This is a genomic window from Niveispirillum sp. SYP-B3756, assembly GCF_009495745.1.
Classification (GTDB): Bacteria; Pseudomonadota; Alphaproteobacteria; order Azospirillales; family Azospirillaceae; genus Niveispirillum.
Window position 1 is genome coordinate 1 of record NZ_WIDQ01000005.1, and the last position, 57671, is coordinate 57671.

Below are 57671 nucleotides of genomic sequence, written 5' to 3' on the forward strand. Positions count from 1 at the left end.
AACACGCCGGACATCCCGATCGCTCATCATCAGCCAGCCCATGACAGCCCCCAAAACCGGCCAAAACCGATCCAGAGACTGACATTTCTATCTTGCTCAGGACTGACATTTTAACTTTGCGCCTACATTCAAGATTATCAATAAGTTATCTTATGGAAAATATAATTCTATCGCCCAGCTACACCCGGCAGATTTCCGTACAAACGTCAAACTGGCCGGCGATGGATCGCGCTTAGATGCTCCTCGCGCAGCAGATGCAGGCGCATCGAGGCCAGACGATCGCGGCCGTCATTGGTGAAATCCAGCAGTTCCATGCCTTCGCAGATCAGCGGGTTCAGGGTGTTCCAGAACAGCTGGACATAATTGGCCCGGAACTCCACCACATCGGCCACGCCCAGTTGGCCCAGCATCCCGGATTCCTGGAACTCCTGGGTCAAAGGTTTCAGCTTTTTCATGAAATAAGGATCAGACACCATGCCGATCAGGCGGGCCGCCCGCACCAGCCCGCGAAAGCCGGTCAGGTCCGTCTGGTGATCCGGGCATGGCGGAAAACGCGTATAATCAATGTAATCGGCCAGCAGATCGGCATCCAGAATCGCATTGTCGGCGAAATGCGCGCGCACGAACATCATGCCGCGTTCCGGCGCATAGGGGCGCAGGAAGGCATCCGTTGCCCCATCGGGCAGCTCCACGCTGGTGCCATCGGGCTGGATCACCACGCGATCCACCTGATCACCGGGCAAGAGCCGGCGATTAAAGCCGATGGCGAACAGCAACAGGGCGGCGATGAAATGCATCGCCTCATGTGCGTCCAGATCGCCGTCGCGCAGCATCTTGCCTTTCAGCATCTCCACACCGACGCAGACCACCTGCACCGTATGGTCCAGATTATGGTAAAGCGCGTCGGTGCGGGCGGCATGGGTGGCCCCGATGCGGCAGGCCCGCAGCAAGGCAGCCCGATATTCTGCCGGGGCCAGCGGAAACAGCGCCGCATAGCTTTCCGACAGGCGGCACAACAGCTTCTCAATCACGATATCGGCTGGACGGAACATGGCCTTACCCCCTGCCCTTGGCCGTATGTTCCTGCACGAAGACGTGCGACATCAGGCTGGAAATCCATTTACGCCCTTCCAGCGTCACCTCCAGATAGGACAGGCCCCCCAGAATATGATGGTGGACATGGTTCCAGAAGAAAGCCGGATAGGTACGGCGCAGATCGGCGGGGGATTTGTTCCCCATGCGCGCATTGGCGCCGATCTCCTCAAATTCCTGATAAAGGGCGGGTAGCTTGCGCAGATAATCCGGGTCGGCCATCTGGCCGATCAGGTCGGCGGCGGAAACCAGCCCCGGCCAGCTTTCCAGCGCCTTCTCACCATGATCCGGCACGGGAAAGCGCGTATTTTCAATGCAGGTGCAGACGAAATCGCAATCAATGATGCGATCATCCTTGAAGCGCCAGCCGACAAACAGCTTTCCCCGCTCCACATGATAGGGGGTGAGATAGGCGTCGGTCATGCCCGGCGGCACCGTCACCGTATCCCCTTCCGCATTGATCACCGCCACCGCACCCCGGTCGCCGGGACACACCCCCTGCAGGTAACCGATATCGTGGCACAGCAGGGCCACCAGATAATTCACCCATTCGGTGGGGGTGACATTCCCCTCCCGCAGCATCTTGCCGTGAACAATCTCCTGCCCCACCATGGTGACCATGATGGAATGCTCGTAATCATGGTAGGGGGCGGTGGAATTCACCAGTGCTTCCATGGCCAGCACCGCCGTCGTCGACAAGGCGTTGCTATGTTCCGGGTAGAGATGGCCATAGACCCGGTGAAAGCCGTCAAGCAGGCGCGCGACGAACGCATCTATGACCACCTGCCTGGCATCGAATGATTGCATCGCGTTATTCTTTCGGTTCCCCCGTGCTGGCAACCTAACATAGGCTCGCCTGCCTCGGCCCCCGAATTTCTATGCTGTTCATGGAAGGGGCTATGGGAAAACGCTATCGGCTGGCGGAGTCAGCCAGCCGACCCGATCGCCCGCAAATCTGGCCCCAGCGGAATTTCCAGATGGCAGCGCAGCCCATCAGGCGGGAAATCCAGGCTGGATTTTCCGCGCAGTTCGTAGGCAATGCTCTGACGGATCAGGGTGGAGCCGAAGCCGTTCTGTGACGGTGGGCTGATGGGCGGCCCGCCAATTTCCCGCCATTCCAGCAGAATGACCGGCGGGCCATCTTCCTTCTGCCCCAGACTCCAGGTCACTTGCAGCCGCCCTTCTGCCTTCAGGAAGGCGCCATATTTTGCGGCATTGGTTGCCAGTTCATGGAAAACCAGCGCCAGCGCCAGTGCCGCGCGGGGGCGCAGCTCAATGGCCGGGCCGTCCAGCACCACATCCTGTGGGGTCTGGGCATAGGGGGTCACCTCATGCCCGATGACTTCCCGCAACTGCACCCATTCCCAAAAATGCTCGGCCAGCAGGTTATGGGTTTCCGACAGGGCGCGCAGACGCCCCTCGAAGGATGACCAGAATCCGTCAATGGTTGTGTGGCGGCGGCGCGTCTGCGCCCCGATGGACAGCACGGTGGCCAACGTGTTTTTCACCCGGTGGGACAGCTCTGCCATCAGCAGCGCCTGACGTTCCTCCGCCTGACGCCGCTCGGTGACATCAATGATCTGCACGACCGCACCAGAGGGAGCCACCGCTTCCGCATCATGCTCCACCCCGCCACCCGGCAGGGGGGTGACGGAAAACAGTACCGGCACACTTCGCCCATCCTGGGCCGTCAGCATGGCGGAACGGTCGGTGATTTCGCCAGGCAGCTGACCGTGAGACAGTTCCACGCCTAAGCGGGCAAACAGGCAACGCTGGTCGGCATCCGTTGCCGCCAGTCCCAGCAGTGACTGGGCCGGCGGATTGATATAGGTGATGGCGCCCGCCGCATCCGTCAGGATCAGGCCGGTGCGCACATTGCGGGTGATGGTGCTGGTGATCAGGGCCTGATCCGCCAGCCGCTTGTTGGCAGAGGCGAGCTGATCGGCCAGGGCGGCGCGGGCCTGGGCGGCATTGCGCTCCGCCTCCAGCATCAGCGCCCGGCCCTCCCGTTCACGGAAATCAGCCAGCAGGCGGCGATTCTGTTCCTCCAGGAAGCGCCGCCGCATGATGGCGCGCAGCCGTGCGCGCAGCGGGGCCAACGGAGCACCCTGCACGTAAATGTCGCTGATGCCGGCTTCCAGCATTTCCTGCGTCAGCTGTCCGCCGGCAACATCCCGCATCACCAGGATGATGGCGGGCGGCAGCTGTGAACCGGCAATGACTTGCCCGGCAAAATCCAGCCAGCTGCGGCCCGGCAGCCGTTCGGCCAGCAGAATGCCATCCATCGGCAGCTGTTCCTGCAGGCGTTGTGCTGCCTCCGCATCGCCGGCGCGCTGGACCAGACAGCCCTCCTCCAGCAGCAGGGCCTCCAGCTCGCGGGCATCATCGGCATTGAATCCAGCCAGCAGGGCGCGGGGCTGGCGAAACACCGTCTGCGGCAAGACATCCACATCGGCATCCCGGCGAGCATGGCGCAGCAGGTTACGCACCCGCAGCATCAAGACGGCCGGATCGGTGGATTTTGGCAGGAAATCATCAGCACCGCTGTCCAGCCCTTCCCGCTGGCGGGCCGGCGTTTCATCGGCCGTCAGCACCAGAATCGGCATGGAAAGCGTGGCGACATGCAAGCGGACCTGTCGGCACAGGTCCGCCCCCTGCAATCCCGGCAGATGATGATCGACGATCAGGAGATGCGGCACAGTGCGGTTCAGCACCCGCAGCGCCTCTTCAGCACTTTCCACATGCTCTGCTTCGTATCCCTGCTCCTCCAGTAGGAATAACAGCCGCAGGGCCTGCGTCGGGCTGTCTTCCACCAGCAGGATACGTTGCTTTGTCATCTCATCTGCCCTTTCAGGCTTCGCCGGCGACAGGCCGGCGCCATCATCAGGCATTCGCTGCGGCCATGACCTGGTCAACGCTGAAGACATGCCCGGCCAGCCGCGCCAGATCCCGCTCTATCACCGGCTTGCGCAGATGAGGGCGGTCACGCCAGCGGTCCGGCAGGCCTGTGGCCTCATAGCCGCTGGTCAAAATGAAGGGGATGTCGCGTTCGGCCAATGCCTCTGCGACAGGAAAAATCAGGGTGCCAGAGAGATTGACATCCAGAATCGCCCCGTCAAAGGCCCCCTCCCGCATCAGCTCCAGAGCCTGTTCAATGGTGGCAACCGGGCCTACCACGCTGAAACCCAAGCCTTCCATTACTTCGGCCGCATGGATGGCGATGAGAAACTCATCCTCGACGATCAGAATATTCTTTCCCTGGCCCTGCGGCATCGCGGCTTATCCCTGGCTTGCCTTGGGCACTCCTGCCCTGTGAGACAATTTAAGGCGATTGGTGCGTGATTTCGTTAAGCGTTGCGCCTTATTGCGAAAGATATAGGTTTAGGACAGCCACTGACCAGCCGGCAGGCGCAGGTTCCTGCCGCTGGATAACACCACCCCCCGTCAAAGGTTCAGCGCCATGCCGATGGAAGCCGGTGCTGTTGGGACGAAACCGAATTGCGCATAGAGAAAGCGGGCATCACCATCGGCGATCAGGCTGACATAGGCACCGGCCGGTGCATGGGCCCTCAGATGCGCCATCAGGGCCGCCATGATCTGCTTGCCCAGCCCCCTTCCCTGATGGGCCGGATCGACGGCGATATCACAGATCTGAAAGCAGCAGGCCCCGTCGCCGATGATGCGCCCCATGCCAACAATCTCGGCGCCATGGCGGACATGTACGCCGAAATAGCTGTTGGCCAGACCAATGCGTGCTGCTGCCACATCGCGCGGCGACATGCCGGCAATCTGGCGCAGGCGGCAGCAATCTTCCGCCCCCACCACCTGCGCTACCATCTGATAGGTTGGGATGGTCAATCCTGACCTTCCTGCTGGTTGGCCGCGCGCCGGAACGGATGCGCCGGATAGACACCGAGGACATTCACCTCGCGCGCAAAGAAATTCAGCTCTTCCATGGCCAGTTGTAAAGGCCGTTCGTTGGGATGTCCTTCGACATCGGCATAGAACTGGGCCGCAACGAAGCGCCCATCCACCAAATAGCTTTCCAGCTTGGTGATGTTCACCCCGTTGGTGGCGAATCCACCCAGAGCCTTGTAAAGTGCTGCCGGCACGGAGCGCACGCGGAACAGCAGGCTGGTCACCGTGTCGCTGCCAACGGGCGGCGTCACCGGCTCCTTGGCCAGCACCAGGAAGCGGGTGGTATTATGGGCGGCATCCTCGATGCCCCTGGCCAGAATGGTCAGCCCATAAATCTCTGCGGCCAGATCAGAGGCAATGGCGGCAATACCGGGATCGTTCCACTTGGCGACATCCGCCGCCGCCCCGGCCGTGTCGGCGTGGCTGACAGGCACCAGCCCGCGGTCGCGCAGATAGGTACGGCATTGCGATAGCGCCTGAATATGGGAATGGACTTCCCGCAAGCCTTCCATCGTCGCGCCCTTGGGGGCGACCAGGCAATGCACCACCCGCTGGTAATGTTCGCCGATAATATGCAGGCCGCCGCGCGGCAGCAGATGGTGGATATCGGCCACCCGGCCAGCCACGGAATTTTCCACCGGGATCATCGCCAGCCTTGCACGCCCCTCATGCACCGCCGCAAACGCATCCTCAAACGAGGCGCAGGGCAGCGAGGTCATCTCCGGGAAGACGCTGCGGCAGGCAAGGTCGGAATTGGCGCCGGGGGCACCCTGATAGGCGATGGTCGTGGCGGGCATGGCGGTTATATTCTTCTTTGCTGCGGTTGATTCTCTTAAACGGGGGCCAGCATCCGGCGGGCTTTATCCAGATCCTCGGCCGTGTCGACCCCCAACGGTACGGTATCCACCACGGCCAGCCGGATGGTCATTCCATGGGCCAGGGCGCGCAGCTGCTCCAGCTTCTCCCGCTTCTCCAGCTCTGCCGGCGGAAGCGTGACGAACCGTTGCAAAGCGCTGCGGCGATAGGCGTAGAGGCCAATATGGTGGAACAACGGCCCGTCCCCCCAAGGGGCGGTGGCGCGGGTGAAGTAAAGGGCGCGGCCGGAGAGGCCGTCAGGAGGCAGCTCGACAACCGCCTTCACCACATTGGGATTGGTCCGTTCCGCCGGATCCCGGATGACAACACCCAGTGTGGCGATATCGGTCTGCGGGTCAGCCAGGGGGCCGAACACCGCCCGCACTGCCGCCGGTTCGATGGTGGGCAGGTCACCCTGCACATTGACGATGGCATCATGCCGGCCATCGGGGTCGACCTTGCACACCGCTTCCCAGATACGGTCGGAACCCGACGGATGGTCCGGGTCGGTCAGCACGGCGCGGCCGCCGGCTGATTCAACCGCATCGACGATGGCCTGTTCAGCGGCAGCCACCACCACGGGGCCGATGCCGGCCTCTGCCGCGCGGCGCCAGACATGCACGATCATCGGCAGGCCATGAATATCGGCCAGCGGCTTATTCGGCAGGCGCGTGGAAGCGAGGCGGGCCGGGACCACCACCAGAGGATTGCCCGGTAGGGCATTTTTCTGTGCTTGCGTCATGATGATCTGTCCGTGCGACATTTGGTCCCCTGGGTCAAGGCGGAAACACCATGTGCGACCGCCTGTCCTGCGTTAAACATCGCGCATGGTTTGCCTGTCAGGCGGGCATGGACGTGCCCGTCTATTGGCGTTATTGTGCCCGCGCCCAGGGTACCCAAGGGATTAGGACTGATGGCTGGCAGCACCTTCAATAAGATTTTCATGGCGATCCTGACGGCAACGCTCGTTGCCCTGTTCGCCGGCTTCTTTTCCAGGAAGCTGATGCACCCGAGTTATCCGACCGAGCGCGCCTATAAGGTGGAAGTGCAGGGTGGCTCCGCCGCCCCGACGGACGCTCCCGCTGCCCCGGCGGAACCCGATCCGGTGTCGCCGCTTCTGGCTGCTGCCGATCCGGCTGCCGGCCAGAAGCTGACCAAGGCTTGCGCGGCTTGCCATAGCTTTGAAAAAGGCGGCCCGAACAAGGTCGGTCCGAACCTGTGGGGCATTGTTGGCAACAAGCACGCCCATGCGGAAGGCTTTGCTTATTCCGATGCGATGAAGTCGCAGGAAGGCACCTGGGATTATGAGCATCTGAACAAGTTCATCGCCAACCCGAAGGTTGGTGTGCCGGGCACGAAGATGAACTTTGCCGGTCTGAAGAAGGTGGAAGATCGCGCGGCCGTGATCGCCTATCTGCGCACGCTGGCCGACAGCCCGGTACCGCTGCCGTAATCGGCAAAGCGTCCGGAATATGCTAGGGAGGGGGTGGCCTGACGGCCGCCCCCTTTTTTATTTGGATATCGCCACCGGCGCGCACGCCTGTGATCTTCGGTCTGGAGTTTGCCCTGATGTCTGCCATCGATCTTGCCCCCTTTGTCGAACTGGCGATCCGCTGCGCCGATGCCGCCGGGGCCGTCGCCCGCCAGCATTACCGCACGCCGGTTGCGGTGGATGTGAAGGCCGATGCCTCGCCCGTGACCATTGCCGACCGGGAGGTCGAAACCGCCATCCGCGCCATCCTGGCGCAGGAACGGCCGCAGGATGGCATCTTGGGGGAAGAGCATGGCAGCAGCCATCTCAATGCCGAATATGTCTGGGTGATCGACCCGATCGATGGCACGAAATCCTTCATCACCGGCCGCCCGCTTTTCACCACCCTGATCGCCCTGCTGCATCGGGGGGTGCCGGTGCTGGGCATTATCGACCAGCCGGTGATCGGGGACCGCTGGCTGGGCGTGAAGGGACAGCCCACAACGCTGAATGGTCAGCCGATTCGCACCCGCCCCTGCCCCGATATCGCGCTGGCCACCCAGGCAGCGACCATGCCCTTTGCCCATGCAGAGTTCCGCCTGACCGAAGCGGCCAGCCGTTACATGGTCTGGGGTGGTGATGCCTATGCCTTCGGCCTGCTGGCCGCCGGCTTCATTGACCTGATGGTGGAAGCGGGCTTGCAGCCCTATGACTGGGCGGCCCTGGTGGCCGTCATCGAAGGGGCCGGCGGCGTCATCACCGATTGGGAGGGCCAGCCGCTGCGCCTGGGCACCAGCGGCAACGTTGCCGCTGCCGGAGATCCCTGCCTGCACGCCAAAGTGCTGGAAATGATCGGACGGCGGGGCTGAGAGGCCCCCTTCCGCGGCTCATTTGTCCCCCATCACCACCTTATCCCCCACCTCCCCGCGTTGCAGCCGGGCCAGATGCAGGGCGGTGGGGCCATCCTCCGGTGCATCGGCAGCCAGCGCGGCGAAGGCTTCCAAGGCTGCCGGATCGCCGGTGGCCATCAGCGCATAGGCCTGCTGGTAACGCCGAATCAGGGCTGTCTGCGCCTGGGGCAGGGAGAGCGGCTGGAACACGGCAATCGGTTCCGTCTTGCCCTTCAGCACAATCTGGCCGATGGGGCGACGCGGAATATCGGGGCAACGCTCCGCTGCCACGCCGCTCATCGCCACACGGGTGCCGAAATATTTGTTCAGCCCCTCCAGTCGGGCAGCGGTATTCACCGCATCGCCCAGGGCCGTATATTCAAACCGCGCCTCCGCCCCGAAATTGCCCACGCTGGCCGGGCCGGCGTGAACGCCGATGCGGGTGATGCCAAAGGCCCGGCCCGCCGCGATTTCAGCCTCCAGGAATGATTGCGCAAAAGCATCCAGTTCCAGGGCACAGGCCACGGCGCGGCTGGTATGATCCTGTTGATCACGCGGGGCATTGAACAAGGCGAACACCGCATCGCCGATGAATTTATCCACCGTGCCGCCATGGCGGAAAACGATATTCACCATCCCATCCAGATAGCGGTTCATCACATCGGACAGGGCCACCGCGTCCATGCTCTCCGAGATGGTGGTGAAACCGGCAACGTCAGTGAAAATATAGGAAAGGTCGCGGCGCTTCGGGTCCAGTTGCAGCTTGGAGGGATCCTTCAGGATATCGTCCAGCAAAGCCGGTGACAGATATTTGGAAAAGGCCGCCTGGATGAATTTCTTCTGCTCCCGCTCCTGCCGTCCGGCATGAAGATCGGCCAGCCAAAGGGCCAGACCAAAACCCAATGACGGGGCGATGATCGGCACCATCATGTTGGCATGACGGAACAACAGCAGCGCGGCCAGCCAGATGCCGGCCAGCACCAGCAGCGACAGCCCCATCCGCATCCACAGTGCAACATCCAGCCGGCCCAGCAGCGTGCCGGCCAGGGCGGCAGCCAGGCTCGCCAGCAAGGCCATCCCCATCCCTTGAACGGGAGGTTGCCGCCCTTCCAGCAATTGCGCGATCATGTGGGCATGGATCAACGGCCCCGGCATTGTCGCCTGCCCAGGATCGGCTGCGGCGCGGAAGGGGGTGGCGTGACGATCCATATCGGAAAGATCAGCGCCGACCACCACGATCTTATTCTTGAACCAGCCGGCAGGCAGCACGGGCACCGTCTGGGACGCAAAGGTCCGGAAGGGAGCCGTTGCACTGTCCGGGCGGCCATGCCATGCCACGGGCGTGCCCGGTTGCAGCGACGGTTTCAGCCCCAGCTTGTCCAATAGCGCCAGGGCCACCGGCGGGGCCTTGTCATCCGCCGGATTCGGCTTGCCGGCATAGATGGTGCGAACGATGCCATCATAGGGATCCTTTTCCAGATTGGCCGCCCCGCGCAGGGGCGGTGGCAGGAAATCATCCAGAAAGGCTGCCTGGGCTGCCGTCAGCCCCTCCATCTGGCTGCCATAGCTGGCCACCAGCGGAATGTGCAAGCCCGCCATCACCTGTTTCAGCCGCGCATCCTTGGCCGGCTCCGTCGGCGTATCCAGCAGGATATCGAAAAAGATGGCCCGCGCGCCCTTCTGTTCCAGGGTCAGCAACAGGTCGGCCAGGAAATCCCGATCGATCGGGGAACGATAGGGAAAGCGGGTCACCGTCTCTTCATTGATGGCGACAAAGACAATATCTGGCTGTTGCGGTTCTGCGGGCAACAGGGTGGCAACACGGAAATCCGCCAGCCAGGTTTCCAGCGATGCCAGAAAAGGCATGAAACGCCCCAATGCCACGGGTACCAGCGTGGCGGCGAGTGTCAGACCCAGGATCACCATCCAGCGGCGTAACAATATTGCTGTCACCCCCGCATCTCCTTTGACGGAACAACCCAGAATGGGAGCTGCGGCTGACACATGGCTATCGGAACTCCAGCAAGGGCGAACTGGCTAAATCACACGCACCTTACCGGCATTTGCAAATCATCTCTTCAATGCGAAAGCCGAAAAATCCTCTGATGGGCATAGAATGCCGGGCCGGGCAGTGGCCGCGGCTCCGGCTGCGTCCGTAACTGACAACGCCCATAAATTATTATCAATTGTGATTTTTACCCTTTTAGATTGTAATTTTACCAACATTAACTACCCTGAAATCGCTCTTTAATTGAGGGAAAACTCAATGGAGCACCCTCTATCTGAAAACGGAGAACGACAATGTATTTCCATCCGGTGACGATCGCTGGCATTGACAATAACTTTAAGTGCACTGCCGAATCCGCCACGCTTTCGGGAACGACGCTGACGGCCTTTGCCACCAGTTCCCCCCTGCCCCACCCGCCGGGCACGTACAATATCCAAGGCCCTGGCGGCATTCCGAATTTGAATGCCACACTGGAAGTTGCGTATCCAGCGATGGCGATCTTCACCAACGTTCACGCTGCCTGAACAAAAGCGGGGACGCCAAGTTTGGCGTCCCCGCTTTTGAATTGCACACCTTCAGAGAAGATCGCACTCAATCGTCACCCCGCACCATTGCGTCAAGCTGACTTTGTCAGTTGATGGATCAACCGCTGCACGCCGGATCGCAATTCTTCTGCCTGCCGGCTCAGTTCAGTCGATGACGATGTCAACTCGTCTGCGGTCTGCCCGACGATGCGCGAGGCCGTGGTCACCCCTGTGACATTGCTGGCGACTGTGGCGGTCGCGGAAGCCGCGTGCCGGACGTTACGCGTAATCTCCTGCGTTGCAGCCCCCTGCTGTTCCACCGCCGCTGCAATGGTGCCGGCAATATGGTCCATGTCGCGGATCGTATGTTCGATGGCATTGATCGCATCCATGGCGCTGGCCATGCGGTTCTGCATCTCCCCCACTTGGCGCACGATATCTTCGGTGGCCCTGGCCGTCTGCTGGGCCAGTTGCTTGACCTCGCCTGCCACCACGGCAAAGCCCTTGCCGGCTTCCCCGGCGCGTGCCGCCTCAATGGTGGCGTTGAGGGCCAGCAGGTTGGTCTGGCTGGCAATCTCATTGATCAGGTCAACGACCTGGTTGATCCGGGCGGCGGCGTCGGCCAGCTCATGCATACTGCTGTCCACCGTCCCCACCTCATCCACGGCGGCGCGGGCGACTTGGGTTGACTGCACCACCTGGGCGGAAATCTCGTGAATGGCGCCGTTCAACTGCTCAGAGGCGGTGGCGACATGGTTGACATTGTCGCTGGCCTGTCCGACCGCATCCCCCGCCTGGGAGGCGCGGTCGCTGGTTTCATCCGCTGTATGCTTCATGGCGCGCGCGTTGCTGTCCAGCCGCGCGGCGGCGGCGGCAACCCCATCCACCATGGACCGGACATGAGCGTCCAGTTCCCCGGCGATTTCCTGCAGCCGCCGGTTATGGCGTTCAGCATTTTCCTCCAGATAGGTGCTGATCACCAGATCCATATCCAGCATCACGGCCAAATTCACCGCCCGCATCACCTCTGCCAGATGCGCTGCTGCCCCATTGCGGCGCCGGACGAACGGAAACCAGCCGCGCGGTCCGTGGTTCTTCAGCAAGGCCGCGTAAAGGCGGGAGAGGGTCAGGGCGTAGCCGCCCAGGTACCAGCGCGGCTCCAGCCCCAGGGTACTGTGAACGCGCCCGATGGCGCGCACGCTGTCAAAATAGCTGGGACCAAAATCACCGGAAAACAGGTTCAGCCAATGCTTCAGCTGCTTCTGCTTGGCATGGTTCATGGCGCTATCGTCCCGGAACATGCGGGACATGGTGGGCCAGGCGCGAAGATCGGCATAAAAGGCGTCGATGATGCCGGGCAGCACATTGGCAATATCCGCTTTCACCCCGGCCAAGATGGCGCAGGTCGCCGTATCAATGCCGAGAAAGCGTAATCTCTCCGCCCGTTCCTGCCCCTGATCCTGCATCCCCCTGCCCCCTGCTGCCAGAAATCCAGCATGGATGCCGGACCCGATCTTCATTCTGCGTGTACCCGCAATGATTTGCAGACCTTATCGTCTGGATCGCAACTGGCAATGGATTTCTCTGCCTTTAGCCATTCAATGAACAGCAGGCGGGGAAAACTGTTTGTAGATTAATTGACGCGGCCTATCGGATCGGCAGCCGGGGTACGCTTTGAAAGGGAAATCGCGTGCCGGTTTCCAATGGTATGAGTTTGTAAGCTGCGACTCAGCCGCGCCCGACATTCTCAATGAAGGCAAGCAGCGGTCCCCAGTCTGCCTTGGCATCGGCAACCCGCTTGGTCTTGATGTCAAACAGGCTTAATCCCTCAGATGCCAGATCGGGGTAAAGCTGGCTGTCGCGCAGCCTTGTCGCCACCTGATGGCCGATATCGGACAGGAACAGGTCCAACCTGTCCGCCGCCTTTGTGCGGGGGCGCAGCCGGTTGCCGACCACAGCGACCGGCACCTTGTTCTTGCGGATGGATTTCAGTTCATCCAGTTTCTTCAGAAAACGGGCGGTCGCTGCCTCATCAAAGGCACCCGGCAGCAGCGGCAGCACCACCAAATCGGCGATACGAACCAGTTCCTCCACCTCCTTGGGCCGCATGGCGGCCGGCACGTCGATCACCAGACGCCCCGGTTTGGCCGGCACCTCCCCCAGTTCCTTTGTCCAATCCTCTCCCACAATGGGGGCGGCGGTACCCGGCCGCCGTTTCAACCAGCCAAGCGCCGATTTCTGCTTGTCCATCTCCGCCAGGATGGTGTGATGGCCACTGGTGGCAAAGGCCGCCGCCAGATGGGTGGAGATGGTGGTCTTGCCAACGCCCCCCTTGATATTGCTGACAAGAACGGTAAGCATCGTTCATTAACCCTTTGATTTTCCGTTAAATAAGCGTGGCGCCGTCGGTATTCTCCGCCGGCTCCCGCCAGAAGGGCTTGGTATCGGCGAAGCGACGCCAGTCCTCCACCACCCCGGACTCCATATCGTGCAGCCCCCTTGCGTGCCAGCCGGTGACCAGCCCGGCCCCGTGCTGCCAACCCTTGGTGGCCGGTCCGGTCGCCGTGTCCTCCAATTCCCGCATCAGCTTGGTCACCGTGGCAACATCTTGCAGATGGCCCAGCTTGTCCTGCAAACCGGAAAGATCTTCCAGGAAGCGTCGAACGGCGCGTTGATCAAACAGGCTTCTAAAGAAATCAGCGGCATAGCGGAGTTTCTTCAAGGCAATCCGCAGTTCATGCCGCTCCGCCGGCTCTGCATGGGCGAAGCCACGGCCGCGCCGGCGGCCCTGTTTGTACCGTTTGCTCAGCAGGGCACCGGCCATTTCCGTTACCGGCCGCAGCAGCAGGGCGGAGCGTTCGCTGACTGGCTGGTTACGCCAGCCCCTGCCATCCACCCAGGCCGCCAGTTCCAGCAGCAGGCTGGTATAGCGGGGTGACAGGATGGCTTCCCGCACAGCCTTGTAGCCGGCAGCGTGGGCATCCTGTGCTGCCTTTTCCAGCGCCACCAGGCCGGGATGGCCGGGCAGTGCCGCAGTGACCGGCGGCAGCAGTTCGCCCAGGAACACATCCCATTCCCGCGCAGCCCCCAGGCTGCCCGCCAGCCATTTCACCGCCGGCACCAGGGTTTCCTGCTGGTCTGCCGGAATGAACGGCCGGAAAATCTGGAAACTGGAGCGCAGGCGTCGCAAGGCGACGCGCATCTGGTGCACCCCCTCCGGGTCTTCGCCCGCCAGGGCGGCGGCCTGATTGGCCAGCATGTGGGTCAGACAATGGCGCACGACGCTGGCCAGCGCCTCCTCCACCGTCGTGTCCTTCTCCAGGGTCAACTTGTCGGCCTTGCGGGTTGTCAGGCTGCCACCATCGGCCAGGGCATAGCCACGCGCCGATTTGGTTTCCATCTCCAGCCGCACCGGCAGGGCGGCATGGATGGCGCGGGCCAGATGATAGAGGGACAGCGTATCCTCGCCCTCCACCAGTTCCAGCTCCAGTTCGTTGATGGACAGGCTGGCACCAGCCGGGGTGACAATCTCCCCCTGATCGATCGCCACCTCGATCCGCACGCCCGGCGCCGGGGTCAACAGGCGGACTTGGCGGCGGATGCGGGTTTCAAACACCGGCTCCAGTTCGTCGGCCGTCAGCGGGCCAAGCGGCGCCAGCACTGCCGGATCGGGTAAGGCAGCCAGATCGGGACGCGGGGCCGTGACCGGCACCTCCCATTCGCCGCGGACCAAGGCGCCAACGCCCGGCGGTGGGGCCGATTTCAGCGTCTGCACCAGCTTTTTACCCTGGCGGCGCACCCGCAGGGAAAGGCCATGCGCCTGCAGGCGGCGGTCGGGCGTGTCGAAATAAAGACTATCCAGCAGCTTGGCGGTCGGCTTCCCCTCATCCGGGGAGAGGACGGGCAGTTTGCGCAGCCGATCCATATCCTCAGTGGCGACGGAGAGTTTCAGTTCGATTTCGCGCGGCGACATGACAGCTCTTGGCTTTTGATTCCATCTTGAAAAGCCAGGGCGGGCAGGAAGATTCCACACCCGCGCCGGGCTTTTGCGACAGAACGATGACAAGCCTGTGAAACGCTGTCTATCGCAGCACGTGAATTTTTTATGAGTCTCCATGGATAGCGGGTTTATTCGCCCCCGTTGAAGGTATCACGCTTTTATGCTTCCCTCCGCCCGCCTCCCGCGCAAGCCCTTGCGCAGGCCATACCATCCGAACTGGGGAAATCCGTCATGCGCTTCCAGACCCTCGACACCATTGATGTCACCGGCAAGACCGTCCTCGTCCGTGCGGACCTGAACGTGCCCGTGGCCGACGGGCAGGTGACGGATACTACCCGCATCGACCGCCTGATCCCCACCTTGCGGGAAATCGCAGCCAAGGGCGCCAAGGTGGTGGTGATGTCGCATTTCGGCCGCCCAAAGAACGGGCCGGACAGCAAGAACAGCCTGCGACAGGTGGTGCCGTCGGTGGCCGCCGCACTGGGCGCGCCGGTCGCCTTTGCCGAGGACTGCATCGGCGAGAAGGCCGCCGCCGCCATCGCCGCCCTGCCGGCCGGTAGCGTGCTGATTCTGGAGAATACCCGCTTCCATGCGGGCGAGGAAAAGAACGATGCCGATCTGGCCAAGGCCATGGCAGCCCTGGGCGATGTCTATGTGAATGATGCCTTCTCCTCTGCCCACCGCGCCCATGCCTCCACCGAAGGCATTGCCCATCTGCTGCCCAGTGCCGCCGGTCGGCTGATGCAGGCGGAACTGGAAGCCCTGGGCAAGGCACTGGCCGCCCCGGAACGCCCGGTGGCGGCCGTTGTCGGCGGCGCCAAGATCTCCAGCAAGCTGGAGTTGCTGCTGAACATGGTGTCCAAGGTGGACATGCTGGTGCTGGGTGGTGGCATGGCCAACACCTTCCTGTTCGCCAAGGGCGTTTCCGTCGGCAAGTCCCTGTGCGAGGTCGATATGGCTGAGCAGGCCCGCGCCATCATGGCCAAGGCAGAAGCCTCGGGCTGTGAGCTGCTGCTGCCGGTCGATGGCATGATGACCAAGGAGTTCAAGGCCGGTGCCGAACACCGACTGGCTGATGTCACCGCCATTGCGGCGGATGAGATGATGCTGGATGTCGGGCCGAAGACGGTGGAATTCCTGGCGGTCAAGCTGCAGGGCGCCAAGACCCTGGTCTGGAACGGGCCGATGGGTGCATTCGAGATTCAGCCGTTTGACAGCGGCACCAACGCCGTTGCCGGTCTGGTCGCCGGGCTGACCCAGCAGGGTCGCCTGCTCTCCGTCGCCGGTGGTGGCGATACGGTGGCAGCCCTGGAACATGCCGGTGTGGCGGCCCAGTTCTCCTACGTCTCCACAGCTGGTGGCGCCTTCCTGGAATGGCTGGAGGGCAAGACCCTGCCGGGCGTCGCCGCCCTGGAAAAGCACGCCTGATACCATCGGTAAAAATTTTTGACCGATGGTACGGCGCCGACCGGCGCCGCGCCGCACATGCGGCGTAGCCGAGCCCACGGGGTGGGCGCTGGCGATTGAAGGGCTATAAAGAGTGACCATCGGTCACTCTTTATAGCCACTGATATGATATAGTTTGGCCGGCGGTTGGCAACCGCCGGCCTCACACCCCGCCGGGTTTGGGGCCGCTATAGCTGCCGAGGATCAGACCCAGCAGGTTTTCCATCGGGATGGCGGGGCCGTCGGCTGCCGGCAGCATCCCGTCCACCAGCCCCCAGGACCGGGCCGGCTGCAGCAGGGCACCATCCTTGGACAGGATATGCAGCGGCACGTGATGGCCGGCTGCCTTCGGATCAGCGATCCAGCCCAGAGCCGGATGATCCCCCAGCATCAAAACCAGCGCATCATCCGGCAGTGACCGCGCCAGCCAATCCCCGGCGGCCCGCAGGCTGTAATCAATGGACAGGGCGTAGGCGCCCGCCATGCTGGTGTAGTCCGGGCGATCCGGCGGGCCATAGGTGCTGCCATCCGCCAGCCCATCCGCCCCGTCCCGCCAGGGCGGCAGCGGCGTCCAGGGGGCGTGGCTGCTGGTCAGTACCAGTTCCAGATAGGCAGGACCGGCGGCAAAGGGCTGGGTCGCATCCAGTGCCGCGAACAGCGCCTGGTCCGGCATCGGCGACCAGCCATAGCGCGGCCCCTGATAGCCCAAGGCCCCCGCATTCAACACCCGGTAAAAGCCCCAGAGCGTACCCTCCGGCCAGGGTTGGGACAAGCCGGGCATGATGGCCTGGGTGTGCCAGCCAGCCTGTTGCAGGGCCGCGACCAGACCGACATGCCCCGCCGCCAGCACCAGCCCCTGCTGCGCCGGCTGTTCCTGGCGGATGCCGGCACGCAAGGTGCCGTGGGCCAGCCAGCTGCGCCCGCCCAGCACCGGGCTGTCCACCAGCCCGGACAGCATGTGAAACCCCTTGGCCGTCAGTTCCTGTTCCAGTAAGGCCAGCCGGGTGGAGACCAGGGGGCCGTGGCGCGGGTCGGTCAAAGCTGACTGGCCATAGGATTCCACCCAGATCAGCACCAGCGGCCGCCCCTTCAACAGTGCGAACCGCAGGGCCGCCGGGATGCCGGTCACCGGATCATGTGCCAGGGCGGCGGCAAGAGCTTGCTGCATCCGCCGCCCCTCTGCTACCCGCGCCATCTGGTCAATGATCGCGGCGACACTGCCCTGGCTGAAAGGCTGCGCACCGGGCAGGCCACACAGGGACAGTAAGGGCAGCCCCAGCGCCAGCGCCCAGGCCAGCCATCGCCCCTCCACCGTCGCCAGCGGACGCACCATGCGGCGATAGGCGAGGGAGATCAGCCCAACCAACCCAGCCAGGATAAGGCACAGCAAGAGGGCCAGCGGTACCGGCCCCATACTGCCCGCCAGCACACCCCAGAGAGCCGGCAGCAACACCGGATCGAACAGCGGTTGCAGGGGCCGCCCCGCCGCCAGTTGCGCCCCCAGATCGGCCAGCCGCAGCAGCACCAAGGGCAAGGTCAGCAAAGAGAGCAACAGGATGCCGCCGAGTCTCGGCGGCCCCGCCCGCCGGGCCCACAGCGCCAGCAGCCCCAGCAACAGGCCCAATTCCGGTGCCAGCGCCAGATAGGCAGGCCCCCACAGCCGGCCCGGATCGCCCGGCAGGCCCAGCAGCAGGCTGAACAGCAGCAGCGGAACCATGATGGACAGAAAGGGTTGGAAAAGGCGTTGGATCATCATGCCGCTGAAAAATAGGGCGGAGCATCGCTGCCGGCCAGACGTTGCCTGCTGTTGGGACTGCCGGGGATGGCGGGCAAGGCACCAGAACGACACACGCCCCCCCCAGCAATCAGCCGTAAGCGTGCAGCCGCGCCCCATTGACCCGCAGCCATTCCCGCGGCCCCTCCACTGCCGGTGTCAGGCTGGCGCAGAGTTCCCAGAAATGGGGGGAGTGGTTCATTTCCTTCAGATGCGCCACCTCATGCGCCACCACATAATCAAACACCGCATCGGGCGCCAGGATCAGCCGCCAGCAAAAGGAAAGCCGGCCGCTGGCCGAACAACTGCCCCAGCGCGATCTGGTATCCCGCACCGACACACCCGTGACCTTGGCCCCCAGGACGGCCGCCTTCAGCCGCGCCCGCTCCGCCAGTTGCCGACGCGCCTCCGCTTTCAGGAAATCGGTCACACGCCGGTTCAAAAACGCGGGGTCGCCCCCCACAAAAAGCAACGGCTGTCCTGCCTCTACCATTAACCGGGGGGCCAGCCGGTGGCCCGACAGGTGGCGAATGCGATAATCCACACCCAGAATCGGCACCAGCGCACCATCTTGAAAGGCGAAACGGGGGGGAACGGCCGACAGGCGTTGTTGCAGCCATTCCAGATGACGTCCGATGAAACGCTGGATATCGGCATCGGACACCTGCGGCGGGGTGGAGACGCGCACAACATTGCGCACCGAATCCACCCGCATCGACAGGCGGCGGGAACGGGCGGAGACCCGCACCTCCACTGGTACCGGCACCGCCGCCAGCGCCATCAGGCGCGGGGTGGAGACGACAGGTGTCCGGTGCCGCGGCGCCGACTTGGTGGCTGCAGGTGTCTTGGAACGGTTGGGGCGGAGAAAGGCGAACATTGCAGGTCCGGTCAGGGCGGCATCCGCCTACCCTACCTGAACCGGCCGTCACCGCAAATGTCACGATGATGAAGCCTGATGACAGGTTGACGGCCCTGTCCTGGTCATTCACAGCCGGCAGAGAGCATAAAAGAAAAACCCCCGCAGCTGGATGCGCCTGCGGGGGTTCTCCGATGAAGTGATCATTCCGCGTCGATGTCGCTAAGAATGATCAGGGTTTAAGTTGCGATAGTCAGGTAATCGCGTAATATTGCTGCGGTGGAGTCATGCGTTAAAGCACCCTCCCTGGTTACGGATCGCAGTTGTTTGCCTGTTTTTCCTTAGGCCGCCCGCTGCGATATGGGCGTTTCTTTTATCAAACTGCCCTCCATGTCTTTGTTACGGTTTTATGGTGCCCCCGTTCTGGAAGGTCGTCAAGGGTCATTTATTGGAAAATACGCAAACCTGACCGAAAGATGTAAAAATCCGCAAAAGCACTTTCCATCGTCGATGGTTCAGGGAAAAAAAGGGCATAAAAAACACCGCGATAGCTGGGCCATCGCGGTGTTTTTCTGACACTCGCCACCCGTCAGGTGGCGGTTATATGGATGCCTCAGGCGGCCACAGTCTTGGTCCGGCCGGACCGCACCGCATCGTTCTGCAAAATGAACTGACGCACGCGCGGTTCGATCTCTTCCCGCCATTTACGGCCGTTGAAGATGCCGTAATGGCCCACGCTTTTCTGCATATGGTTCAGCTTCTTGCTCTCCGGCAGGGCGGAGCAGAGCCGGTGGGCGGCAATCGTCTGGCCGGGGGCGGAGATATCGTCCAACTCCCCTTCCACGGTGAACAAGGCAGTCTTCTCAATGGCGGACGGGTCGACCGTCATGCCGCGCCACTTCATCCGACCGGTCGGCAGCGCCCGTTCCTGGAATACCTGATTGACGGTCTGCAGGTAGAACTCAGACGTCAGATCCATCACCGACAGATATTCATCATAGAATTTGCGATGGGATTCTGCGCTTTCACCGTCACCGCGCACCAGATGGCGGAACAGTTTCACATGTTCACCGACATGCCGGTCCAGATTCATTGACATGAACCCGGTCAACTGCACAAAGCCCGGATAAACCTGACGCAATGCGCCGGGATAATAAAGCGGTACGGTGCTGATGACATTGCGTTCGAACCAAGCGATATCCTTATCCTCGGCCAGCTTGGTCACCACGGTCGGGGCGGCGGCGGTATCAATGGGGCCGCCCATCAGGGTCATGCTGGCCGGCTGGCAGGCATCATCCAACTGGGCCATCAGCGCCACGGCGGCCAGCGTCGGCACCGCCGGCTGACAGACGGCCATGACATGCGTATTGGGCCCCAGGTGACGGATGAAATCCATCACATAGTCGATATAATCTTCCAGATCGAAGCGGCCGCGTGCCAGAGGCACCAGCTTGGCGTCGTGCCAGTCGGTAATATAGACATCATGGTGAGGCAGCAGGGCCGCCACCGTGCCGCGCAGCAGCGTGGCATAGTGGCCCGACATTGGTGCCACCAGCAGCAGCTTCGGGTCATCATGCGGCACGGCGCGGGCGAAATTGACCAGATTGCCGAACGGCTTTTCCAGCACCACCTTTTCGGTCACGGCCACATCGCGGCCATTGACGCGGGTGGTGGGCAGGCCGAATTCCGGCTTGCCCCAACGGCGGGTGGTCCGCTCAATCAGTTCGGCCCCGGCCGCCACGGCGCGGCCAACCTTGGTGTAAGAGGCCGGAACGAAGGGATTCTGCAAGGTTTGCTGTGTGGCCTCCGCCAGCAGGCGCAGCGGTGTCAGGGCAGCATGACGCATGTCGTACAGATGATAGAGCACTTAAAAGCCCCTTTCTCGAACTGGGCGCAATCAACAACCCGCCGCGACCCTCTCCAGGGCAGTCACGCGGCCACCAGACCCTTGGCGTCCCGCAATGTGGCACCCTGTCACAGCTCAACACAAAGGTATTCGCTGTAGATCAGGATGCAACAGTTTAATGACTTAAGAGTTAACGCTATCGCTTAGGGTTTGAGCGTTGTTCAGGCGGAGTCCTCTGCCTTTTCCTTAATCAATAGAGATGTTTCAAACGCTTGACCTGATTGGTGAACCAGCATTCGCCTTTGATTTAGGCGATGTCATGCATCTCGACCCCGGAATCGGCGTGACATGCGATAATTTCACATGCCTGCCTTTCGCAAAACTCATCCCGCAGACTGACCCAGAGCAGCATTCCCCCGCCTTCCAGATGGGGTGTCAGCGCCGTATTGCGCTTATTCCCGATCCAGCGCGCCAACAGGGCGCCCAGCCCGCCGCCTGCACCACCGGCCGCGGCGGCAGCCAGGGCGGTGCCACCGGTGGCCACCACCACGTCCGTTGCCGCCACTGCGGCGATATAGGCGGGCACGCCGATGGCCGCCCCCTGCGCATTGCCGATTTCCTCCGGCGCACCACCGCCCGGCGGGCAGTGGCGGGGGCATCATGAGCAATGTCACCAAGATCGCCCTGTTGCGTCATCCGCTACAGAACCGACTCGTCATTGCCCATCAGGCTGAGTTCGTGGGGGAAGAAGCCGGCCATCGACAATTCATCGATGCCTTTCTGCAACTGGTCTTCGCTGCTGAACAGACCCACCGCTTCCCGCGTTGATCCCTGCTGCGGCACGGCGGCGGGGGTATCCACCATATGATACGTTGGATGATGTCCGGCTGCGTGGCCGGGCGGCTGGGGAATGTCGCGGAACGGCTTGTCGCTCATGGTCGCTTCCTCCATTCGGCTCAGGCGCTGTCAAGGCAACGTCCGGGCCGGTACAACGGTTGCGCCCTCTGCCGGGACAGGCTTTTCACTGGACCGGGTGCCGTCCGCGTCGTAGAGAAGGGGGAGACCCCGCTAATGGGGGCGCGAAATAGCCTTGCCACAAGAGATAGCGGTTAAGCCCCGCAATGCCCGACGCTCTTCCCCCCGCCGCCGAAAGCCCGCATCTGCAGGCCGCCCAGGCCGTTCTGCGTGATGTCTGGGGCTATCCCGCCTTTCGCGGGATGCAGGCGGATATTGTGGAACATGTGGCAGCCGGCGGCGATGCGCTGGTGCTGATGCCCACGGGTGGTGGCAAGTCGCTCTGTTATCAGATCCCGGCCCTGGTGCGGCCCGGTGTGGGCATTGTGGTCTCGCCGCTGATCGCCCTGATGCGCGATCAGGTCGATGCCCTGCGCCAGCTCGGCGTGCGGGCCGCCTATCTCAACTCCACCCTGGAATGGCGGGAGGCGATGGAGGTGGAGCGGGCCTGCGAGCGGGGCGAGCTGGATCTGCTCTATGTCGCGCCGGAACGGCTGGTGACGCCACGCTTCCTGGAACTGCTGGACCGCTCGCGTATCGCCCTGTTCGCCCTGGATGAGGCGCATTGCGTCAGCCAGTGGGGGCATGATTTCCGCCCGGAATATCTCCAGCTTTCCATCCTGCATGAACGTTTTCCCGATGTGCCACGCGTGGCGCTGACGGCAACGGCCGATGCGCAGACCCGCACGGATATCGCTGCCCGGCTGGGCTTGGCGGAGGCACGGCTGTTCCTGGCCAGTTTCGACCGGCCCAACATCACCTATCGCATTATCGCCAAGGACCAGGAACGCCGCCAATTGGTGGATTTCCTCCGCCGGCGGCCGGAAGATGCCGGCATTGTCTATTGTCTGTCGCGCGGCAAGGTGGACGCCATTGCCCAATATCTGCGCGAACAGGGGGTGGATGCCCTGGCCTATCATGCCGGGCTTGATCCCAAAACCCGGCAGGACAATCAGGACCGCTTCATCAAAAGCGAGGGCATGGTCATGGTGGCGACCGTGGCCTTCGGCATGGGCATTGACAAGCCGAACGTGCGGTTTGTCGTGCATATGGATTTGCCGCGCTCCCTGGAAGCCTATTATCAGGAAACCGGCCGCGCCGGCCGTGACGGACTGCCGGCGGAAGCGCTGATGCTCTATGGCTTTGCCGATGTGGTGCAATTGCGCCAGATGGTGGAGGCGTCGGACAGCCCCGCCGCCTATAAGCGCACGGAACGGCAGAAGCTGGAGGCGCTGCTGGGCTTCTGCGAGACGGCGCGCTGCCGGCGCCAGACGCTCCTCACCTATTTCGGGGAAGAATATCCCAAGCCCTGTGGCAAATGCGATATCTGCTTCGAACCGGTAGAGACCTATGACGGCACCGTGGTGGCGCAGAAGGCGCTTTCAGCCGTCTATCGCACCGGCCAGCGCTTCGGGGTGGGCCATCTGGTCGATGTGCTGCGGGGCACCGCCACCGACAAGGTGCTGGAACGCAGCCATGACAAGCTGAAGACCTTCGGCTGTGGCGCCGACATGTCAAAGAATGAATGGCAGAGCGCTTTCCGCCAATTAGTGGCTCATGGTTTTCTGTGCGCCGATCCGGAAGGCCATGGCGGGCTGATCCTGACGGATACCGCCACCGCTGTGCTGAAGGGCCAGGAGACAGTACGGCTGCGCCGTGACCCGGCGGCGGAAAGCAAGCGGAGCGGTGGGCGTTCCAGCGGCACCGCCCCGCGTTCCCGCACCGCCCCCACCGATCTGTCACCGGCTGACGATACGCTGTGGCACGCGTTGAAGGCGCTGCGTCTGGAACTGGCGCGCGAACAGGGCGTGCCGCCTTATGTCATCTTCCACGACGCCACCTTGATGGAAATGGTGCAGGCACGACCGACCGACCTGGATGAGCTGGCAGAGCTGCCCGGCGTCGGTGCGCGCAAGCTGGAACGCTATGGCGAATATTTCCTGGACGTGATCACGACCTATAGCTGACCGGTATGTTCTTCTGGTCCGCGACAGCGGCGCCGCGCTGGCCGATCGGCATATCGGGCGGCACCGTGGTATCGCGCAAAGTGTGGCGCTCCGCCGCCGCATCCAGTTCCGCCCCCAACAGCACGGAATAGGCCCCCAGATAAAGCCACATCAAAAGCGCCATCCCCGCCCCCAGGGAGCCATAGGTGGCGTTATAATCCGCGAAATTGCTGATATAGAGGGAAAAGCCTGCCGATCCCGTGAGCCAGAGCAGCGTAGCTGCCACCGCCCCAGGGCTGACCCAACGCCATTTGGCCCTTCGCCGACAAGGCCCATGGCGGTAGATGATGGACAGGGCCAGAATCAGTGCTGTCGCCAGCAATGGCCAGCGGGACAACCGCACCACCCCTTCCACCAGACGGTCCAGGCCGACAAAATTCAGCACCGCCGGCAGGGCCACCACAGTGACCAACATCACCGCCAGCGTCAGCATAGTGCCCAGGGTGAGGACCAAGGCCGTGCCGGCAAAGCGGACAAAGGACCGGCGTTCCTCCTCCCCATAGGCCATGTTTAATGACCGCATCAAGGCGCGGATACCACCCCCGGCGCTCCAGAGCGCCACGATCAGGCTGAACAGCAGGCCGAAGCCGAGGCTGGCCGGCTTCTGCGCCGTCAGACTGGCCAATTGTGAGAAGAGGATATCCCTTCCCGCCGGCGGCAGCAAAGTTGCGAGGGGCTCAATCTGAGGGCCGATACTGGCCGGGTCAGCGATCAACCCATAGAGAGCCGTACCGGCCACCATTGCCGGGAACAGAGCCAGCAAGCCAAGAAAGGCCACCCCAGCCGCCGCGACACTGATATTGTCACGATCCGCCTCAGCCCAGGCGCGCCGCAGGATCACCCACCAACCCGCCAGGGGAATCGCCAGCGGGGTGTCAGCGCAACGCCCATGATCTGTTTCTACACATGGCTGCTTCGACACGCGCCCTCTCCCTGCAACCAGACCCTGTTTCTGGGCAACGGTTGCAGGGGCGAAGCGTTCCCGCGTCAGGCTGCGGCGGTCAGGTCGGTCAGTTTGGTCAGCAGGTAATCTACATCCTCACTGGCCAGTTCCTCGAACTGGGTGAGGATACGTTCCAGCATCCGGCGGCGATGGCGCTCCAGATCATGGTCCAGACCGTCAAAGTCGGTCTCATTCGCCACGTCCAGAGCGATGCGCAGGGCGGGATAGAGCTTGGGCGGCAGGCCGGTGCGGTCGAACAGGGATTTCAGCCCCAGCCGCCCCGCATCATGGATCAGCAGCCTTGCATTGCTGACCGGCACCTGCCCCAGCTGGGCCACAGCCACTTCAAAGAAGGGCACATCCCCCATACACAGCGCCCGCAGCAACAGGGATGGCGTCAGCCGGTTGTTGCGCCGCAGCTGTACCACCAGCCGTTCCAGCTCCTTGTCACCGGCACCGCCCACCAGCCCATAAGTGGCCCGCTCCCGCGATTGCAGCACAATGTCGGCGGCAATATCATTGGGCAATTCATGTTTGGCGACCAGCCGCTCCCGCAGCTGTTCCGACACCAGCGCCACCAGCCGCTCCGCCACCGTCACCGGCAGATGCGCGCGGTTGACCAGCGGCTCCGCCACGGCTTCACTGTCCGGGAAACGGTCCAGCGCACGGCTCATCGCCTGGGGGGCAACTTCAGCCCCTTCGTTTGAAAGCAGAGCCGCAACGGCCTTCTCGCTGCCGCGCTCCACCAGCACGTCGGCGACCTGCCCGCTCACCTCTGGCCGTTTGGCCACGGCCGTTTGCTTTTCCGAGGAACCGCTGCGGATGATCTCCACCAGATCAGCATCGGTGAGGACGGTCGAGACCTCGATGAAGGGAAGCGCCACTTCTTCCACGTCACGCGCCAGCGACAGGGCGACATCACGGGGAATGGCAGCGCTGCTCTTCAGGCTGTCCGCCAGGGCAGCCCGCACGCGGGTGGCCACGTCGCGCGCCATCATCCGCACAATATCCTCCGCCAGCGTGCGCTCCGATTGCGACAGCTGGGCGGTAAACTGGGCGGCAACCTTGCCGGCCATCTCGGCACGGGTATTGGGTGAGGGATCGGTCAGCAGGCGCTGCACATCCTGTTGGGTCAACATCTCGGACATGGGGTGTTCGCACCCTCCCTCTCAAGGACCGGCCCCCCGCCGCCATTGCGACATGAGGGCAAAGCCCGGATATGTTTAGATAATATTTAGTGCAGCTTGCGGCCAATTGCGACCGTCAAAAAATGGGGCAATCGGGGCATGAACCGTTCAGCGGATGCAACTCAACCGGCACGCCTGCGGGCACGGCGACGGGCAAGTGCCGCCTGTTCCGTATCGGAAACCTTTGCATTAAGGTTAATGGGCCTTTCCGACAAAACCTCCAGCCGGCGATCCTCAAAGCAATCAGCACCTATATTTTCATTTTGGAAACATGCCATGGCGGCGTCGCGTTTAGCCAACAAGTCAATAATTTCTTCCCTATACAAATGCACCAGGGCCGTCAGCCAGCGATTGACCGGCCAACTGGGCCGGGCATGATCAATGGTGAAGTCTTCCAGCATACGGGAGACATCATCGGCGGCATACCAGCACTCCCCCGTCACCCAGCGATTCGTGGTGAAGAGACGGACGGGGCTGCCCAGATCATTGATGGCGATCCCGATCAGATGTGAGAGCGCACCATTGCCATCGGGATCATCCAGGTTCGGCGGCGGCGCCAGCGGGGTCACCCCTGGCGGCATCCCGAAAGGGCGCATGAAGGTGTGGAAATGCCCCGCCTCCCCCATCGGCTGGCTGTTGGCCGGATGGGCATGGAAATAATATTGGGCGTGATATTCCGCGTCATAGACATCCGTGGGCGGATAATGGCGCAGATCGCCCACGGGTGATTGCGCCCCCACCAGCATGGTCAGGACGTTATCGCCTGTCTTGGCCATCACGCGCTGGCACAGCGTGACCTCCCGCGCCGCCTCCAGCCGTTCCGCCAGGGCATCGTCATCCAATTGATCATAGACACTGAATGGCATGGGCGACGCCTCCCGTATCGCGGACAGGGCGGCACCGGGATGCCGCCCCTTTGATCATGATTTGCGCTCTGGCGTCGCGGCATAAGCCTTCTCCGCTGCGCCATGCAGCGGGGCCGTGCGACCGGCATTAGCTAGACTGCCACGATCCAGCAGGCTGAAGGCCGGGTGCTGGCTTTCCACCCCGCCATCGGCCTTTTTCAGAATATCAACCAGGGCCGTCACGGCCGCCGCATCCGCATCCGCCCGCACCACCAGGGTTGCCGCCACGCCGATGGTGGCCACATCTTCAACCTGTTCAGGATAAAGCGAGGCAGGGATCGTCGCGGTCACCAGTTCCGGGTGATCGGCCAGCAGCTTTTCCTGGCCCGGGGCGAAGACCGGCAGCAGAACCGCACCGCATTCCGCCACGGCGCGACGGACGGTGCTGTTGGGGTGCCCGACGGCGAAAAAAGCCGCATCCAATTGGCCATCGCACAGGGCGGCGGCGGCATCATCGGGAGGCATGTCGCCTTCCCCATTGGCTGGCCCGCCCCCCGCAGCCCCCAGAACCAGGGCCACCAGATTGCGCAACGCCGACCCCGTCGGCCCATAATTGACGCGCTTGCCCTTCAGGTCCGCCAAACCCTTGATCTGCGCCGCTGGCTTCGCAACCAGGGTCAGGGTTTCCGGATAAAGCGTGGCGACGGCCCGCAATTCCTGGAATGGGCCCGCGGGGGCGAAACGGCCCTCCCCCTTGAACGCCATCCGCTGCCAGTCAGATTGCACCAGGGCCGCATCGGCCTCCCCGGAACGCAGGGCATTCAGATTATAGACCGGGCCGTCCGTTGCCTCGACCAGACAATGGCGCCCATGCTGGCCCTTGGTCTGGTTCATCACCCGGCAGAGCGCGCCGGCCACCGGATAATAAAGCCCGGTGACAGCGCCGGTTTCTACAATGAACGGTTTTGCCGGTAAAGGGTTCGGCTTGTCCTGGGCGGCAGCTCCTGAGGCACCGGCCAGAAGAAGCGAGAGAACAGCAAAGCTAGCGAATGATAACCTGCGGGAAGACGCCACTCTTTCTTTTTCCTGACGAAAACGGGTCACCTCCGCATGTCGGCCGAGCCGGGCAGCGGGTCTATCTCCACATTGGTATTTCCCTGCTGCAATGTCCACTCCACAATACGGCGTAGAACGGCCCCTGTCGCCTCGTCGAAGGCAGTGATCACATGGTTCAGCGCCGGGCTGCCGGCGCGGACCTGGGCTTCGAACGTTTCACCGGCGACAATGTTCCGCCGGGGCATCCGCACAAGCTTGGCATTGACACGCACGCGGGCTTCCGGTGCGGTTGTGGTCGGATCACCGCCGGCATAGATGGCTTGGAAGTCCCGCAGATCGGTCTTCAACACGAAATCGGCGCGCAGGCCCGAACGCTCCACCCCTACCGCGACGATGCGGCGGCTATTCTCAAAGCTCTCCACCAGCAGGGTCTGGAGCATGTCCGGCCCGGTGTCGGCCCAATTGGCCTCGGCGAAATAGGTGATGCGGTTGGCCGTCTCCCCCAGCGCGATGCGCGGCGTATCGATGGCGCTGTTGGCCAGCGGTGTCTCCACCAGCAACTGCCAGGGCACGCGCGGCAGGCCGGCGACAAAATCGCGCGCCGGCGTCAGCAGATAGAGCCGGGGCGGGCGCCCGCCATTCAGCAGGCGAACCGGCGAGCAACTGGCCAGCGGGGCCAACAGCGCCAGCCCCAGCAAGGCACGCCGGTGCGGGCGGGAAACAGGCTGGGTTGCGGCTTTCTGGCGGGTCATTCCGTCTTCACTCCCGAATTGCCGCCAAACAGCAGATCGGCGGGGTCGCGTTCCAACCGGCGGGTAACGCGGCTGAGATTGGCGGTCAGGTCCTGCAAATGGATCAGCAGCTGGCTGAGATCATAAAGGCCGGTGGAGGTGAAATCGCGGATCGGTTCCCGATTTTCCTCGATCATGCCGGCAAGAGATGCCGACAGACGATTGATTTCCTTGGTTGTTTGCGCCAACTGCGCCGTGATGACGCCGGTATCCTTGCCCACTTTGCCCACCGTATTGTTGGCGGTCACCAGCAGGGTTTCAGCCTGTCGGCTCAACGTCTCCGCCTGACGGCGCAGATCGACGATCAGCAGATTGGCATTGCGGATGGATTCATTGGCATGGCCGGAGGCGGTGGCCAGATTGGCCAGCGTCGTGCCGATGGCCTTCTGGTTATCCTCATTCAGCAGGGCCGACAGGCGGGCGGAAATGGTGATCAGATGTTCCAGCACCTCCGGCGCGCGGGACAGCACGGCGGCGATGGAACTGGGGCGGGAGGGGATGACGGGAATGCCGGAGACCTTCTCCTTCAGCAGCGGCGCCTCCCGGCTGCCGCCGGCAATTTCCACATAGACCCCACCGGTCACACCCACCGGTTCCAGCGAGGCGATGGCATCGGTCTTGATGGGGGTGTCGGCCGGCACCTCCACCGTCACCCGAACTTCCTCCACATTCTCAGGATTGATGCGGATATCCGTAACGGTGCCGACATTGACACCGCGATAGCGCACAGGCCCGCCCTGGACAAGCCCGGTCACGGTGCCGGACACCATGATGTAATAGGGCTGGTAGTCCTTGCTGAACTGCACCTTGGCCAGCCAGATGACGAAAACCATCGCGGCGGCGGCCAAGGCCAGGACGAAGGCGCCGACGGCCGTATAATTGGCGCGTGTTTCCATGCCCTATCCCCTTGCGGCACCGGCCGCGCGCCCGCGCGGCCCATGAAAATAATCGTGTATCCAGGGATGATCCTGTTTCAGCAGGTCATCAATCGTGCCCACCACCACCTTCTTGTCCACCAGTACAGCGATGCGGTCGCAGATGGCATAAAGACTGTCCAGATCGTGGGTGACCATCACCACGGTCAGACCCAGGCTTTTCTGCAGATTGCCGATCAGCTCATCAAAGGCATTGGCGCCAATCGGGTCCAGCCCGGCGGTCGGTTCATCCAGGAACAGGATTTCCGGGTCCATGGCCAGAGCGCGGGCCAGCCCGGCCCGCTTGCGCATCCCGCCGGAGAGTTGCGAGGGGTATTTATCCCCCGCCTCCGACCCCAGCCCCACCATGGCGACCTTGACGCGGGCAATCTCCTCAATCAGGTCGCGGGGCAGGCTGGTATGTTCCTTCAGCGGCACCTGGATATTTTCCAGCACCGTTAGAGAGCTGAACAGGGCGCCATCCTGGAACAACATGCCCCAGCGCGCCTGCAGGGCGATGCGCTCCCGCTCAGAAAGCTGGCGCGTATCCCGGCCCAGAACCTCAATCCGGCCCTCCGTCGGCTCCATAAGCCCGACAATCTCCCGCAATAACACGGATTTGCCGGTGCCGGAGCCGCCGACAAGCCCCATCACCTCCCCCTTGGCGACGCTGAAATCCACGCCATCATGCACCACCTGCTGCCCGAACCGGGTGCGCAGGCCGCTGACGCGGATTACCGGATGATCTTCCCCGCCGGCAATCATCTCAAATCCCGAGATAAGAGAAGAGGATGGAGAAGATGGCATCCAGCACGATCACCAGGAAAATGGAAACGACGACGGATTTGGTGGTCAACAGCCCGACGCTTTCGGCACTGCCGGTCACCCGCAGCCCTTCGTAACAGCCGACCAGGGCGATCACCACCGCAAAGACCGGTGCCTTGACCAGCCCGACAAACAGGGTGGTCGCACTGACGGCGATCTGCAATTGCCGGGTGAACTGCACGAAGTTGATGTCGAGATAGGCATAGGCCATCACCGCACCGCCGGCCAACGCCACCACATTGGCAAAGAAGGCGACCAGCGGCAGCGCCACGAGCAGGGCCAACATGCGGGGCAGCACCAGCAGTTCCATCGGGTCCAGGCCCAGGGTGCGCATGGCATCCACCTCCTGGTTCACCTTCATGGTGCCGATTTGCGCCGTGAAGGCCGAGCCGGAGCGGCCGGCCACGATGATGGAGGTCATCAGAATGCCGATTTCGCGCAACACCCCAATGCCCAGCAGGTTCACCACATATATTTCGGCCCCGAAACGACGCAGCTGATCCGCCCCCTGATAGGCCAGTACAATGCCGATCAGGAAGGAGAGCAGACCGACAATGGGCAGCGCATTCAGCCCCACCTGTTCCAGATGGAAGGCAAACGGCTTCCAGCGGAACCGGCCGGGCGCGCGCAGCAGCCGCAGCAAGGTGACCGTCACCAGCCCGAGAAAATTCAGCATGGCCAGGGCGTCTTGCCCCACCGCGACTGTTACGCGGCCGATACGATCCACAAAGGGAAAGCGCGGCCCCGCCGGCAGCGGCATCGGGGTTGCTATGCCCTGGCTGGCGCGCTGCACCTCCCGCAGCAATTCGCACAGATCCGCGCGGGCACCCACCACGGCGACCTGATGGCCCTGGTTGCGCAGCCGGCGCAGCAGCCGGTCGATGACCAGGGCACCTGCCGTGTCCAGCGCCGTCAGGCCGGACAGGTCCAGGCACACGGAAGCCTCCTGCCGGTCTGGCGCCTTGGCCCGCAGCTGTGTCTCCAGCACCTGGGCGGAGGCAATATCCCAGCGCCCGGCGGCCGTGAGGATGAATTGCCCCTCCGCCCAGGCCGATGTGATGGTTCCCCTTTGCACGTACCCTTCCCGTCGCCGCGTGCTGCCACGCGGCATCATCTGATCCTCCGCGCACTTGACATCACAAGGTCACAAGGGTCAACAGCCAGCACCCGCCCGAGCGGCCCCGGCAGGGTGAAAATGTCAAGAATGCACTATTGCCGGCCCAACTCACTCTCGTGCCAGCGGCGCAGCAAGCGGTTCTGGATGAAGGAGAGGCCGGCGAAAATGGCAATACCCAGGGCAGAGAGCAGGAACAGGGCGGCGAACAGGCGGGGCATGTTCAGCCGGTTGCCGGATTCGATGATCCGCCAGGCCAGCCCGGACGCAGTGCCGGAGCCGGCGACGAATTCCGCCACCACCGCGCCGATCAGGGCCAGACCACCAGAGATTTTCATCCCCCCCAGCAGATAGGGCAAGGCCGACGGTAATTGCAGCCGCCATAATGTCTGCCAGCGGTTGGCCCCATAAAGCCGGAACAAGTCCCGTAGGTTCGGGTCCACCGCCGACAGGCCAAGCGTGGTGTTGGACAGGATGGGAAAGAAGGCGACAATCCAGGCCAGGATCAACAAGGCCAGATTGACCCGCTCATACCCCACCCAGATCACCACCAGCGGGGCGATGGCGACGATGGGGGTGACCTGCAGGGCGACCACATAGGGATAAAGTGCCGCCGCGGCCAGCCGCGACTGGCTGAACAGCAGGGCCAGCGCTACCCCGGTGACCAGGGCCAGCAGAAAGGCCTGCAAGGTGATGCTGAGCGTCAGCCAGGAGGAGGTGAGCAGCAGCGGCCCATCCCGCCACAGCGCGGCCAGAACGGCACTGGGCGGCGGCAGCACGAAGGCAGGAATGGCAAAGGCCCCCACGGCCCATTCCCACCCGGCCAGCACCAGCAACCCAAACAGCGGCGGCAACAGCAGGCGTACCATGCCCTTCATGGCGCCGCCCCCATCGCCTGATGCAGCAAGGTCGATACGGTTCGGCAATGATCATTATAGACAGCACCCGTGCGGGTGGCATAATCGCGCTGCGACGGGAGTTCCACCGGCAGTTCCGCCACAATCCGCCCCGGCCGGGGCCGCATCACCGCAATGCGGGTAGAGAGATAGACGCTCTCAAAGACGCTGTGGGTAACGAAAATGGCGGTGAAGCCATCACGCCGCCAGAGTGACAGCAAATCATCATTCAGTTTCAGCCGGGTGATTTCATCCAGGGCGGCGAATGGCTCATCCAGCAGCAACAGGGCCGGGCGCGTCACCAAGGCGCGGGCCAGGGAGACGCGCATCTTCATTCCCCCTGACAGCTCTCGTGGATAAGATTTTGAAAAATCTAGCAATCCAACTTTTTCAAGTTCCGCCATCGCCCGATCCACCGCCTCCACCCTGGGCACGCCGGCAATCTCCAGCGGCAGGCGGACATTATCGATCACGCGCGCCCAGGGCATCAGGGTCGGTTCCTGAAAGACAAAGCCGATATCGCCCCGGGCAATCGGGCTCTGCCATTGCAGTTGGCCACCGCTGGGCGTCAGCAAGCCGGCGATCAGCCGCAACAGGGTGCTTTTTCCGCAACCGCTGGGCCCCAGCAGGGAGAGAAACTCCCCCCGGTTCAGCGTCAGATCAACCCCGTCCAGGGCCGGCGTACCCTTGCCATAGGCAAGGCTGAGCCCAGCAACGGTCAACAGGGGAGACATGGGCACGCTCACGGCTTCAGTGCCAGGCCCTGGCCCTTGTCGACAAAGCGCAAATCCACCCCCTGCCGCCAATCCAGATTCTGAGGATAAATCCCCAAATCTTTCATTTCCTTTGTAAATTTCTGCCAGCGCTCCGCACTCATATAGCCGACACCCTGGGTGGCGGCATCACCGCCGGTGACCAGCCCGTACTCAATAATCTTCTGGCGTGCATTGGCCAGCGTGGCATCGTCAATATCGGGATTCTGCTTTTTGATCAGGGCATAGGCCGCCGCAGGATCACGCGTCAGAAAATGGTACCAGCCCTCAATGCTGGCCTCCACAAAGGCCTTCACCACCGCCTCGCGCCTGGTCAGCACATCCTTGCGCACCATGATCATCGCGGAATAGGAGGCAAAGCCATTATCTGCCAGCAGGAAGACCTGCGGCTTCACCCCCGCCTTTTCCGCCGTGAAGGGTTCCGACGTTACATATCCCTGTTGAATGGCTGATTTATCAACAAGAAAGGGAGCGATGTTAAAGCTATACTTTCGAATTTGAATGTCGCTGTAGCCATAGCGGGAAGCCAGCCAGCGCCACATGGTGTTGACGGAGGGATCGCCGATATGGATCGGCTTGCCCTTCATGTCGGCCAGACTGGTCACATCACTGCGTGGATGCGACATCAGGATCGTCGGGTCTTTCTGGAACATGGCGGCGACCGTGACCACAGGGGCACCGACGTCAATCAGATTCAAGGTGAAGAAGCCACTGGAAGCCATTGCCCCGTCAATGGAACCTGCTGCCAGCAGTTTCTGCGGGTCCATCCCTGTGCCACCGGGGCGGATCTCCACTTCCAGCCCGCGCTTGGCATAAAGCCCCTCCGCCAGCGCCTGATAGAAGCCGCCCTGCTCGGCCTGGGCCACCCAATCCGTCATGAAAACGAACTTCTCTGCCGCCCCTGCCGGCAGGCCGACCAGCACAGCCAGGGCACATAGCGAAAGCAGGCGGGGGATGGATTTGGCAGGCTGGCGCATCTTCTCTTGTTCCTCTGGCGGTCGCGGCCTGATAGTAGCGCTGCAGCGCCAATTGTCGAGCGGCCCCGCCGCCTGTCGGTATCCATGAATGATCAAAATCTTCGTATACTCATCAAGCAGGTGGCGGTCGACTTACCGCTGGGTGTGCCCCCGGCGGCAACACCCTGCCTGTTCAGCCTGACGCTGGAAACGGATATTACCGGCCCCTTTCTGGGCGATACGGATGACCTGCATATCACCATCGATTACAGCCGGATCGTGCGCCATATCCTGCAGGTGCTGCCCGGCCAGGGGCCCTTTGCCGATGCGGCCACTGTCGCTGAGGCCGTACTGGTCTATGTGACGGCCTTTGACGAGCGGATCACCGGCCAGCATCTGTGGATGCAGGCGGGCCACTTGGAACTGGAACGGAATTGGCGGCGCGGCACATGACGGAACAAACCCTGCTGATCACTGGTGGCGCCCGCCGGCTGGGTGCTGCCCTGGCGCTGGCCTGTGGCCGGGCCAGGTTCAACATTGTCATCCACCACCGTGATTCCGGCGGGGCGGATGCTGCCGACGCAATCCTGGAAGAGATCCGCCAAGCCGGGGCCAAGGCTGCCGCCGTCACCGCCGACCTGAGGGAGCCGGCAGCGATCGAGGGCATGGTGGCCCGCGCCGTCACCGCCATCGGCCAGCCCATCACCGGGTTGATCAACAGTGCTGCCCCCTTTGATTGGGACGATATCGAAACGATTACGGCGGAGCGGATGCTGGCGCATTATCTGCCCATCGCCGTCGCCCCCGCCCTGCTCTGCCGGCAGTTGCTGGCCCAACTGCCGGCGGGGGTGACGGGAACGGTGATCAATATTCTGGATCAGAAGCTTGCCGCCCCCCATGGCGACCATCTCAGTTACAGCATGGCCAAATATGCGTTGATGGGCTTGGGTGAGATGCTGGCGCGCGCCGCCGCCCCCCGGCTGCGCGTCAATGCCATCGCACCCGGCTATACATTGCCGGCGCCCGGCCAGGATGTGGCCGATTTCCAGCGCCTGCATCATCGCACCCCCCTGGGCCGGGGACCGGAGGCGAGCGATATCACTGACGCCGCCCTCTATCTGCTGCGCAGCCCGGCGGTGACGGGCCAGACGCTGTATGTCGATGCCGGGATGCGGTTCAGTCCCCTGGCGCGGGATATCAGCTTTTATTGAGTCGTTTTCCCCGCTTGCCGGCCCCCCGCCTCATCTGCCTATACTGTTATGGTTGCAACAACGCGGAGGGCTGCGGGCGCCGTACCATTCCCCGGATCCGGTCATCATCGCCATGACCGCCTTCGCTGGGCCGCCAACCCGCGGCGTAAGCATGAGCACATTAGAAGAATTCATCCGTTCGCGGCATATCACCGAGGTTGAATGCCTGGTGCCTGATCTGGCCGGCATTGCCCGTGGCAAGATCGTGCCGGCCGACAAGTTCCTGCGCATTATGCGGGATCGTGGCCTGCGGCTGCCGGAATCGATCTTCATCCAGACCGTCACCGGTGAATATCCGGAAGACGAGGATGTGACGTCGGTGGAAAATTGGGATGTCTATATGACGCCCGATCCCCAGACGGTGCGAATGGTTCCCTGGTACAATGAACCCACGGCGCAGGTGATCTGCGATTGTTTTTATGCCGACGGTTCCAGCGTCGATATCTCCCCCCGTTCGGTGCTGAAACGCGTGCTGAAGCTGTATGAGGATCGGGGCTGGCGGCCGATCGTGGCACCGGAACTGGAATTCTTCCTGGTCGCCGTCAATAAAGATCCGGATTATCCGCTGGTGCCGCCCGTCGGCCGGTCAGGCCGGCAGGAAAGCGGGCGTCAGGCCTATGGCATCGACGCCGTCAACGAGTTCGACCCGATCTTCGAGGATGTCTACGATTTCTGCGCCAAGCAGGAAATCGACGTGGACACGATGAGCCATGAGGCCGGTGCCGCCCAGATTGAGATCAATTTCAATCATGGCGACGCGCTGGAACTGGCCGATCAGGTCTTCCTGTTCAAGCGCACGGTGCGCGAAGCGGCGATCCGGCATCAGGTCTATGCTACCTTCATGGCAAAGCCGATGCAGAATGAGCCGGGCAGCGCCATGCATGTCCACCAGTCGCTGGTGGATGCCACCACGGGGCAGAATCTGTTCGCCACGCCCGACGGCGATGACACGCCTCTGTTCATGAGCTTCATCGCCGGGTTGCAGAAATATCTGCCTTACGCCATGCCGCTGCTGGCGCCGAACGTGAATTCCTATCGCCGTTTGGTGCAGGGATCGGACGCGCCCATCAATGTGCATTGGGGCCGCGATAACCGCACCACCGGCTTCCGCGTGCCCGTCAGCCCGCCGGAAGCGCGACGGGTGGAAAACAGGGTGGCTGGTGCCGATGCCAATCCGTATCTGGCGCTGGCCGCATCACTGGCCTGCGGCTATCTGGGGATTTCGCAGGGGTTGGAACCGAGCGATCCGGTGAAGGGTTCGGCCCACCGGCTGGCCTTCTCCCTGCCCCGCCATCAGGCCGATGCGCTGACCAAGTTCCACGCCTGCAAGCCGTTGAAGGAAGTGCTGGGAGAACGGTTCGTGGCGGCCGTCGGCTATGTGAAGCAGGCGGAATATGATGCCTATCAGCGGGTGATCAGTTCCTGGGAACGGGAAAACCTGCTGCTGAATGTGTGACGGGAGGGGGGCGGCCACCCTTGGTCGCCCCCGTTACCATTTCATGACCAAAGCCATGCGCGGCGCGCAGCCTTGCCCCGGCGGCGGCCCCGGCTGGCAGAATCGGCAAAAAGCAATTATATTTCCATCATCGTCAACAGCGATGGGGATCCATCATGCGTTACTTTTTCTTTCTTCCTATGCTACGGCTCGGTGCATTTTCTCCGTTCGCCGCTCACGTTGTGAAGACCCCGGCCGACCGCCGCGATTGAGGCGATAGGGCCTGCTTCTTTTAGCAGTCTCCATTTTTCAGTCTGAACCAATCAGATACGCCGAAATTCGTTTTCAAGGTTTCGGCATGGTTGTCAGGAACACGCCCCGGCGATTACTTTCGCCGGGGCGTTTTATTGTGCCCAAGACAACAGCCGTGAGGATGCCCAGGCCATGACCACCCCTGTCGCAGATGGATTCCACATGCCGGCCGAATGGGCCCCGCATGTACGCTGCTGGATGGCCTGGCCCGTCCGGGCGGAGACCTTCCCCAACGGGCTGGATGCCGCCCGCGCCGCCTATGCCGCCGTGGCCCAGGCCATCGCCCAGTTCGAACCGGTGACCATGCTCTGCCCCGATGGCGCCTTGGCAGAGGTGAGCCTGGCCTGCGGCAAGGGCGTGAATGTGCTGCCCCTGCCGACCAGCGACAGCTGGGTGCGCGACAATGGCCCCAGCTTTGTCATCAATGGCAAGGGCGATGTGGCCGGGGTCCATTGGGGCTTCAACGCCTGGGGCCGCAATTATGATGATTTCCAGCCCGACACGGAGGTCGGTCGACTGATCTTGGAGCAGCAGGGGTTCAAGCGCTATGGCGCGCCCCTGGTCATGGAAGGCGGTTCCTTCCATGTTGACGGCGAAGGTACGCTGCTGACCACAGAGGAATGCCTGCTGAACCCCAACCGCAACCCACACCTCTCCCGTCAGGAGATTGAGGGGCATCTGCGCGACCATCTGGGCGTCAAGCAATTCATCTGGCTGGCCCGGGGGTACGAGCAGGATGAGACCGACGGCCATATCGACGAGATCGCCTGTTTCGTGAAGCCGGGCGTGGTGCTGACCATGGTGACGGATGACACGTCAGATCCCAATTATCCGGTCTTCCAGGATAATCTGGCCCGCCTGTCCGCCGCGCGCGATGCGGCGGGGCGGGCGTTGGAAATCGTCACCTTGCGCACCCCCGCCCGGCAGGAGCAGAATGGCACCCGCCTTACCCTCTCCTATACTAATTTCTACATGGCCAATGGCGGCATCGTGATGCCCTTCTTCGAAGACCCGATGGATGAGGAAGCGCTGCGCACTTTCCGCAAGCTTTTCCCCGACCGCAAAGTCGTGCCGGTGCCAGCCCTGGACATCGTGCGCGGTGGCGGCGGCATCCATTGCATCACCCAGCAGCAGCCGGCTGGCTGATCGGCAATATCCTTCGTTCCAACCCCCCTTTACAAACCAGCCCTGGAGCCTTGTTCATGAGCGACCTGAACCTGCCCGCCATTGACAGCGTGGCGGCGGAATTGATCAGCGTGCGCGATTTCATCCGCTATGCCGTCAGCCGGTTCAACCGGGCAGGGCTGGTGCATGGCCATGGTGCCTTCACCGCCTATGACGAAGCCGTCTTCATGGTGCTGGAGACGCTGAAGCTGCCGGTGGACCAGTTGGAGCCCTATCTGGAGGCCCGCCTGCTGCCGGCGGAGCGGCAGTCCCTGGCCAGCATCATCCATGAACGGGTCACCAGCCGGAAGCCCGCCGCCTATCTGACCAAGCGCACCTATATCCAGGGCGTGCCGTTCTATGTCGATGAACGGGTGATCGTGCCGCGCTCCTTCATCGGCGAATTGCTGTTCGGGGAGATGTTTGGCGGCGAGCAGGATTTTACCCTGGTCGATGATGTGATGGATGTGGAACGGGTGCTGGATCTCTGCACCGGGTCCGGCTGTCTGGCCATTCTGGCAGCCAAGATTTTCCCGGAAGCCAAGGTCGATGCGGTCGACCTGTCGCCCGACGCGCTGGAGGTGGCGAAGATCAATGTCGCTGACCATGCGCTGGAAGAACGGGTGAAGCTGTTCAATGGCGACCTGTTCAAGCCGCTGAAGGGCAAGAAGTACGACCTGATCATCAGCAACCCGCCCTATGTCGATGCCGAGGCCATGGCCAACCTGCCCGAGGAATATCAGGCTGAGCCGCGCATGGCCCTGGTAGGTGGTGGCGATGACGGGATGGATATTGTCCATCGCATCCTGAAGGAAGCGCCGAAGTACTTGAACGAAGGCGGCGGGCTGCTGGTGGAAGTTGGCACCGGCCGTGCGGCACTGGAAGAAGCCTATCCCGACGCCGAATTCCTCTGGCTGGAAACCGAAATGTCCTTTGGCGAGGTGTTTTGGATCACCAAGGACCAGTTGGAAGATCTGTAATCAGATCTGGGGGCGGCTGTCAGTCCGCCCCCTTTTCTTTTACCCAGCCAGTTTGGCCAGCCGCGCCCGTCCAGCCTTGCTGCCATTGGGGCGGCCCAGTTCCCGGCTGATCCAGTCGCCGATCCGCGCCACCTCATCCAGATCAACGCCGGTGGACAGGCCGAGCCCCTCGAACAGATACAGCAATTCCTCTGTCGCCACATTGCCGGAAGCACCCTTGGCATAGGGGCACCCCCCCAGGCCGGCAACGGCGCTGTCCATCACCGTCACGCCCTGATCCAGACAGGCCAGGATATTGGCCACCGCTTGGCCATAGGTATCGTGGAAATGCAGGGCCAGCCGATCCACCGGTACATCCTGCACCACCCGCCGCAGCATGGCGGCGGCCTTGGCCGGGGTGCCGACGCCAATCGTGTCACCGAGGCTGATCTCGTAACAGCCCATCGCCGCCAAAGATGCTGCCATGAACGCCACCCGCGCCGGATCGATTTCCCCGTCATAGGGACAGCCGAGCACGCAGGACACGTAACCCCGTACCCGTAGACCGGCATCCAGTGCCGCCGCTACCACGGGGCGAAACCGATCCAGGCTTTCGGCCATGCTGCAATTGATATTGCGCTGGCTGAACCCCTCCGACGCCGCACCGAATATGGCAATCTCCGCCACACCGGCCACCATCGCCGCTTCCAACCCCTTCAGGTTGGGCACCAGGACGGGATAGGCGACGCCGGGAACGGGCGACAGGCCGGCCAGCACGGCCGCGCTGTCGGCCATCTGCGGCACCCATTTGGGGGAAACGAAGGCCCCCGCCTCCACATGGGTCAGGCCAGTGCGCGCCAGACGATTCACCAGGGCGATCTTCACATCCAGCGGAACGATGGCGGGTTCATTCTGCAGCCCGTCGCGCGGGCCGACCTCCACAATGCGGATGGCGGGCATGGTTCCTCCTTGTTTTTATGGAATACAGGGATAGGTCAGCATCCCTGCCCTACACAAGAAAAACCTGCCCGCCAGCCGGGATCAGTGCGCACCGAGGCCGCGCAGCCCGCCCTTCTCCGCTTCTTCCAGGAACCAGCGATAGGTCAGCGCCAAACCGTCGGCCAAGCTGGTTTGCGCCGTCCAGCCCATTTCCGCCAGCTTGGAATTATCCATCAGTTTGCGCGGCGTGCCGTCGGGCTTGCTGGTGTCATAGGTGAAGCGTCCGCGATAACCCACGGTGGCGGCAATCTGTTCGGCCAGCGTGCGGATGGTGACTTCCCGGCCGCTGCCGACATTCACATGATCATAGCCGCTGTAATTCTTCAGCAGGAAGACCAGGGCATCGGCCAGATCTTCCACATAAAGGAATTCACGCAGTGGCTTGCCAGTCCCCCACAATACCACCACGTCCTTGCCATCACGCACAGCATCGTGCAGCCGGGACATCAGCGCGGGCAACACATGGCTGCCAGAGGGGTGGAAATTATCGCCGGGACCATAAAGATTGGTCGGCATGGCGGAGATATAGTCGCAACCATGCTGCTTGCGGAACGCCTGACACAGTTTGATGCCGGCGATTTTGGCAATGGCGTACCATTCGTTGGTCGGCTCCAGCGAGCCGGTCAACAGCGCATCTTCCCGCATCGGCTGGGGGGCCAGCTTGGGATAAATGCAGGAAGAGCCCAGGAAGAGCAGTTTTTCCACACCGGTGCGGAAGCTGGCCTGCACGATATTGGTTTCGATGACCAGATTATCGTAGAGGAAATCCGCCGGATAGGAATTGTTGGCCAGAATGCCGCCAACCTTGGCGGCGGCAACCACCACGGCGTCGGGCTTCTGAGCGGCCACCCATTCTTCAACCGCCGCTTGACGGGTGAGGTCCAACACGTCACGCCCGGCGGTCAGTACCTCACAGCCTTCGCTGGCCAAGCGGCGTACCACGGCGCCGCCCACCATGCCACGATGACCGGCAACCCAAACCTTCTTGCCGGTCAGATCATAGGGGCGCAGTTCGTCAGACATTGCCAGCGCTCCGTCAGGCCATCAGCTTCAGGTCGGATTCCATCATGTCGCGCACCAGTTCGGCGAACGGCGTGCTGTGCTTCCAGCCCAGCTTTTCCAGGGCCTTGGACGGATCGCCCAGCAGTAAATCCACTTCCGTGGGGCGGAAATAGCGGGGATCGACCTTGACCAGTTCGCGGCCGCTGGCACTGCAACGCCCCACCTCGTCCACGCCACTGCCCGACCATGTGATGGTCACGCCGGTATGGGCGAAGGATTTCTCAACGAACTCCCGCACCGTATGCATCTCACCCGTGGCCAGCACGTAATCATCGCCGGCATCCTGCTGCAAGATGCGCCACATACCTTCCACATAATCACGGGCATGGCCCCAGTCCCGCAGGCTGTCCAGATTGCCCAGATACAGGCAATCCTGCTTGCCATGGTGGATGGCCGCCACCGCACGGGTGATCTTGCGGGTGACAAAGGTTTCGCCCCGGATCGGGCTTTCATGGTTGAACAAAATGCCGTTGCTGGCATGGAGACCATAGGCCTCCCGGTAATTCACCGTGATCCAATAGGCGTAGAGCTTGGCGGCAGCATAGGGGCTGCGCGGATAGAAGGGGGTGGTTTCCTTCTGCGGCGTCTCCTGCACCTTGCCGTACAGTTCAGAGGTCGACGCCTGATAGAAGCGGGTCTTCTGTTCCAGCTTCAGGATACGGATGGCTTCCAGCAGGCGCAGTGTGCCGATGGCGTCGGCGTTAGCCGTATATTCCGGGGTCTCAAAACTGACCTGCACATGGCTCTGCGCCGCAAGATTATAAATCTCGTCCGGCTGGGTTTCCTGCACAATCCGGATCAGGTTGGTGCTGTCCGTCAGGTCACCGTAGTGCAGCTGGAACCGCACATCCTTCTCATGGATATCCTGGTAAAGATGGTCAATGCGGCCGGTATTCAGCGAGGAGGAACGACGCTTCACCCCATGGACGATATAGCCCTTGGACAGCAGCAGTTCAGACAGGTAGGCGCCATCCTGCCCCGTCACACCGGTGATCAACGCGACCTTACGCGACATATCCACTCTCCAGTTGGCTGGCCGGTTGGGGCGTCACCCATGCCGGCCCGCAATTTCTTAAACCCACAAGGTCGGTCGCCCCACCGGCCCTGAATATCAAATGCTGCTCTTACATGGTCGGCAGCAGGTTGTGAACCACTTATGCCGGCACGGGTGATGCCACGCTGTCGGCCAGAACCTCCAGCGCTGCCGCCGTACCCGTCACGTCCCCTACCGGCACACGGATATAGGGCTGGCCTGGTTGCTGGCCTTCCCGGCAGATCAGGTCCACATCCGACTGGTCAGAGCCTATATAAAGCACCGCTTTGCCAGATGCGATGCAGCCATAGGTCTTGGACGGAATGACATAAGCCACGAATCCATCACGCAGGGTGATCAGATGCGCATCCGGCGTCACCAGCAATCGACCGAGATCGCCAAAGGGCACTGGTTTGCCCCGCGCCACCGGCAGCCCCTCTGCCCGCAGCCGTTCTTCCACCAGGGTGGCACCGACGCCGATGGCGTTCAGCCAGAGGCCAACCCGGCCGGAGCCCTGGCGATGGTGACGGATATAAGCATCCAGGAAAGTGTCGGTATCGTGCGCCACGCCCCAGTTACCGGAATAAAGCAGCACCACCTTGCCGGCCAGTTCAGGCGGCACGGGCAGCGGCTGTTCATCCCCGGTCAGTTCCACCGGTGGTGGATCGCGCTTCAGCACGATATTTTCCGCCGGGATGCCATAGGATCGCAGCAACCGCACCTGATCTTTGCCCGACGCTTCAAACCGCTGCACCCGGCGACGCAGCCAGATGGTCAGCTTCAGGAAGGCGTCCAGCGCCACCGATTTCGTGTCGCGCGAGGCAATCAGACATTCCGGGTGGAAATCGGCGATCCGGTAGATCAGCTGCTTGCGCAGGATCAGGTTCAGCGGCACCAGATAATGCAGCAGGAACGGCGGAGAACCCGTGAACAGGATCTGATCCGCCTGTCGCATCCAGCGCCAAGCCGCCTTGAGCAGGGCGGCATTGGTGCGTGCCGTCCAGAGCAGACGGCGCGGCAGGTTGGCCCGATCAATGGGCGGTGCGGACAGGCGTAGAATGCGCACCAGCCCCGGCCCCACCCTTTCTTCTTCCAGCCGCGTCTCACCAGAGGTCAGACCGACCAGCGTCACTTCGTACCCCTGGGCAGCCCGTTCACGGCAATGCATCACAGCATATTGGCCGACGGCGCCGAAATCGGGGGGCAGCCAGTCGCACAGGTAAACAAGACGGGTCATGGTCAATCTGCTTGGGGGAAGGAAAGGCGTGAAAGGGGCCATTGATCGGGGATCGACAGGGGGGCTGTCAATGTCGCAAGCGGCGAGGCAGCCACCCGCCCTATCGGTCCAACAGATCCTGTGCCAGTTGCTTCGCCCGATCCAGATCGGCCGCCATCACCACTGACCCGCGCCGGTGTCGGATGCCCAAACCATGCAATACGCCCATCGGCTGGCGCTGAACGCCGAAAAGGATGACGCTGGCACCACGCCGCGCCGCCCGTTGGATGGCGGTCTGGATGGCGTCGGCCCCGGTGGCATCCAGCAGGGGGACCGCCTCCATATCCAGGATCAGCACCTTGGGGGCCCCGCCGGTACGTTCCAGCACATCGGCCAGCTTGCGGGCTGCCCCAAAGAACATCGGCCCATCAATATGGTAAAGTACCGTGTGCGGTGGCAGACCGGCAGACGCCTCCGGTTGTTCATGTTCCCGCACGCTGACCGCTTCGGACATGCGGTGCATGAACAGCACGGCGGCGAACAGCACCCCCACCTCGATCGCCACCGTCAGGTCGATCATCACCGTCAGCACAAAGGTGGTCAGCAGGATCAACCGGTCGCCGATGGGGGCGACCTGCAACTGATGCACAAAGCGGCCGGCATCGCTCATGTTCCAGGCCACAACCACCAGAACGGACGCCAGCACCGCTAGCGGCACATAGGCGGCCAACCCGCTGAAGGCCAGCATGAACAGCAGCAGAAATGCTGCGTGCAACATGCCCGACACCGGGCTGCGGGCACCGGAGCGGATATTGGTGACGGTGCGGGCAATCGCCCCCGTTGCCGGCAACCCGCCAAACAGGGGCGAGACAATATTGGCCACACCCTGGGCCAGCAATTCCGCATTGGGGCGGTGCCGCCGCCCCGTCATGCCATCGGCCACCACGGCGGACAGCAGCGACTCGACCCCCGCCAGAAAGGCGATAGTCAGGGCACTGGGCAGCAGGATACGCAGCTTCTCCAGCGTGATCTCCGGCACGGCCGGCATCGGCAGATGGTCGGGAATGCCGCCGAAGCGAGAGCCGATGGTTTCCACCGGCAAACCCATCAGCGGTGCGGCGATGGCGGCCACAATCACCGCCACCAGAAAGGCCGGCATCTTGGGTGCCCAGCGCCGCATGACCAGGATCAGGGCCAGGCAGCCCAGCCCAAGAATGGCGGCCGGGCCGACCGTGCCGCGCGCTTCCCAGAAAGCTGGCCATTTCTCCAGGAACTCCGCCGGCACACTGGCCATGGAGAGGCCGAGCAGATCCTTGATCTGGCTGGTAAAAATGATCACCGCAATGCCAGCGGTAAACCCCGTCACCACCGGTTCGGGGATATATTTGATCCACTGGCCCATGCGGGTGACGGCCGCCGCCACCAGAATGATGCCAGCCATCAAAGTGGCAAGCAGCAGCCCGTCATAGCCGTGCCGGGCGATGACATCGAACACCACCACCACAAAGGCCCCGGTCGGCCCGCCAATCTGCACCCGGCTACCGCCGAGGGCAGAGATTAGGAACCCGGCCACCACCGCCGTCACCAGCCCCTTATCAGGCGTGGTGCCGGACGCAATGGCCAGCGCCATGGCCAGCGGCAAGGCAACGATGGCCACCGTCAGTCCCGCCACCGCGTCACTGCGCAAAGCGGCGAAACTGTATCCTTCTTGGAAACAAGTAATCAGCTTGGGCATAAGTTCCCGCCACAGGGCTGTGGCGGGGCGGGCGGGTGTGGGCGCAATGGCCATGGCTGGCGCCTTGATGTGACGGGCGGAGATGCCCCCTAGGGTCACCGCCCACCCACCCCGGCGTCAAGCGCCAGGGTGGATGCAAAGGGTACAGGGCAGATTAAACGAGGGGGAATGGCTTTTCCCCTTCCACCACAGGCTCATTCATCACCGGCCCCTGCCCCTTGGCCCAGGGGGCCACACGGAATCGGGCGGTGCGCTGGATCGGCGCTCCCTCCGCCCCGTAATCCTTCTTGGCCGGGGCCACCGTCACCAGTTCGGACACCACACCTTTTGCCGAAACGCGCAAAATCCCAAAGCCATTGCTGTCGGTATCGACATAGCGCAGGTGGGTGTTCTGCTTCGGATTGCGGGCGGCCAGGGCCGCCTTCAGGTCACCCGTCTGCGCCGCCGTCATCGCAGCACGGGTGCCATAACGCAGGGTAATATTCAGCGTCGGCAGAATGTCCCCCGGCTTGCCGAACCGCTCGCCCTCCAGGGCCACCAGCGGCCGCAACGGGCTGTCCTTCTTGGCCACACTGGCGAAGGAGCGGAAGACCGGGGTGCTGCTGATCCCGGTGACCGAGAATTCCACTGCCACCGGGCGTGGCGACGCCCCATCAAAATCATCATAGACCATGCCGGCAAAGCTCTGATGATGGTCGCCGGACAGGCTGATAATGTTCGTCACCCCCTGGTCGCGGAAAAAGCCCATCAGCTCCCGCCGTTCGGTCAGGAAGCCGTCCCAGGCATCGGCGGTCAGGATGAGAGGAGCCGCCTCCGGCTTGATCTGCTCCATATCGACGCGCATGGGCAGGAAAGGCACAGAGGTGGCCAGCAGCTTCCAGGTGGCGTCACTGCCCACCATGGTACGCTTCAGCCAATCCTTCTGGACGATCCCCAGCAGGGTGCCCGGCGGATGGTCCTTGCGCGGGTTGGGCACCTGCTTGTCGCCCAGCGGAATGGTGGCGGGCGGGTTGCCGCCATTGGCGGTACGCCCGGCATCCATCAGCGCCACCAGCGGCAAGGGCAGCATGTAGGTGGCCTGGCCGGTGATCGCCATGGCCAGTTCATCCGGCACGGCATGGTCGGCCCGATAGCTGCGGGTGTCGGTCAGCACCAGTTCCACATGCCGGCCGAACCGCAGCGAGCGGAAAATGGTCAGCGAGCCGATGGCCGCCAGATTATTGGGTTCCTGCAGCAGGTTCCCGTCATCCACCGGGGCATTGCGGGCATCGACATCGCTGACGCTGGCGGGCGTGAAATCCCTGGCGTGGCTTTCCACACCCGGCACGCCTTTGGTCCCGGTCAGCAGAGCCGGGACATATTCAAACCAGGCCTGATTGGCCGCCAGCTTGGCCGTGGGCAGCGACCGCCCCTCCGGCGTGAAGGTGACGATGGATTGCCAGTAATCATTGACGAATTCATGATCGTCCCAGATGGAGACGAAGGGGAAGCGGGCCCGCGCCTCCCGGTAATGCGGATCGGACAGATAGGCCTGATAAAGCTGGCGGTAATCGGCCAGCGTCAAGGCGTGGCGCGCCTTGCCCCATTTCGTCTCCCCACCGCCGGAGGGGAAATCCGGCAGGTCGCGCAGTTTGCCGGCATAGCCCACCGTCTCATAAATCTGGTCGCCCAAATGCAGGACGAAATCGATCTCCTCTCCCTTCTTGGCCGCCTTGTCGCGGTTGATCAGGGTGCGATAGGCGCCATAGAAGCCATCTTCGTAATTCTGGCAGGTGACATAGGCGAGCGTGACTGTACGGTCGGCATCGCGGGCCGGCGCCGTGCGGGTGCGGCCGGTCAGGTCGCCCATACTGCCATCGGCGGCGATGAAGCGGTAATGATAGGTCTGATCGGGCTTCAGCCCATCCACCAGCACGCGCACCGTATGGTCATGCGCGCTGCCGGCCGTGAGTTTGCGCTCCACCACCAGCTTCTTGAAGTCCGGCTTTTCCGCCATCTGCAGGGTCAGGTCGACATTGTCCGGGGTGGCGCCGTCCAGCGCCACCACACGGGTCCATAGCATCACCGCGTCCGGCTGCGGGTCGGCCGACGCCAAGCCTTGGGGAAAGTGAAAGCGCCCCTGCCCTGCCGCCGCCGGCCGCACCAGCGGCGTCAGGCCGCTGGCAGCGGTGACCGACAGGATGGCCCCGCTGGCCAGCAGCGTTTGCAGCAGCGACCGCCGGTCCAGTCCGGGCTTGCTGTTCTGATACGACATGGTTTTTCCCTTTCGCGTCAGAACTTGACGGCGACTTCAACGCCATAGAAACGCGGCGTGCCGGCGATGAAGGTGGGCACACCGAAGGCACCGCCGGTATTGCCGGCATCAATCAGATATTCCCGGTTGAACAGGTTCTGCACCGAGGCGGTGACCGTCCAGCGCCCATCATCAGACCGGAAACCGGTACGCAGATTGGCGGTGCCATAAGCACCCTGGCTGATCGCCGGCAGGTTGGTTTCTTCAAAATAGACCCGCGACTTCCAGGAGAAGGTCGGGGTCACGAACAGCTCAACCCCGCTGTCACCCAGCGGACGGACATATTGGGCACCAAGGGAGACGCTTTGTTCCGGGGTCAGGCGGAAGGTGTTGCCGGCCAGCACCTGCCGGTTGCCCCTGGAGTCGGTGTCATCAAACTCGGCATGGATATAGCCGTAATTGGCGAAGACCGACAGCGCCTCTGTGGCTTGGGCCGTGATGCTGCCCTCAAACCCGTAGGCCGTGGCCGTACCGCTGTCCACCGTCACCGCGATGGGGGAATTGTCCGGCCGGGAAGAGGTCTGGAAATTGCTGTAATCATAGTAATAACCCGCCCCTTCCAACTGCAGCCGGTTATCCAGCAGGCTGGTCTTGGCACCGGCCTCATAGCTCCAGACGATTTCGTTCTTCAGCGTGTTGGACAGGGTGGCATTGACCTGCACCACCGCCGGACGGCGGCCCCGCGACACGCTGGCATAGATCAGGCTGTCGGTTGTCGGCTTGTAGCTGGCGACGAAGCGACCAACCACACTGTCGAAATCCTTCTCCTGTTCCTTGCGGGGCACATTGGGGAACAGGCTGCCGATCAGGCTGACCGGGCGATCCACCCATTGTTCGAAAGCCGATTCCTGCTTTTCATGCGTGAAACGCACGCCGGCCGTCAGGGAGAATTCCGGGGTCAGCGCATAGGTGCCGTCGGCAAAGGCCTCATAGGCGCTGTTGGTGCCATAATTGCTGAACAGCGCCTCGCCATAGGTGCGCAGCGGCAGGCCGTTGGGCAGCGCCGTCGGGCCGGGATTGACGGCTCCGTTGGGAAGAATCGCCTGACCATAGAACGGGTTCAGGGCCGGTACCGCCAGCAGGGCCAGCGAGCGTTCATTGGTGCGCAGCGGCACGCGCTGATAGCCCTTTTCATGGAAATAATTGGCCCCGACAAAACCCTGGAACCGGTCGCCATCGTCGTAGTTCAGGCGGAATTCCTGGCTCCACTGCTCACTATGGGTGACTTCGGCAAATTCCAGCATATAGGCCTGGGTACCATCGGCATCGAATTCCTCATTCGTATCGAATTTACGGAACCCGGAGATGGAGGTCAGGTGGACACTGTCGGACAGCCGGTATTCCGCCGTGACATTGGCGTTGAACAGCTCCCGATCCACCCCCAACTCGTCCCCGCGATTAAGCTGGGCGGCGGTGAAGGGGCTGGTATCGCCACCCGCCGGGGCGAAGCGGCGATTCTTGAAGGAGGTGCCGGTATAATCATCCTTCTGATAGTTCAGGATACCGGTGATCTTGAAATCGTCCGACGCTTCCACCAGCACCGACCCGCGCACCGCTTCCACGCCAACCCCGTTCAGGGCTTCCTTGGCACCGGGCACCAGATTATCGATATAGCCGTCGCGCTGGCGGCTGATGCCAGCCAGCCGGACGGCCACCCTGTCCGACACCGGGGCGTTGACCGTAGCCTCATAGGTCTGCTGGCGGTAATTGCCAAGGGCGATGCGGCCGGTCACTTCCATCTTGTCCAGCTGCGGCTTGTTGGAAATGACATGGACGGCGCCGATCTGCGCACCACGGCCGAACAGGGTGCCCTGCGGCCCCTTCAGCACTTCCACCCGTTCGATATCGAACAGTTCCACCACGGCACCGCGGGCGCGGCTGGCCGGCACGCCGTCCACAAAGACGGAAACGCGGGCTTCCTGCTGGGAAGAACCATTGTCGGAGGTGATGCCGCGAATGACATAGCCGGGATTGTTCGGGCTTTGCAGCTGGATCTGCAGCCCGGGTACGAAATCGGACAGATCGTCCAGTTCCGTCAGGCCCAGCTCCTCCAGCTTCTTGCCGCTATAGGCGGTCAGGGAGATCGGCACATCCTGGGCGCTCTGGCTGCGCTTCTGCGCCGTCACGATGATCTCTTCCAGAACAAGGGTCTCTGCCTGCGCCGGTATGGCGCTCAGAATCGCCAGGGCGCAGCCGCCCAGCAGGATCGGGCGCAAGCAGATATTCGACATTTCTATTCCCTTCCGATGATCGTGGCCGGTGTTGATGACGGGGGTCGGCCGATCACGCGCAGAATAGGGAAGGCTGTTACAGCTTCATGAAGGGGTCATTAAACTATTGTTTGAAACATGTTTTTCTTTACCATTCAGTCTCTTGGGACACATCTATCAGGCCAATAGGGGACAACTGCCGGCCCAGTGCCGACCATGCGACGCGACATCCCCATTGTGTGGCCCGGCCAGCACGCGGTAATTCCAGAAGCCAATCCTGTATCCGCCCGGTCCCAAAGGTCTCACCCGCCCATGCAACCGCACACGCCCACGCGTCTGGCCGATCTGCACCCATCGCTGGGGGCCAGCCTGTCCGGCACCAATCTGGAACGGGCGGGCGATCATAATCAGCGTGTCACCTTGCAGGCGATCCGGGTCAGCGGGCCGATCACCCGCAGCGATCTGGCCGATATAACCGGCCTGACAGCACCCGCCATCGCCAACATCACCAAGCGGCTGTTGAATGAAGGGTTGATCATGGAGGCTGGCCGCCTGCTGGGGCAGCGCGGCCAGCCGGCCATGAAGCTGACCATCAATCCGGATGGCTGTTTTTCCATCGGGCTGAATATCGACCGCGACCATATCACCCTGGTGGTGCTGGACCTGCTGGGACAGGTGCGGGCGCGGGCAACGCTGGAGGCGGAATTTGCTTTGCCCGATGCGGTGATTGCCTTCTTTGACGCGCAAATCCCGCGCCTGCTGGAAACCGGTGGCGTTCATCCAGACCGGTTGATCGGGATCGGCATCGCCCGGCCCGACGATCTGGGCCGGGTGCATCTGCCGCACCAGCCGGCTGCCTATGCCGGGTGGGAGGAGGTGGACCTGCCCGCCCTGCTGGGGCAACGCTTGCGCCTGCCCACCTTTGTCGAAAATGACGCCGCCGCCGCCGCCCTGGGGGAACTGGCCTTTGGCCACGGGCTGCATCATCCCAGCTTCGTCTATATCCTGTTCAGCCGGGGGCTGGGTGGTGGGCTGGTGATCGACGGCCATTATTATCGTGGCGCCAATGGGCGCAGTGGGGAGATCGGCTTTCTGCCCATCCACTCCCCCCACAGCACGGCCCGTGCGCTGCAGGATGCCGTCTCGCTGTCCGCCCTGTTCGAATTTCTGGAAGTGCGGGGCCACCCGCTGGACCGGCCGGACCAGCTGGCGACCCTGCCCGCATCCGGGCAAGCGGCGGTGGCGGATTGGCTGGAGATGGCGGCGGAATTGCTGGTGGAGCCGTTGCTTTCCATCAGTTGCCTGATGAATCCGGAGGCGGTGTTCATTGGTGGCCGGCTGCCGGTCGATCTGGTGGATGGGCTGGTGGCGGCCGTCAACCGGCGCACAGCCGATTATGGGGACCGCGTCCCCGCCATCGCCCCCCTGCGCCGCGCCGCCATGGCCGCCGATGCGCCGGCGGTGGGGGCGGCCATCCTGCCCTTCAACGACCGGCTGCTGCCGTCGCGCAGCGTGCTGATGAAAACAGCGTGAAGGCGCGTCTGATTTATTATTTCAATTTGCTTATTTTAAAAGAGCAGATAAATTGCCCCGTGAACGCCCCGGCCCCGTCAGGAAGGCCAAACCAGGGGCGAATGCAAGATGCCAGAGGAAGCCCATGTCCAGCGAGATTCTCCTGCCTTAGTATGGCTATGGCTGGCCGCCCCTGGCGTGGCGGCATCGCGGGCCATACCCGCACCTGAACCAAATAATTCCTTATGTCAAAGGGCCGCCGCGACCTGCGCTGTCGGCCGGAGCATTGCCAGATGATCAGAATTGGGGTCGATTTCGGCGGTACCAAGATCGAAGCCGCCGCCCTGGACCAGGATGGCCGTTTCCTGTCCCGCGTGCGTCAACCCAATCCGGGTGATTATGACACCGCCATTCGGGTTGTCTGTGACCTGATCCAGCGGGCCGAGCAGGAAGCCGGTGCCAAGGGCACTGTGGGCGTTGGCGTCCCCGGCTCCATCTCCCCGCGCACCGGGCTGATGCGCAACGCCAATTCCGTCTATCTGAATGGCCGCACCTTCCGGGAGGATCTGGCGACCGCCCTGGGCCGGGACGTGCATATGGCCAATGACGCCAATTGCCTGGCCCTGTCGGAAGCCGTTGATGGGGCGGCGGCTGGGGCGCGGGTGGCCTTTGCCATCATCATCGGCACCGGTTGCGGTGGCGGGCTGGTGGTGGATGGCCAGTTGGTGGAAGGGGCCAACGGCATTGGCGGCGAATGGGGCCATATCCCCCTGCCCTCCCCGCAAGGGGCGGAGCTGCCGGGCACCGAATGCTGGTGCGGCCAGCGCAACTGCCTGGAAACCTGGGTCTCCGGCACCGGCCTGCGCCGCGATTTTGAGCGGGTGAGCGGCCGGTCCATGAATGGCGAAGGCATCATCCATGCCGCCCGCCGGGGCGATGCCGATGCCGTGGGCGCCATGGATCGCTATATCGACCGGCTGGGCCGGGCGATGGCGCTGATCGTCAATATCCTGGACCCCGATGTGTTCGTGCTGGGCGGTGGCCTGTCCAATGTCACGGAACTTTATGAGCGGCTGCCGGCCGCCATGCGACCGCATGTCTTCTCCGACGGATGGGAAGCGAAGATCGCGCCTGCCCGCTGGGGCGACAGTTCGGGCGTGCGCGGTGCCGCCCGTCTGTGGCATTCCTGATCCAATCCATCAGCCAGGGCCTTGACGCCAATGACCAAATCCTCCCTCACCGCTGCCGCCACGCAGCGCGACCGCCTGAAGAACTGGCTGCTGGGCCAAGCCTTCCCCCTCTGGTGGCAGCAGGGCTACGACCATGCGCGCGGCGGTTTCCATGAAAAGCTGGACCAGCAGGGCCAGCCGGTGGAGGCCAACCGCCGCGCCCGTGTCCAGGCTCGCCAGGTCTATTCCTATGCCGCAGCCGGCCGCCTGGGCTGGGACGGCCCGGCGCAGACGGCGGTGAAGGAAGGGTTGCGGCTGTTCCTGGAACGGTTCCAGCGGCCGGACGGGCTGGTGCGCGGCGTGGTCTCCCCCGAAGGGGTGCCAGTGGATGACAGCGTGGCGCTTTATGATCAGGCCTTCGCCCTGTTCAGCATGGCCCAGGCCGCACAGGCGCTGAATGATGCCGCTGGTTACGAGGCGCAGGCACTGGTCGTGCTGGCCGCCATGCGCGATCTGCTGCCCCACCCAGTGGCGGGTTTCGTGGAACCGGCCGGCAAGCATCGCCAGCAATCCAACCCGCATATGCACCTGTTCGAGGCCTGTCTGGCCTGGGAGGAACTGACCGGCAACAAGGTCTGGACCGATCTGGCCGACAGCATCGCCCATATGGCGCTGACCTATTTCATCGATGCCAAGATCGGGGGGCTGCGGGAATTCTTCGCCGCCGACTGGTCACCGGCCGAGGGGGTGGATGGGCGCATCGTCGAGCCCGGCCACCAGTTCGAATGGGCCTGGCTGCTGCTGCGCTGGGGCACGTTGCGCAGCCGGCAGGATGCGGTGGAAGCCGGCCTGCGCCTGATCACCATTGGGGAGGGCCACGGCGTGGATAAGGCGCGCAATGTCGCCTTCAACAGCCTGCTGGATGATTTCTCCCCCCATGATGCCGCCGCGCGTCTGTGGCCGCAGACGGAACGCATCAAGGCCGGCTGTCTGGCCGGCTTGCTGATCGGACGCGCGGATTACTGGCAGATCGCCGCCGATGGGGCCGAGGGGCTGTGGACCTATCTGCAGACGGCCGTTCCCGGCCTCTGGTATGACCGGATGCAGGCCGATGGCAGCCTGATTGACGAGGCGGCACCGGCCAGCAGCTTCTATCACATCATCTGCGCCATCGTAGAACTGGATCAGGCTTTGGCAAAGGCCGGGGCCTGATCAAAGCGACGCATGTCGGGGGATCAACCCGTGATCACCCGACATGCCGGCCGGCAAGATTCTCTTTCCAGTCCCTCCCACGGCAGCTTTCGCTGATCCGCCCCCCATCATTCCGCATATCCAACCTGCGGTGCTGTCATACGCTATCCCGCTGATGGTAAGGACCGGCCGAATGGTCGGCAATGGAACGGGGATTGGCAGAGATGACAAGCCTGACAGGCAACGGGATTTATGCGCCCGCGCAGACGGCACCGACGGCCACGGCGCGCACGCGGCTGGTGGCCATTGATGCGCTGCGCGGGTTGGTGATGCTGTTCATGCTGGTGGATCATGTGCGGGAGACGTGGTTCCTGCATATGCAAGTCAGCGACCCGGTGGATGTCACCCAGGTGAGCCCGGCGCTGTTTTTCACCCGGCTGCTCTCCACCTTCTGCGCCCCCACCTTCGTGGCACTGACCGGCCTGTCGGCCTGGCTTTACGGCCAGTCGCACAGCAAGCAGGAAACCTCCCTGTTCCTGCTGAAGCGCGGCCTGTTCCTGATCTTCCTGGAAGTCACCTTTGTCGGGTTCGCCTGGTCAGCACAGTTCCCGCCGCAGGGTTTCTGGCTGCAGGTGATCTGGGCCATCGGCATCAGCATGGTGGTGCTGGCGGGACTGCTGCATCTGCCCCGCCCCTGGCAGTTCGCGCTCGGTCTGCTGATCGTCTGCGGGCATAATCTGCTGGATGGTATCCGTCTGGCACCGGGCGATGCCTGGTATGTGCCCTGGGCCATTCTGCACCAGCGCAGTGCCATCGATCTGGGCGGTGGCATGTTCGCCAAGACGACATATCCGATCCTGCCCTGGATCGGGGTGATTCTGCTGGGCTATGCCGCCGGCCCCTGGTTCGCCAGGAATGCCGATGCTGGCCAGCGTCAGCGCCGCCTGCTGATGGTGGGCCTCTCCATGCTGGTCGGCTTCGTCGTGCTCCGCTACACCAACCTCTATGGCGACAAGCCCTGGTTCACCGGCGACGATGGGCTGGTGACGGTGATGAGCTTCCTGGCACTGACCAAATATCCCCCTTCCCTGCTGTTCCTGTTGCCCACAGTGGGTACCGGCGTGCTGCTGCTGGTGTTGTTCGAGAAAGCTCAGGATAGCCGGCTGATGCCCTGGCTGGCCCTGTTCGGTGGCGCACCGATGTTCTTCTATCTGCTGCATCTTTATGTGCTGAAGGCGCTTTATCTGGGGGCCGTGGCACTTTATGGGTTGAACAAGGGCAGCGTCTTCGGGGTGGATAATGTCTCCACCGTCTGGCTCTGGTCGCTGGGGCTGGTGCTGCCACTCTATTATCCCACCCGCTGGTTCGCCCAGTTGAAGCAGCGTCGCAAGGATATCTGGTGGCTGAAATATCTCTGACCGGCATTTCCTGCTGATCCGCCGCCCCCAAAGCCCCGCCATACTCATGATGGCGGGGCTTTTTGCCGCAGACGCAGCAGAAGCCCCCAGCATTTTCCACGCAATTTGACCCGCCAACGATATAACACACTGTCGCTCTATGGCAGTTTGACGAAACAATTTTGTCGTCAATGCGCAAATCTGGATAACAGGAAAAAGCAAAACGCAGGGCAAAAACGCCTCGCAATTATGCCGACCATTGTGTTGGCATGACGGGATGAATAAAAAAACGGACGTTACATAGTAACAGTCCGTACCAGGTTGGATGGCGGAGCTTCACAAAAGGGGAACAAAGATGAAAACTAATCCCGGATTCCGGCTCGCTTTGGTGGCGGGGGTTGCTTGCGTCGCGCTGACCGGCACCGCAACTGCGGAAATGGCAGCTGGTGAGGAACTGGCAGAGATCATCGTTGTCGGCCAGCGGCAGGCCTATCGTGGCGACATCGCCATCAAGGACACGCCGCAATCAATCCAGGTGCTGGATGGGGAACTGCTGCAAACAATCGGCGCCACCGGCCTGGAAGATGCGCTGGAGATGGCCAGCGGCATTGCCAAGCAGAATAATTTCGGTGGTCTGTGGGATGCCTTCGCCGTGCGCGGCTTCTCCGGTGATGAAAATTTCCCCTCGGGTTATCTGGTCAATGGTTTCAATGGCGGCCGTGGCTATGGCGGCCCGCGCGATGCCTCCAACATTGAAAAGATTGAGGTGCTGAAAGGCCCCAACTCCGCCTTGTTCGGCCGTGGCGAACCAGGCGGTACGGTGAATATCATCACCAAGAAGCCGAAATTCGACACAGAGGGCAGCTTCAGCGTCTCCGCCGGCAGCTATGATAATTACCGGGTCGAAGGCGATGTCACCGGCGCGGTGGCCGACAAGGTGGCCGTGCGCCTGAATGGCGCGGCAGAAGATGCCGGCAGCTTCCGCAAAACCATCAAGACCAAGAAATACACCTTCAGCCCCTCCATCCTGGTGGAACTGAGCGAGGACACCTCGCTGTCCTATGAAATGGAATATGTGAACCAGAAGGTGCCGTTTGACCGTGGCATCGTCGCCATCAATGGCGTGCTGGGTCCGGTCGCCAATTCCACCTTCCTGGGCGAACCGGATGACGGCCCAATCAAGGTGCGTGTGCTGGGCCATCAGGCGCAGCTGCAGCATAATTTCAGCGATAACTGGAGCCTGCTGGTCGGTGCCGGCTACCGCGAAACCTCTTTCAAGGGTTTCTCCACCGAGGCGGAGCTGGCGGGTGGCCGCCAGACGCTGGACAAGACCAACGGTACCTTCCTGTCGCGGCAGCGCCGTTATCGTGACTTCCAGACCGAACATTCGGTGTTGCGGGCGGAAACCAGCGGCACTTTTGATACCGGCGATTTTACCCATCACGTGATCATCGGTACCGACTGGGACAAGTTTGACGTTGATCACCTGCAACTGCGTTATCGGCCAGGTGCCTACACAGCAGGCCGCCCGATCACGGCCGCCAACAACGCCATCAATGTCTATAACCCCGTCTATGGCAATCTTCAGGTGCCGGGCGCCTTCCGCAGTGAATTGGAAACCCAAGAGGCCTGGGGCGCCTATCTGCAAGATCAGATCGATGTCACGGAGAAGCTGAAAATCCGCTTTGGCGGCCGTTACGACAATTTCGACCATAATGTCGATTTCCGCCGTACCAACACAAACGCGGCAAAGACCTATAAGAAGTTCAGCCCGCAGGCAGGTATCGCCTACGAATTCACCAAGGAAGTGTCGGTTTACGGCTCCTATGGCCAGGGTTTCCGCCCCAATTCCGGTGCTGACGCCAGCAACAAGCTGTTCCGCCCAGAAGAAACCAAAAGCTACGAAGTGGGGGCCAAATACACCACGCCGGATGGCAAGATCACCAGCACCGTCGCCCTGTTCAGCATGAAGAAGAACAATGTGCTGACGGCCGATCCAGTAAATTCCGGCTTCTCCCTGGCCATCGGCAAGGCGCGCAGCAAGGGGATTGAGTTTGATCTGAATGCCAAGCTGCCGGAAGATATCCAGGTCTATCTGACCTATTCCTACACCGACGCCGAGGTGGCGGAGGATATGCTGGACCCCAATTTTGCCCAGCCGATCCTCGAAGGCTCCGCCCTGCTGAACGTGCCGAAGAACAGCGCCAACCTGCTGGTCACCAAGGAATTCACGTTCGGTTTGGATGATGTTGTCACCATCGGCGGCGGGGTGAATTATGTCGACAAGCGCCTGGGTGAAACGGCGACGGAATTCTATCTGCCCAGCTACACGCTGGTGAAGCTGCTGGCCTCCTGGCAGCCGACCGAACAGTTGAAGCTGTCGGTGGATGTGAACAACCTGTTTGACAAGCGCTATTACGCCAGCTCCTACGCCCGGCTCTGGGTTGCCCCCGGCACCCCGCGCACCTTCACGGCCAAGGTCAGCTACACGTTCTGATCTGGCAATTCTTTCGATACGGCATGAACCTCACTGTCACGCCGCTGATACCCTCCGGTGTCAGCGGCGTTTTTTCTGGGAGAATGGAGATGGCCCTTCTCTACAAGGCGGACCCGGTGCGCGGTGCGACGTGGCAAAAGCTTTTCGGTGCCGAGGCGCCGGAGATCGATTTCCGCCACTGGCCCGATACCGGCAACCTTGCCGATATCCGCTATCTGGCCGCCTGGACGGTGACGC

Annotated in this window: 50 protein-coding genes (1 of these 50 running past the window's edge); 16 read left to right on the forward strand and 34 right to left on the reverse strand. The window is 62.6% G+C overall.

Annotated features, from left to right (window positions below; all coding sequences use genetic code 11):
- Positions 1 to 206: 206 nt before the first annotated feature.
- The 7 genes from GE253_RS12350 to GE253_RS12380 form a co-directional block, all read right to left on the reverse strand.
- Positions 207 to 1052: a hypothetical protein gene (locus tag GE253_RS12350; RefSeq protein WP_153204439.1), complete on the reverse strand. Its 846-nt coding sequence runs from the start codon at positions 1050 to 1052 to the stop codon at positions 207 to 209.
- Between the two features lie 4 nt (positions 1053 to 1056).
- On the reverse strand, positions 1057 to 1899 hold the full coding sequence (locus tag GE253_RS12355) for a metal-dependent phosphohydrolase (RefSeq protein WP_153204440.1): 843 nt from the start codon (positions 1897 to 1899) through the stop codon (positions 1057 to 1059).
- 119 nt (positions 1900 to 2018) lie between these two features.
- The gene (locus tag GE253_RS12360) at positions 2019 to 3929 is read right to left on the reverse strand and encodes an HWE histidine kinase domain-containing protein (protein WP_173012618.1); all 1911 of its coding nucleotides are present in this window, start codon (positions 3927 to 3929) and stop codon (positions 2019 to 2021) included.
- Between the two features lie 46 nt (positions 3930 to 3975).
- A complete protein-coding gene (locus GE253_RS12365) occupies positions 3976 to 4365 on the reverse strand; it encodes a response regulator (protein ID WP_153204442.1) in 390 nt (129 codons plus the stop codon).
- A gap of 171 nt (positions 4366 to 4536) precedes the next feature.
- Positions 4537 to 4950 carry a GNAT family N-acetyltransferase gene (locus GE253_RS12370; RefSeq protein ID WP_211101434.1) on the reverse strand — a complete coding sequence of 138 codons (414 nt, stop codon included), beginning with the start codon at positions 4948 to 4950 and terminating at the stop codon, positions 4537 to 4539.
- Positions 4947 to 5807: a prephenate dehydratase gene (locus GE253_RS12375; protein WP_153204443.1), complete on the reverse strand. Its 861-nt coding sequence runs from the start codon at positions 5805 to 5807 to the stop codon at positions 4947 to 4949. The genes GE253_RS12370 and GE253_RS12375 overlap by 4 nt, the downstream gene beginning before the upstream one ends.
- 35 nt (positions 5808 to 5842) lie before the next feature.
- Positions 5843 to 6607 carry a 3-deoxy-manno-octulosonate cytidylyltransferase gene (locus tag GE253_RS12380; protein ID WP_153204444.1) on the reverse strand — a complete coding sequence of 255 codons (765 nt, stop codon included), beginning with the start codon at positions 6605 to 6607 and terminating at the stop codon, positions 5843 to 5845.
- 171 nt (positions 6608 to 6778) lie between these two features.
- On the opposite strand from GE253_RS12380, the gene GE253_RS12385 reads away from it, so the two are divergent.
- Both GE253_RS12385 and GE253_RS12390 read left to right on the forward strand, forming a co-directional pair.
- On the forward strand, positions 6779 to 7318 hold the full coding sequence (locus GE253_RS12385; RefSeq protein WP_153204445.1) for a cytochrome c family protein: 540 nt from the start codon (positions 6779 to 6781) through the stop codon (positions 7316 to 7318).
- A 116-nt stretch (positions 7319 to 7434) separates the two neighbouring features.
- Positions 7435 to 8205, forward strand: a complete 771-nt coding sequence (locus GE253_RS12390; protein WP_153204446.1) for an inositol monophosphatase family protein — start codon at positions 7435 to 7437, stop codon at positions 8203 to 8205.
- A gap of 18 nt (positions 8206 to 8223) precedes the next feature.
- Here GE253_RS12390 and GE253_RS12395 read toward each other — a convergent pair whose 3' ends face one another.
- Positions 8224 to 10179, reverse strand: coding sequence for an adenylate/guanylate cyclase domain-containing protein (locus GE253_RS12395; RefSeq protein WP_153204447.1), 1956 nt, complete (start codon positions 10177 to 10179; stop codon positions 8224 to 8226).
- A 348-nt stretch (positions 10180 to 10527) separates the two neighbouring features.
- On the opposite strand from GE253_RS12395, the gene GE253_RS12400 reads away from it, so the two are divergent.
- Positions 10528 to 10758 (forward strand): hypothetical protein, encoded by a 231-nt coding sequence (locus GE253_RS12400; protein WP_153204448.1) that lies wholly within the window; start codon positions 10528 to 10530, stop codon positions 10756 to 10758.
- 92 nt (positions 10759 to 10850) lie between these two features.
- On the opposite strand, the gene GE253_RS12405 is transcribed toward GE253_RS12400, so the two are convergent.
- The 3 genes from GE253_RS12405 to GE253_RS12415 all read right to left on the reverse strand — a co-directional run bounded on the left by GE253_RS12405 (position 10851) and on the right by GE253_RS12415 (position 14731).
- Positions 10851 to 12278 (reverse strand): globin-coupled sensor protein, encoded by a 1428-nt coding sequence (locus GE253_RS12405; RefSeq protein ID WP_153204449.1) that lies wholly within the window; start codon positions 12276 to 12278, stop codon positions 10851 to 10853.
- A gap of 208 nt (positions 12279 to 12486) precedes the next feature.
- On the reverse strand, positions 12487 to 13119 hold the full coding sequence (locus GE253_RS12410) for a ParA family protein (RefSeq protein WP_153204450.1): 633 nt from the start codon (positions 13117 to 13119) through the stop codon (positions 12487 to 12489).
- 25 nt (positions 13120 to 13144) lie between these two features.
- Positions 13145 to 14731 (reverse strand): CYTH and CHAD domain-containing protein, encoded by a 1587-nt coding sequence (locus GE253_RS12415; protein WP_153204451.1) that lies wholly within the window; start codon positions 14729 to 14731, stop codon positions 13145 to 13147.
- Between the two features lie 258 nt (positions 14732 to 14989).
- On the opposite strand from GE253_RS12415, the gene GE253_RS12420 reads away from it, so the two are divergent.
- The gene (locus GE253_RS12420; RefSeq protein ID WP_153204452.1) at positions 14990 to 16186 is read left to right on the forward strand and encodes a phosphoglycerate kinase; all 1197 of its coding nucleotides are present in this window, start codon (positions 14990 to 14992) and stop codon (positions 16184 to 16186) included.
- Between the two features lie 181 nt (positions 16187 to 16367).
- Here the strand turns inward: GE253_RS12420 and GE253_RS12425 are convergent, their stop codons facing one another.
- The 5 genes from GE253_RS12425 to GE253_RS12445 form a co-directional block, all read right to left on the reverse strand.
- Positions 16368 to 17960 carry a sulfatase-like hydrolase/transferase gene (locus GE253_RS12425; RefSeq protein WP_153204453.1) on the reverse strand — a complete coding sequence of 531 codons (1593 nt, stop codon included), beginning with the start codon at positions 17958 to 17960 and terminating at the stop codon, positions 16368 to 16370.
- Between the two features lie 109 nt (positions 17961 to 18069).
- A complete protein-coding gene (locus GE253_RS12430) occupies positions 18070 to 18855 on the reverse strand; it encodes a SprT family zinc-dependent metalloprotease (protein WP_153204454.1) in 786 nt (261 codons plus the stop codon).
- A gap of 592 nt (positions 18856 to 19447) precedes the next feature.
- A complete protein-coding gene (phaZ, locus tag GE253_RS12435; RefSeq protein WP_348770840.1) occupies positions 19448 to 20701 on the reverse strand; it encodes a polyhydroxyalkanoate depolymerase in 1254 nt (417 codons plus the stop codon).
- Between the two features lie 286 nt (positions 20702 to 20987).
- The gene (locus GE253_RS12440) at positions 20988 to 21266 is read right to left on the reverse strand and encodes a hypothetical protein (protein ID WP_153204455.1); all 279 of its coding nucleotides are present in this window, start codon (positions 21264 to 21266) and stop codon (positions 20988 to 20990) included.
- Positions 21267 to 21379: 113 nt separating this feature from the next.
- A complete protein-coding gene (locus tag GE253_RS12445) occupies positions 21380 to 21616 on the reverse strand; it encodes a hypothetical protein (RefSeq protein WP_153204456.1) in 237 nt (78 codons plus the stop codon).
- Between the two features lie 185 nt (positions 21617 to 21801).
- On the opposite strand from GE253_RS12445, the gene recQ reads away from it, so the two are divergent.
- Entirely contained in the window at positions 21802 to 23661 is a 1860-nt protein-coding gene (recQ, locus tag GE253_RS12450) for a DNA helicase RecQ (protein WP_153204457.1), read from the forward strand.
- On the opposite strand, the gene GE253_RS12455 is transcribed toward recQ, so the two are convergent.
- From GE253_RS12455 to GE253_RS12505, 11 genes are all read right to left on the reverse strand, one after another.
- Positions 23645 to 24622: a YihY/virulence factor BrkB family protein gene (locus GE253_RS12455; protein WP_348770841.1), complete on the reverse strand. Its 978-nt coding sequence runs from the start codon at positions 24620 to 24622 to the stop codon at positions 23645 to 23647. The two genes, recQ and GE253_RS12455, sit on opposite strands and share 17 nt — an antisense overlap.
- A 65-nt stretch (positions 24623 to 24687) precedes the next feature.
- Entirely contained in the window at positions 24688 to 25791 is a 1104-nt protein-coding gene (locus GE253_RS12460; RefSeq protein WP_153204459.1) for a DUF2336 domain-containing protein, read from the reverse strand.
- A 161-nt stretch (positions 25792 to 25952) separates the two neighbouring features.
- Complete coding sequence (locus GE253_RS12465) at positions 25953 to 26696, reverse strand: hypothetical protein (RefSeq protein WP_153204460.1); 744 nt, start codon at positions 26694 to 26696, stop codon at positions 25953 to 25955.
- 54 nt (positions 26697 to 26750) lie between these two features.
- Positions 26751 to 27749 (reverse strand): TAXI family TRAP transporter solute-binding subunit, encoded by a 999-nt coding sequence (locus GE253_RS12470; protein WP_153204461.1) that lies wholly within the window; start codon positions 27747 to 27749, stop codon positions 26751 to 26753.
- Between the two features lie 26 nt (positions 27750 to 27775).
- Positions 27776 to 28483: an ABC-type transport auxiliary lipoprotein family protein gene (locus tag GE253_RS12475; protein WP_153204462.1), complete on the reverse strand. Its 708-nt coding sequence runs from the start codon at positions 28481 to 28483 to the stop codon at positions 27776 to 27778.
- Positions 28480 to 29418, reverse strand: coding sequence for an MlaD family protein (locus tag GE253_RS12480; protein ID WP_153204463.1), 939 nt, complete (start codon positions 29416 to 29418; stop codon positions 28480 to 28482). The genes GE253_RS12475 and GE253_RS12480 overlap by 4 nt, the downstream gene beginning before the upstream one ends.
- A gap of 3 nt (positions 29419 to 29421) precedes the next feature.
- Complete coding sequence (locus tag GE253_RS12485; RefSeq protein ID WP_247878630.1) at positions 29422 to 30201, reverse strand: ABC transporter ATP-binding protein; 780 nt, start codon at positions 30199 to 30201, stop codon at positions 29422 to 29424.
- A 1-nt stretch (position 30202) separates the two neighbouring features.
- On the reverse strand, positions 30203 to 31375 hold the full coding sequence (locus tag GE253_RS12490) for an MlaE family lipid ABC transporter permease subunit (RefSeq protein ID WP_247878631.1): 1173 nt from the start codon (positions 31373 to 31375) through the stop codon (positions 30203 to 30205).
- Positions 31376 to 31470: 95 nt separating this feature from the next.
- Positions 31471 to 32253 (reverse strand): ABC transporter permease, encoded by a 783-nt coding sequence (locus tag GE253_RS12495; protein WP_153204465.1) that lies wholly within the window; start codon positions 32251 to 32253, stop codon positions 31471 to 31473.
- Entirely contained in the window at positions 32250 to 33005 is a 756-nt protein-coding gene (locus GE253_RS12500) for an ABC transporter ATP-binding protein (RefSeq protein ID WP_153204466.1), read from the reverse strand. The genes GE253_RS12495 and GE253_RS12500 overlap by 4 nt, the downstream gene beginning before the upstream one ends.
- Before the next feature lie 8 nt (positions 33006 to 33013).
- Positions 33014 to 34021, reverse strand: coding sequence for an ABC transporter substrate-binding protein (locus GE253_RS12505; protein ID WP_153204467.1), 1008 nt, complete (start codon positions 34019 to 34021; stop codon positions 33014 to 33016).
- A gap of 84 nt (positions 34022 to 34105) precedes the next feature.
- On the opposite strand from GE253_RS12505, the gene GE253_RS12510 reads away from it, so the two are divergent.
- The 5 genes from GE253_RS12510 to prmB all read left to right on the forward strand — a co-directional run bounded on the left by GE253_RS12510 (position 34106) and on the right by prmB (position 39141).
- Positions 34106 to 34453 (forward strand): hypothetical protein, encoded by a 348-nt coding sequence (locus tag GE253_RS12510; protein ID WP_153204468.1) that lies wholly within the window; start codon positions 34106 to 34108, stop codon positions 34451 to 34453.
- On the forward strand, positions 34450 to 35211 hold the full coding sequence (locus GE253_RS12515) for an SDR family oxidoreductase (protein ID WP_153204469.1): 762 nt from the start codon (positions 34450 to 34452) through the stop codon (positions 35209 to 35211). Before GE253_RS12510 ends, GE253_RS12515 begins: the two co-directional genes overlap by 4 nt.
- Positions 35212 to 35362: 151 nt before the next feature.
- Complete coding sequence (locus tag GE253_RS12520) at positions 35363 to 36706, forward strand: glutamine synthetase family protein (RefSeq protein WP_153204470.1); 1344 nt, start codon at positions 35363 to 35365, stop codon at positions 36704 to 36706.
- A 423-nt stretch (positions 36707 to 37129) separates the two neighbouring features.
- Positions 37130 to 38143: an agmatine deiminase gene (aguA, locus tag GE253_RS12525; protein ID WP_153204471.1), complete on the forward strand. Its 1014-nt coding sequence runs from the start codon at positions 37130 to 37132 to the stop codon at positions 38141 to 38143.
- 56 nt (positions 38144 to 38199) lie between these two features.
- On the forward strand, positions 38200 to 39141 hold the full coding sequence (gene prmB, locus GE253_RS12530; protein WP_153204472.1) for a 50S ribosomal protein L3 N(5)-glutamine methyltransferase: 942 nt from the start codon (positions 38200 to 38202) through the stop codon (positions 39139 to 39141).
- Between the two features lie 39 nt (positions 39142 to 39180).
- Here the strand turns inward: prmB and GE253_RS12535 are convergent, their stop codons facing one another.
- From GE253_RS12535 to GE253_RS12565, 7 genes are all read right to left on the reverse strand, one after another.
- Positions 39181 to 40080: a hydroxymethylglutaryl-CoA lyase gene (locus GE253_RS12535; RefSeq protein WP_153204473.1), complete on the reverse strand. Its 900-nt coding sequence runs from the start codon at positions 40078 to 40080 to the stop codon at positions 39181 to 39183.
- Positions 40081 to 40161: 81 nt separating this feature from the next.
- Positions 40162 to 41142 (reverse strand): GDP-L-fucose synthase, encoded by a 981-nt coding sequence (locus tag GE253_RS12540; RefSeq protein ID WP_282183212.1) that lies wholly within the window; start codon positions 41140 to 41142, stop codon positions 40162 to 40164.
- A gap of 13 nt (positions 41143 to 41155) precedes the next feature.
- Positions 41156 to 42196, reverse strand: a complete 1041-nt coding sequence (gene gmd, locus GE253_RS12545; RefSeq protein ID WP_153204474.1) for a GDP-mannose 4,6-dehydratase — start codon at positions 42194 to 42196, stop codon at positions 41156 to 41158.
- A 139-nt stretch (positions 42197 to 42335) separates the two neighbouring features.
- Positions 42336 to 43451 (reverse strand): hypothetical protein, encoded by a 1116-nt coding sequence (locus GE253_RS12550; RefSeq protein ID WP_153204475.1) that lies wholly within the window; start codon positions 43449 to 43451, stop codon positions 42336 to 42338.
- 100 nt (positions 43452 to 43551) lie between these two features.
- Complete coding sequence (locus GE253_RS12555) at positions 43552 to 45219, reverse strand: SulP family inorganic anion transporter (RefSeq protein ID WP_211101435.1); 1668 nt, start codon at positions 45217 to 45219, stop codon at positions 43552 to 43554.
- Between the two features lie 100 nt (positions 45220 to 45319).
- Positions 45320 to 47419: an alkaline phosphatase D family protein gene (locus GE253_RS12560; protein ID WP_153204476.1), complete on the reverse strand. Its 2100-nt coding sequence runs from the start codon at positions 47417 to 47419 to the stop codon at positions 45320 to 45322.
- Positions 47420 to 47436: 17 nt separating this feature from the next.
- A complete protein-coding gene (locus tag GE253_RS12565; protein ID WP_153204477.1) occupies positions 47437 to 49689 on the reverse strand; it encodes a TonB-dependent receptor in 2253 nt (750 codons plus the stop codon).
- Between the two features lie 291 nt (positions 49690 to 49980).
- On the opposite strand from GE253_RS12565, the gene GE253_RS12570 reads away from it, so the two are divergent.
- The 6 genes from GE253_RS12570 to GE253_RS12595 form a co-directional block, all read left to right on the forward strand.
- Entirely contained in the window at positions 49981 to 51201 is a 1221-nt protein-coding gene (locus tag GE253_RS12570) for an ROK family transcriptional regulator (RefSeq protein ID WP_153204478.1), read from the forward strand.
- A 272-nt stretch (positions 51202 to 51473) separates the two neighbouring features.
- Entirely contained in the window at positions 51474 to 52370 is an 897-nt protein-coding gene (locus GE253_RS12575) for an ROK family protein (RefSeq protein WP_153204479.1), read from the forward strand.
- 30 nt (positions 52371 to 52400) lie between these two features.
- Positions 52401 to 53561 (forward strand): AGE family epimerase/isomerase, encoded by a 1161-nt coding sequence (locus GE253_RS12580; RefSeq protein WP_153204480.1) that lies wholly within the window; start codon positions 52401 to 52403, stop codon positions 53559 to 53561.
- Between the two features lie 203 nt (positions 53562 to 53764).
- Entirely contained in the window at positions 53765 to 54958 is a 1194-nt protein-coding gene (locus tag GE253_RS12585) for a heparan-alpha-glucosaminide N-acetyltransferase domain-containing protein (protein ID WP_153204481.1), read from the forward strand.
- 334 nt (positions 54959 to 55292) lie between these two features.
- Positions 55293 to 57434 (forward strand): TonB-dependent receptor, encoded by a 2142-nt coding sequence (locus GE253_RS12590; RefSeq protein WP_153204482.1) that lies wholly within the window; start codon positions 55293 to 55295, stop codon positions 57432 to 57434.
- Positions 57435 to 57523: 89 nt separating this feature from the next.
- Positions 57524 to 57671 carry the 5' portion of a glyoxylate/hydroxypyruvate reductase A gene (locus tag GE253_RS12595; protein ID WP_153204483.1) on the forward strand. The gene runs 779 nt beyond the window's last position, so 148 of the gene's 927 nt are visible here — the first part of the coding sequence; the start codon lies at positions 57524 to 57526; its stop codon lies off the right edge, out of view.

Bases quoted from the DNA above. Each gene is read 5' to 3' on its own strand.
- GE253_RS12350 (WP_153204439.1), bottom strand. From the start codon at position 1,052: ATGTTCCGTCCAGCCGATATCGTGATTGAGAAGCTGTTGTGCCGCCTG.
- GE253_RS12590 (WP_153204482.1), top strand. From the start codon at position 55,293: ATGAAAACTAATCCCGGATTCCGGCTCGCTTTGGTGGCGGGGGTTGCT.
- GE253_RS12405 (WP_153204449.1), bottom strand. From the start codon at position 12,278: ATGAAGATCGGGTCCGGCATCCATGCTGGATTTCTGGCAGCAGGGGGC.
- GE253_RS12460 (WP_153204459.1), bottom strand. From the start codon at position 25,791: ATGTCCGAGATGTTGACCCAACAGGATGTGCAGCGCCTGCTGACCGAT.
- GE253_RS12520 (WP_153204470.1), top strand. From the start codon at position 35,363: ATGAGCACATTAGAAGAATTCATCCGTTCGCGGCATATCACCGAGGTT.
- GE253_RS12380 (WP_153204444.1), bottom strand. From the start codon at position 6,607: ATGACGCAAGCACAGAAAAATGCCCTACCGGGCAATCCTCTGGTGGTG.
- GE253_RS12510 (WP_153204468.1), top strand. From the start codon at position 34,106: ATGAATGATCAAAATCTTCGTATACTCATCAAGCAGGTGGCGGTCGAC.
- GE253_RS12555 (WP_211101435.1), bottom strand. From the start codon at position 45,219: ATGGCCATTGCGCCCACACCCGCCCGCCCCGCCACAGCCCTGTGGCGG.
- GE253_RS12490 (WP_247878631.1), bottom strand. From the start codon at position 31,375: ATGATGCCGCGTGGCAGCACGCGGCGACGGGAAGGGTACGTGCAAAGG.
- GE253_RS12515 (WP_153204469.1), top strand. From the start codon at position 34,450: ATGACGGAACAAACCCTGCTGATCACTGGTGGCGCCCGCCGGCTGGGT.
- GE253_RS12360 (WP_173012618.1), bottom strand. From the start codon at position 3,929: ATGACAAAGCAACGTATCCTGCTGGTGGAAGACAGCCCGACGCAGGCC.
- GE253_RS12495 (WP_153204465.1), bottom strand. From the start codon at position 32,253: ATGAAGGGCATGGTACGCCTGCTGTTGCCGCCGCTGTTTGGGTTGCTG.
- GE253_RS12480 (WP_153204463.1), bottom strand. From the start codon at position 29,418: ATGGAAACACGCGCCAATTATACGGCCGTCGGCGCCTTCGTCCTGGCC.
- GE253_RS12445 (WP_153204456.1), bottom strand. From the start codon at position 21,616: ATGAGCGACAAGCCGTTCCGCGACATTCCCCAGCCGCCCGGCCACGCA.
- GE253_RS12355 (WP_153204440.1), bottom strand. From the start codon at position 1,899: ATGCAATCATTCGATGCCAGGCAGGTGGTCATAGATGCGTTCGTCGCG.
- GE253_RS12475 (WP_153204462.1), bottom strand. From the start codon at position 28,483: ATGACCCGCCAGAAAGCCGCAACCCAGCCTGTTTCCCGCCCGCACCGG.
- GE253_RS12565 (WP_153204477.1), bottom strand. From the start codon at position 49,689: ATGTCGAATATCTGCTTGCGCCCGATCCTGCTGGGCGGCTGCGCCCTG.
- GE253_RS12375 (WP_153204443.1), bottom strand. From the start codon at position 5,807: ATGCCCGCCACGACCATCGCCTATCAGGGTGCCCCCGGCGCCAATTCC.
- GE253_RS12400 (WP_153204448.1), top strand. From the start codon at position 10,528: ATGTATTTCCATCCGGTGACGATCGCTGGCATTGACAATAACTTTAAG.
- GE253_RS12430 (WP_153204454.1), bottom strand. From the start codon at position 18,855: ATGTTCGCCTTTCTCCGCCCCAACCGTTCCAAGACACCTGCAGCCACC.
- GE253_RS12580 (WP_153204480.1), top strand. From the start codon at position 52,401: ATGACCAAATCCTCCCTCACCGCTGCCGCCACGCAGCGCGACCGCCTG.
- GE253_RS12500 (WP_153204466.1), bottom strand. From the start codon at position 33,005: ATGTCTCCCCTGTTGACCGTTGCTGGGCTCAGCCTTGCCTATGGCAAG.
- GE253_RS12420 (WP_153204452.1), top strand. From the start codon at position 14,990: ATGCGCTTCCAGACCCTCGACACCATTGATGTCACCGGCAAGACCGTC.
- aguA (WP_153204471.1), top strand. From the start codon at position 37,130: ATGACCACCCCTGTCGCAGATGGATTCCACATGCCGGCCGAATGGGCC.
- GE253_RS12535 (WP_153204473.1), bottom strand. From the start codon at position 40,080: ATGCCCGCCATCCGCATTGTGGAGGTCGGCCCGCGCGACGGGCTGCAG.
- GE253_RS12575 (WP_153204479.1), top strand. From the start codon at position 51,474: ATGATCAGAATTGGGGTCGATTTCGGCGGTACCAAGATCGAAGCCGCC.
- GE253_RS12585 (WP_153204481.1), top strand. From the start codon at position 53,765: ATGACAAGCCTGACAGGCAACGGGATTTATGCGCCCGCGCAGACGGCA.
- GE253_RS12465 (WP_153204460.1), bottom strand. From the start codon at position 26,696: ATGCCATTCAGTGTCTATGATCAATTGGATGACGATGCCCTGGCGGAA.
- GE253_RS12485 (WP_247878630.1), bottom strand. From the start codon at position 30,201: ATGATTGCCGGCGGGGAAGATCATCCGGTAATCCGCGTCAGCGGCCTG.
- GE253_RS12560 (WP_153204476.1), bottom strand. From the start codon at position 47,419: ATGTCGTATCAGAACAGCAAGCCCGGACTGGACCGGCGGTCGCTGCTG.
- GE253_RS12570 (WP_153204478.1), top strand. From the start codon at position 49,981: ATGCAACCGCACACGCCCACGCGTCTGGCCGATCTGCACCCATCGCTG.
- GE253_RS12385 (WP_153204445.1), top strand. From the start codon at position 6,779: ATGGCTGGCAGCACCTTCAATAAGATTTTCATGGCGATCCTGACGGCA.
- GE253_RS12410 (WP_153204450.1), bottom strand. From the start codon at position 13,119: ATGCTTACCGTTCTTGTCAGCAATATCAAGGGGGGCGTTGGCAAGACC.
- GE253_RS12415 (WP_153204451.1), bottom strand. From the start codon at position 14,731: ATGTCGCCGCGCGAAATCGAACTGAAACTCTCCGTCGCCACTGAGGAT.
- GE253_RS12365 (WP_153204442.1), bottom strand. From the start codon at position 4,365: ATGCCGCAGGGCCAGGGAAAGAATATTCTGATCGTCGAGGATGAGTTT.
- GE253_RS12505 (WP_153204467.1), bottom strand. From the start codon at position 34,021: ATGCGCCAGCCTGCCAAATCCATCCCCCGCCTGCTTTCGCTATGTGCC.
- GE253_RS12550 (WP_153204475.1), bottom strand. From the start codon at position 43,451: ATGACCCGTCTTGTTTACCTGTGCGACTGGCTGCCCCCCGATTTCGGC.
- gmd (WP_153204474.1), bottom strand. From the start codon at position 42,196: ATGTCGCGTAAGGTCGCGTTGATCACCGGTGTGACGGGGCAGGATGGC.
- recQ (WP_153204457.1), top strand. From the start codon at position 21,802: ATGCCCGACGCTCTTCCCCCCGCCGCCGAAAGCCCGCATCTGCAGGCC.
- GE253_RS12540 (WP_282183212.1), bottom strand. From the start codon at position 41,142: ATGTCTGACGAACTGCGCCCCTATGATCTGACCGGCAAGAAGGTTTGG.
- GE253_RS12390 (WP_153204446.1), top strand. From the start codon at position 7,435: ATGTCTGCCATCGATCTTGCCCCCTTTGTCGAACTGGCGATCCGCTGC.
- GE253_RS12425 (WP_153204453.1), bottom strand. From the start codon at position 17,960: ATGATGATCCAACGCCTTTTCCAACCCTTTCTGTCCATCATGGTTCCG.
- prmB (WP_153204472.1), top strand. From the start codon at position 38,200: ATGAGCGACCTGAACCTGCCCGCCATTGACAGCGTGGCGGCGGAATTG.